The following is a 56997-nucleotide window of genomic DNA, read 5'->3' as shown; positions in this document are numbered from 1 at the left end:
TCCAGATATAGATAAGAATTATGTACATGTTCAGTTAGTTCCAGCTTCAGAATGGCTTATAAATCACAATCTTCATAAATACTGTTCTGTGATTGTAGTAGACAGTGCTGACAGTGTTGTAATAGGTGATATTCAGTATATAGATCAGGACAATGTTAAATTAACATTTACAGCAGCATTTGCAGGAAAAGCTTATTGCAACTAAGAAAGGTAATTTTATATGTCACGAAACTATTTAACAAATATAGATTTAAATAAGAACGAATTACAAAACGCAGTTATACAAAACCTTGCAATAGCACCAAGCAATCCAAAGGAAGGCCAAATATATTACAATACTGTAGATAAAACCTTCTATGGCTGGGATGGTACTGAATGGGAGGACTTGGGGGCAGAAGGTGGTACAGGTGGAACATATGATTATAATGAATTAATTAATAAACCTTTTATTCCTTCTAAAACAAGTGAACTGACCAATGACAGTGACTTTGTTACAAGAACTACTACTGATTCACTATCTACAGAGATTCAAAATATAAAGGTAGCTTTAGATGAGGATTCTGATGGAAGCATTATTGATACCATTGCTGACATTAAGGCTGAATGGCAAGCGGCAGATAGTGATTTGCAAACATTAGTTACTCAAAAAACTTCTAAATATACCCAGGTAATTGGAGATGGAACAATTACAGATTTTACTATTACCCATAACCTAAATACACTGGATGCCCATGTCACGGTTCGGGAAAACTCAGTACCTTATCAGGTAGTAATTCCTGATGTATATACTGTTGATGCAAATAATATTGGTGTTATGTTTTCTGTAGCACCTATAGCAAACCAATACAAAGTTATTATTATTGGATAAAGGAGAATTGTATGACAACATTTGTAGGAAAAGAACTAAAATATAATGAAAATGAAGTTTGGCATAAAGGTAACTTTAATCCTGATGCAGTAAAAACGCTACTGTTTCAGAACACACAAACAATAAAATTAGATTTTGAAACTAACAGAGTCCCTATAGGGTTAAAATTTAAAAAGGCACTTTCATTTGATAAATGGCAAATAATGTGTCTTTTAGCTTTAGCAAAAGAATATCAGTATGTTGATAATGCTTTGTTAGTAACCAAAAACGATGAAATAATTGAACCGGGTATTGAATACAAAGTAAGTGCCGACAAACATTGGATTGAGAAAATTGATGGTAACTGGGCTGTTGGTGATGTGTTTGATTATATGGTTTTTAAAAGTGAAGTATATTAAAGAGTGTGAAAAAATTAGCCTCCAATAATATAACTTCTAATTATACCTTTATTCGACATTGATTATCAGACTTATAATGATATGGGTATAGAGGTATAATTTAGAAAATATTATTTGGAGGTCGATTTGATGAAAAGATTTAATAAGTTATTATGTTTCATGGTAGTGTTTGTTGCGGTTATGTCAGCTTTTTGTACGGTTAGTTTTGCAGAGAGTCCTTTCAATTGGACGTCAAAGGCTAATATGTTAACCCCTGTATCAGGTTCTGCTTCTTTGAATGTTAATAATAATATTTATGTTTTTGGTGGAATGGTTAACAAAGATGGTTCTGTAACAGATAAAGTACAAGTTTATAATACAACTACAAATACATGGAGTTATAAGACCTCGTTACCAACTGCTATGAAAAGTTGTTATGCAGTTGAAATAAACGGGATAATTTATATTGCCGGGGGAACATTTCGTGACAATACCACAACATCAAAGTTTTTAGCGTACGATATTAGTACTGACACCTGGAATACAGAATTGGCTAGTCTACCAATTTCGTTAGGGGGTGCACCTTTAGCTGTTATAGATGGGAAGATATATGCATTTGGTGGGTATAATCATATTAATGGCCATCAATCTAATATATATATTTATGATCCAAGTTTAAATACTTGGACTAAAAACTCTGTTGGATTAAATTTTGCAAGACAGCAAATGGGTTTATCAATTTATGATGGAATGGTCTTTCTTATTGGAGGATGGGATGCAAATGGTGCATCTTCAATAGTTGAAGTATTTAACCCAAAAACAAATACTTGTACATTTAAGGCACCACTAAAGATTGCCAGAACATATACCGGGACTATTACATATGGTGGTAATATTTATGTTTTAGGGGGACGTACAAGTATTCCATGGGATGCTACTGACATAATTGAAAAATATAATATACAATCAGATACATGGACAGATATAGGAAAACTTAGCTATTCAAGGAGTTATCCGGGTGTAGCTTTAATTGAAAATAGCGTTTATATATTCGGTGGTACTGCTAATTTAAACACACTAATATATAACACTACTGAGGAAAATATTTTTCCCAAAACTCCATCAAATCTTATAGCTATACCAGGTAATAAAAAAGTCGATTTGTCCTGGACAGTTCCTACAACAGGCTCAGCAGTGTATAATATTAAACGTTCAACAACTCTAAGTGGCCCTTACGAAACAATAACAACAACATCGGCTATTACATATACAGACAACGATGTTACAAACGGAACCACTTATTATTATGTTGTAAGTGCTATTGTGGATGGAGTTGAGAGTCCGAAGTCAAATGAAGTTTCAGCAACTCCAACTGGTACTGAAGAACCACCAGTTATAACTGGTAACAAAGCTATACTTGAAATTGTTATGACTAATGGAACCATCAAAGAATACGACTTAACAGCGCAGGAAATGGAGAATTTCCTTACATGGTATGATAATAGGTCTGAAGGAGCTGATAAAGCTTACATATCAATCATTAAGAGAAGCAACGTTAAACCATTCGTGAGTCGAAATGAGTATCTGCAATTTAAAGAAATTTATAGTTTTGAAGTTAAGGAATATAAAGAATAATGTAATTTACTTAAGGGCATTTGGCTAACCACAGGTGCTCTTTTTCAACGCATAAGGATAATACTGCGTCCAAACTACACAGTATAGAACAACTATTTTATAAACATTTTTAATCAATATAATACTATTAATCTACTTTAACATTCCCAGTTGTAAAATCCAATAAGTAATTTACTATAATATTGATGGTGTACATATCCCACAACTTACAAATTGTTTCATATTGTAATAGAAAGTGGTATAATTTGATAATGATTTGTAAGTTGTGGGAGGGGAATACATGAGCATAAAAGATGATATGGATGAATCAGCAAAAATACTTGACGGAATTCAAAATTATGATAAGGATGGCTTTGCAAATCAACTTAAATATTGGTTAAAGGAACTAGAATTTTTTTATAATAAGGTAGTACCAAAACAAACTGGTAATCCCTCTACTTCTTTTTACGAAATTACAAAATCAATAAGGCCAAAAGAAGGACAAGTAGCGTTTTTTAATCTGAGAAGGGGTTATCCTAAAGAAGTATATGACGGTCACTATTGTTATATTTTAAAAGATTTTGGAATCAAATACTTAGTAATCCCAACGACTTCTGTAAAAGATAAATCAGAGGCAAATCCAGAATTTGAATTTGATATTAAGATGAAAAATTTTAAAAATGAATTAATTACTAGGCTTCAAATTTCTGACATAAGAGCAATTGATGTTCAACGTTTCAATGAAAAAAGAGAAGTGTTTAATGTAATAACAGATAAAGAAATAATTGTAAAAGAGATACTACGAATACTTTCATTAAATGTTGACACAATAATAAAAGAAGAGTAATATAGTATATAGAATTAATAATTTAAAAAAACCTTTTATTAGGCAAGCTTTCAAAAAACCCTTAAATGGGCAATTTTAAAAATATTTAAGAAAAAGACCTTTACATTAGAAATAATGTAGGGTCTTTTTTCATGTCTACAATTTAATATATATATCAACACGTAGAAAAAGACAGGGTTGCCCTCAAACAATCGCCCTGTCTTTCTTTTTGCTTACATAAAACAATTACATTATATGGTAAAAGCAAATAATTGTCAATTGGTATTAACATAGAAAATGAGGTGAGTGAAATGTCAGAATTTAATGAAAAATTATGTGATGAAAAACATAACGGAATAAAAGAAAAATTACAGGTTATAGATAAGCGACTTGATAATCACTCTGACGAAATCAAGAAAACAAATACTGAGGTTCAAGACCTCAAGGAAGTCCTAATTGAAGTAAAAGAACTTAATAAAAGAATGATAGATAATAGCAATAATAATACAACAGTAAAAGCCAGTAATAAAGCAATGTGGGGAGTTATTATAGCTTCATTTTTAACATCCGCTAGCAGTGTTATTGTTGTATTAGTTAAGTAAAAGGATGGTGATTGTATGAATAACGTGATTTTTAAGCATCCTGACCAAGCATACATATATAAACCTCTTTTAGATGCAGTAAATAAACTATGCAATGACTATAAAAAAAATGCTTTGTGTGTGGCAGGATATAGGAGCCTTGCAAAACAATCCTATTACTTTTTATTAGGATTGTGAGAATTTAAATATTCAATTAACGAAGCTTCTATAATTTTGCTAATTGGTATCATAGTCATTTCCGAACAATCTTTAAGTTACTTAATTAAATCAGTTGGTAAACTTGTTCCCAATCTTTCCTTGTTTTTTAGTATTATAATTACCTCTTAAAACATTGTAACACATGCATAAAGTGTTCAAGTAACATAACGTTATGTTAAAATTAAGAAAAGGAAGTGATTTAATGTCTGAATCAAACGGATACACCGTTTATATGCATACTTGCAAAATAAATAATAAATATTATATTGGTATCACTCAACAACAGGTTGAAAAGCGTTGGGGCGTGGAAGGTTGTGGCTATAAAACTCAATTACTATTTTACAGGGCTATAAAAAAATATGGTTGGAATGAAGGCTTTAATCATGAAATAATAGCAATTAATTTATCTAAGCAGGATGCGTGTAACCTTGAGATACAGTTAATAAGTCATTACAAAAGCAATAATCCAAAATTCGGATACAATATAGCCTATGGTGGAAATATTAATATTCCCACTGAATTAACAAAAATGAAAATATCTAAGGCACATATGGGAAGAAAAATGTCTCAAGAGTACTGTAAATCAGTAAGTGAAAGAGTTAAAGGCGAAAAACACCCACTATATGGCAAGCATCATTCTGAAGAAACTAAAAATAAGTTACGACAAGCAATTTCTGGGCATAAACACTCAGATGAAACAAGAGCAAAAATGAGTAAACAACGTAAAGGCAGAATAATTACAAATGAAACGCGTAAAAAGTTGAGCGAATCAAATAAAGGTAGAACCAGAAAAGATTTAGCCATAATCAATATGTCTCGCAAAGGTTCTAACAATCCAAATGCGAAGCCAATTATATGCGTAGAAACTGGAGTTATTTATGAAACCATTGAAGCAGCAGCAACAACATTGAATTTAGATCATGGATCAATTTCCAAATGTTGTTCTGGCATTCGAAAAACATGTGCTGGATTCCATTGGAAATTTTATTAAATTTAATAAAAGAAGGTATATATATGAAGATAATCCCAGGTAAATTCCCAGAAGAAAAAGATATAGAAAAATATATAAGTTTTGTAAGTGACGAATCACGAAATTGCAGTTTAGTATTTTTGCGCAGGTTAGCAGCTTTTGCTAGAGACAATGGTCATAAAATGACAGGTATTATAGGACGTAGAAGTTCAATAAAACAACAGCAATTATGGGATGCAGATTTAAAGAAAAATAAAGGTAGACCTAGTGAAAAAGTGGCTAGACCATTCACTTCATGGCATGAGTTCGGTTGTGCTGTAGATTTAGATGGTGACTATTAGGAGGCATATTCAATTAAACATTGGATTCCATACGGTAGATTAAATCAAGAACTTAATAGATATGGGTTAATGCTTCCATTAAATAATGTAGATTCTCCAAAAGTATTAGAATGGTGGCATTTGCAACCAATAGAATCAGATGGCGTAGCCTCAGATAAGCGTAAAAGTTTCTTAGATAAAGATGACGTGATATATAGTAAAGATAAAGTTGTAAAGGGAGATGATATTGTGACTTTTGAGGAAGCATTAAAAATAGTAGCTACAAAAGTTAATACAGATTATAATTTTTGGCTTAAAAAGAAAGATATAGACCCTTTATTTCCTGCTTTGATAATTAAAATTGGTAAAGTATTGGAGGGTGTAAAATGAAGAACATTGGATAAGGTATAGTATGAAGAGATTTAAGAAGGGGTATTTAGTATCCCTTCTTAAATTTTTTTCGCCTATTTTGTAGCATTTGAAATAAATGATAACCTTGAGAATTCTTGTGTTTTGTGATAAAATTACTCACTGGATACCATGTATTTTTATATATAAAAATCATATGAGTCCAGTGTGTGAAAATCAAAAAAAATAATAAGTAGATAGGTGAAACGCTTTATTTAAGCGGATGTGGCGGAATTGGCAGACGCGCTGGATTTAGGTTCCAGTGGGCGACCGTGGGGGTTCAAGTCCCTTCATCCGCACCAATAGTATCTAAACAAAAGCCGAAAGTGATTTTATCATTTTCGGCTTTTGTTATTTTCTAATCGCTATCAGACATCAAAAGTTGAAAAATGTGAAAAACTCAGCGGCACTTTAGATCCTGTATAAGAATTGTACAACCTTGTATATGCCTCTAAACGCTATTAATAGTTTTTTAAGCCTGTTTGAGAAGAGATTCTCTCAATAGATTGCTCATGGTACCTGTGATATAATAATAGCAAAAAGGTAAGATTTATATTGATATGCAATAGAGTAGGTAAAGAGAGGGGAGCTTAAAAAATGAATGCATTTCTATTAATAATACCTCTTTTTCTCATAAGGTTCGGCTTACTGAAAATGATAAATAAAGATTCTTTACGCCGTGCCGCTTTCTTTGCCCCATTAGAGGGTAAAGAAAAGGTCGCGTACCTTTTTTACCAGTTTTCAAACGCTTTTATGATCTTATATTCGGTTTTCTTGAAAATCCAGACCAAACCGCCGTTGTTTTTAATCGCCTTATTTATCTACGTCTTAGGCGTAAGTGTTCTTATAATTGCCACTGTTAACTTTGCGAAACCTGAACAAAGCGGAATAAATACAAACGGAATATATAAGATTTCCCGGAACCCTATGTATATAGGATATTTCATATATTTTGCAAGCTGTGTAATGTTAACGCATTCTATGCTGCTGCTTATATCTCTGCTTGTTTTTCAAATATCTGCACACTGGATTATTCTTTCTGAAGAAAGATGGTGCATCAACAAATTCGGGGCGGAGTATATAAACTACATGAATAAGGTTAAGCGGTACATTTAGTAAATCTTATTCCTAAGATGGATGGTAAATTAGCATGAATTCAATGAAGCTGTTGCAATGTTGGATAAAACTATTAAATCTGGATGCTTTGGCGCTATAGAGGAAAGATTAAAACAATATTTTAAGCGTGCAAAAGTTATGTGAAACGCTTTATTTAAGCCAATCCCAAATTAATCACTTAATCAATAACACTATGAAGCTCGGGTATGATTTGGTATAATATTTCTAAATACAATTTCATGTACATAATAAAGGAGAAGACTATGAGATACCGTTCACTGGGCAACACTGGAATGCAGGCCAGCATTATCGGTCTTGGCGCTGAGCATCTGGATGGAAAGTCTTACGAAACAGTAAAAGAAACTCTTGATGCAGCTATGGAAAATGGCGTCAATATAATTGATATCTTTATGCCCGGTCACGATATTCGCTAAAAGCTGGGCAAAGCGCTGAAAGACCGGCGTGAAAAAATGATTATTCAGGGGCACATTGGTTCCACTGATATTAACCAGCAATATGATATATCAAGAGATATGCCCACAGTGAAAAAGTACTTTGAAAACCTGTTGATAGATTTGGGTACGGACTATATTGATGTCGGGATGCTTTTTTTCATTGACACAGAAGAACACTTTGATGCAGTGTTCCATTCCGATTTTATTAAATACGCGCAGCAGCTGAAGCAATCCGGCACAATTCGCGCCATAGGCGCCAGTTCTCACAATCCTGTCATTGCTAAAAAAGTAGTGGAGACTGGTATTGTCGAGCTGTTGATGTTTAGCGTCAATCCAGCCTTTGATATGGTTCCTGCCAACACCGATGTATTGGACTATCTGTCAAAAGCTTTTGAAAAAGAAAAAATGCTCAAAATAGATGAAAAAAGACTGGAGCTATACCGCTTTTGCGAACAATTGAATATTCCCATCACTGTTATGAAAACTTTTGGTGGCGGCAAATTACTCTCAAAAGAGCATACACCCTTTGCCTCAGCACTTACCTCCAAGCAATGCATCCACTATGCCCTGACCCGGCCGGGAGTTGCCAGTGCATTGGTGGGCTGCCAAAGCAGAGCTGAAATGCTGGAAGCAATATCTTATATAAACAGCAAAGAAGAGGAGCTGGATTTCACCGCTGCCATCAGCAGTATGAATGAGAACTTCAAAGGCAACTGTGTCTATTGCAATCATTGTTTGCCCTGTCCTAGTAATATTGATATTGCAGCAGTTAATAAATACCTTGATATTGCCCTGGTTGATCAAACAGCTGTCGATAAAGGGATAGGCCGGCACTATAAAGAACTTTCCTCTCATGGCAGCGATTGCATTGAATGTGGGAGTTGTGAAAGCAAGTGTCCATTTTCGGTTTCCATTATCCATAACATGAAAAAAGCTGTCGAAGTTTTCTCTGTGTAAAAAACATATATCAATAACTTAAGCAAGATTTGAAAATAATTCGGATAAATAAATTTGAGCCTTCGGGCTCTTTTTTTGAGGCTTATTTGCCGAAGCACAAACTCTTATAAAATAAAAGTAACTTGTTTGAAGTGCTCTCAATTAGAGGGTGCTTTTTATTTGTTTACAATATTTAACTAGCGTTTGGGGCAACTGCTAATTATGATTTATGAACCAAAGATTTGTGAATCAACAGTTGACAGCAAAGCAAAATCTGATATAATACGAGTTAGCCAATGCTAACTGATGCTGAATTATGCTGATAAACACCAAATTAGGAGATAATATGCGCAAATTTCTTTGGATAAACCCTGTTGCTTCCGAAATGTATGCTTCGCCAACAGTGAGGAGCCAGCTGGTGAAAAATGGCTTCGAGTTGGTGAGTTGTTCGCAGGACCACATTGCCTATGTAAAAGGTAAGTATCGCCTGTCCATTGAGAAATCTCTGCGCTGTGTTGCGGACATGCGATGTCCCATGGCGGTGAGTTACATAAAAGAACAGTACACAGATTCACATTTGGAATATCCGGATATCGAGCCAATTCTGATTCACTGTGCCAGAGAGCTGCAGAAACGGCTGGAAGGAAAGGGTGATTTGTATATTACAACACCTTGTGCCTCTTTGCGGGATTTGGGAAACAGTCTGGAGTTGGCGGGGGTCAAGTTCTACACCTGGAACGAGTTCGCAAAGCAGCAGGGCCTTTTGCTGCAAAAGAGGACGCTGGAAGCAAGTCCTATCCCTCCGGGATTCTTTGTGGAATATGGAACAAAGGCGAAGGTGCTGGACAGCAAGGGAAAAATTGACCGGTATTTTTCCTCGATGAGTCAGACACCTGGCGAGAAAATATTGGAACTGCTGTATTGCTCCGGCGGCTGCCATAATGGAGATGGAATATAGAAAGGGAAACAATGAAGAATTTTTGGAAAGCAGCACTGCCAATCATAGTGATTTTTCTGCTTTGGCAGGTCGTGTCAGACATGCAGATTTGGAGTTCTTATGTTCTCCCAGGTCCGGGGCAAGTATTCCGTTCGTTTTGGGCTATGGTGAAAAGCGGAGTGCTGCTGCTGCACATCTTGGTCAGTCTCTGGCGTGTGCTGACGGGCTTTTTGATTGCCTTTGTGCTGGCATTCCTTTTGGGAATTCTGGCGGGAGTTCGCCCGGCATCCGCTCCATACTACAGGCACATTGTAGAATTTATGCGTAATGTACCGCCGCTGAGCTTGATTGCGCTGTTGATATTATGGTTTGGCATTGGAGAAACCTCTAAAGTTATCATTATTGTACTGGCATCCTTTTTTCCTATGTTTTTGAACATAAAGAAAGGGTTGGCATCCTGCGATATCAAGCTCCTGGAGGTGGGACACTCTCTTGGTTTTAATAAAATACAGAAGTTTTGCCGCATCATGCTGCCCCATGCTCTGCCGGATATTCTGGTGGGAATGCGCGTAGGCCTTGGCTACAGCTGGCGTGCCATAATTGGTGCCGAAATGATTGCGGCCTCCAGAGGTCTTGGTTATTTGATTTTAGATGCCCAGCAGATGTCACGGTCGGATAAGGTCATTGTTGGGATTTTTGTTATTGGTATTGTAGGCTATTTATGTGACTGCCTATTTTCCCTTGCTATCCGAAAAGCTTTGCATGGAGGTGTTGACAATAGCTGGAGTTAGATTGGAGAATTTGTGCAAAAGCTACCGGGTAGCCGAAAAGCAGCTAAAGGTTCTGGATGGATTAACAGTAGAATTTCCTGAACAAAGTATAACAGTCATACTTGGCAGAAGCGGCTGCGGAAAAACTACCCTTTTGCGGGTATTGGGCGGCTTTGAGGAATATGACAGCGGAACACTGTTGAGGCCGCCGCTGCACAAAATGGGCATGGTGTTTCAGGAACCCAGGTTGATGCCCTGGCTCACGGTGTGGAAAAACGTTATCTTTGGACTGCCAAAGGCCCAGGTGGATCCTGACCGCATTCGGGAACTCATCAACACCGTAGGGCTTGTTGGATTTGAAAATGCTTATCCCGCCCAGCTTTCCGGGGGAATGCAGCAAAGAGCGGCACTGGCCCGGGCCCTGGCATACGACCCGGAACTGATCCTGATGGATGAACCCTTCGCAGCACTGGATCACTTCATCAGGGAGGCCATGCAGGACGAGCTGCTGCGTATTTTTTCGGTACATAAGAAGAGCATTATTTTTGTAACTCATAGTATTGACGAAGCCCTGCTGTTGGGGCAGAAAATTCTGGTGCTGGATCAGGGGCGGGTGGAGCAGGAATTTTCGTTGGAGTCATTTGATTATCCCAGAGATATTTTATCCCCCGAATTGATTGATGTTAAAAAAAATATAATTAAAATAATTACGCAAAGGAGTATAACATGAAACGTATTTTTTCACTTTTATTAATCGTTGCAATTATGGTTGCTGCGCTGGCGGGCTGCGCAGGAGAAGAGAAACCCGTTGAGCAGTCGGCGGGCAGCAGCTCGGCGGCTGAGATATCTGAGACAGCGCCGGAATTCACGGTGAACAAAATTGGTGTAACCTATGTAAAGTCCCCCCTCAATGTGCCGTCTATTATAGAAAAAGAGAAGGGCATCTTCACGAAAGCCTTTTCAGAATATGGTTTGCCGGTGGAATATTCAAACCTGACTACGGGACCTGAGCAAACCCAGGCATTAGCTTCCGGCGATATTCAGTTCTTATACGCGGTGGGAGCTACTTCGGTCATACTGTCGGCCTCCAACGGTGCGGATGTTAAAATTATCAGTACATATAGCCGATCCCCCGAGGCATTTCGCTTGTTCGCCGGCAAGGACAGCACTATTCAAACAGCCGCTGATCTCAAAGGAAAGAAGATTGCAGGCCCCAAGGGTACTATTTTGCACGAACTGCTGGTTGCTTACCTGGCAACCGCGGGTTTGACAGAAAGCGATATTGAGTTTGTTTCCATGGGCATTCCCGATTCACAGGCCGCTTTGGTGGGTGGAACTGTGGACTGTGCACTTCTTGCAGGTCCAGTTGCATATAATATGGCTAAGGACGGCTATCGTGTGGTGACCACAGGAAAAGACCTGGTGGACGCTACAATTGTAGTAGCCACAAGCGGAGCATTCTATGAAAAGAATCCTTTACTGGTCAAACGGTTCCTGGAAGCGCAGGCAGAGATAGCACAGTATATGAAGGAAAATGCTGAGGAAACTCTGGAAATCACTGCCGGGGAAACCGAGCTGAGTATTGAAGCGGTAAAGGAAATGTTCCCGATGTATGATTTCAGTACTGAAATCACTGAGGCCGATATCACTTCTATGAAAAAGACGGAACAGTTCATGAAAGACAATGGCATGATTGAAAATAGAGTGGATATCAATGGTTTAATTCTTAAAATTGATTAAAATAAATTAAGTTCAAAGAGAGATCCTAATTATTGATAAAAAGCCCTCAGGGAGCATCGCAGAAATCCTTGAGAGCTATTTTTTTACTTTTTTCTTGAGTGTTGTTCCCATAGGCATATGATATTATGGCGGATAAAGATTATCATCGGAGAGGTTATGCCGGAAATTTTATTGCTTTTTGGCTTTAAGGCAGATAAATTGCCAGGCTTGTTGACAGGGTATTAAAAAGGATATATAATAGCTTACGTTACATAACAATAGTTATTTAAAGGAGAGTTACTATGCCCCCAAGACCTAAAATTTTTAAAGAAAAGATATTGGAGGCGGCATTCAATCTAACGAGAGAAAAGGGATGGGAAAATATAAATGCCCGCAGTCTGGCATCCAAACTCTCCTGTTCCACACAGCCAATATTCCGGATTTATAAGGATATGGCCGAATTGAAAAAAGATATATTTGACTATATAGAAGCTTTTTATAATCAATATATTGAAAGCCACATTGACCCGGAGAATATATTTTTTAGCATAGGAATGGCATATATCGGTTTTGCTAAAGAAGAGCCCAATCTCTTTAAAATGCTTTTCATGAGTAATAATTTTAAAACCGCCAGCTTTATGGAAATGTTGGAGGATGAAGAAAATTCAGCTATTGCTGACAGAATCGCTGCAGGTAATCAAATAACCATCGAAAATGCAAAATATCTTTATATGGAAACCTGGCTGTTTACTCATGGAATAGCATCTATGGTAGCCACAAATAGTTGTTCCTTTCAAAATAACGAGATTGCACAGATGCTCCGTAATGCATTTATGGGATTTTTAAAACTGATAAAGGAAGTAAAAGAAAATGAATAATAAAAAGCAGATTATCATCAGACTGAGTGTTGTGGTAATAGTATGTTTGTCGTGTCTTTTCCGGATTATTGGAATAGCAATACTGGCTGCAATCCCATATTTGCTTATCGAAAAAAAGATTAATAAAAAAAGTTTTAAGGATATAGGGCTTAGTCCCCGCAGTTTTCCGGGCGATTTAAAAAAATACTGGTGGTTGATTATATTGCCTGTTATCAGTGGAGTGACTGCTGTAGGCCTGTCAAAAATAATTGTACCTGAGTTCTATCAGCATGTTTTAGAGCGGACACAACCGATGCTGTTATTTGATAAGGTATTTCTATTAATAATCCAGCTGATGGTTTTGGCCTTTATAGAAGAATTGGTATTCCGCGCCTTTCTGCAGGCGAATATCAGCACGGTGATAAAGCCGGCTTACGCAATTGCAATCACTTCATTCTTTTTTTCAATTGGTCATTATTCTTCCGGTGCCGTATTTGTCGTTTTGTATGATTTAGTATTCATATTTATAGACAGCCTCTTATACGGTATGATTTTTCAAAAGACCAAAAGCGTGTATTCCTGTGCATTTTCACATTTTATAGCCAATGCCGTGGGTGTATTTATACTTTTAATCATGTGATTTTATCAAGAAAATTATGGACCTTTTAGAAATAATAAAAGCTTCCGGATAACGTCAACCATTATATTATGGTTGGCGTTGTTTTATGCCATTAAAAAGAGTAAAAAGCTATAGCCGGGAGCTGGTACTCTGTTGAGCCAATCCCATATACAAATATTGGGATGAAAATTTTATATAAATAAAAATCCATAAATCATGACAAGATAAAAATATATTTATAAAAAGCAGAAGGGAATTATAAGTATATATGGAATATAAATACACAAACCCGTTAAATGGTGGAGAGCCAAGACAAGGAAAGGAGATGAGCGTATGACAAGGTTTTATTTGGAAAAACTGAAGAATGTTGAGGCTCCTTTAGAAAATTCCTTGATCAGGTGGTGGCATTATGCACTGGCTGCCGCTGCCATAGCCGCTGTAATATTATTGTAATATCAGCTGGCAGGAAGAAAAACAAGTAAAGTGCCGTAAAAAATTACGGCACTTTACTTGTTTTTTAGTTTTTGGAAGTTATATTATAAAAATTTTGTAAATTTTTCTTAACAAAAAGAGAATTTTTAAGAAATATATAGATTAGTTATAAAAAATAGTATATAATGGAGTAAATTGTAATAGGTGGTGATTATATGTTGAGTAAGATCACTAAAAAAATTACAAATGAGATACTTATTACAGTACCGGGTATCACGGAAGAAAAAGCGGAAGAAATAGATTATGGTCTTTATATGGCCTTTTCCGACGGTCTCAAGCTAATAGCGGTATTACTGACGGCATTCGCCCTCGGGCAGTTAAGGTATGCATTGGTAGCCGTTGCCGTATTTTCTGTAAACAAGTCTTATTTCGGCGGTATTCATGCTAAAACTCAGCTGGGTTGCATTATTACACATTTTACATTTATATTTGGAACCATTTATTTGTCGCATATTATCGCTTTTAATTATTTAAATATTATTTTGTTTATCATATCAGGTGTTCTAGTGTACTTATATGCTCCGGCCGATTTAATTTCGAAGCCGATAATTACCGAAAAGAGACGGAAGGAATTAAGAATCAAGAGCAGTGTAGTTTTTATCATATGTTTTATAATCAGCTTTTTTGTGCCAAAGGATTTTTCGAATGTTATGTCAATTATTACATTGATTAATGCCGTAAATCTTACACCGGTGGTGTATAAAATAACAAAGAATAGAAAGGGTGGGGTATTAAATGAAAAAAGGTAAAATCAGGTTGATGGTAATGACTGTTTTGTCCATGGTTGGAATTATCGCGGCAACTTCTTCGGCAGGGGCTTGTTGGTTCTCATCATTTTATCAGCAGGAGTGCCCCAAATCATTACTGAAATAGACTAAAGGAAATAAAAAAAGGCTATATGCCTTTTTTTATTTTCAGTATTTGGGAAAAGATCATACTGTTATTATCAAAATTAATGGTATTCGAGATACTGGCATACTTGCTTAGAATTTTGTCGACTATACTCAAACCGTGTCCGCGATTGGTGCCTTTTGTAGAATAACCGTCCTGTCTGATACTTTCAAGATTTGGAATGATACTGCAGCTGTTATCTATTACAATATCAATACTTTCTTCTTTATTTTCCAGACGCATTTCAACTTCCTTATCACTGCTTATTGCAGCGGCTTCTATGGCATTATCCAGATAAATCCCTATTATTTCACAAAGTTCGGAGATCTTAACATTGGGAATGGAGTCTATTTCACCTATTGCCTGCAGGTTGAATTTAATTCCGGTCTTTTTAGCATAATCCATTTTGGAGGAGATAAGTCCGAAGAGTCCCGCATTTTTAATATCACATACCGATGTATCCACAATGCTCTCAGTAGTATTAAATATTTCACTTATATATGAATTTGCCTGATCGAATTTTTTCATTTTCAACATTGCGGAGATAACTGTCAAATGGTTGGCCTGGTCATGTTTGAACCTTCTTAAATCCTGTATTACCAGGCTTAGAGATTCATTGTAAAAAGCTTGTTGTTTTTCTTCCTCTATTTTCATTTCATATTTGTAGAAATTGTTTATGTACCAGACAGAAACGATTAAATAAATCAAGGACAATATGAGTGTGGCAGTAAAGGATATGGGATCGAAGCTGACTATATAGTGGACTCCTGCATTTAATACAAGCATCAGCAGTGTAATAAATAACAGGATAATTACAGGCTTTAGATTTTTAAACTGTCCCAGCTTTTTTGCAAAGGGAGTAAGCAGAATAATAATTGATGTAAAAAAATAAACCAGCGCATTCATAACAGCAAACAGAAAGACGTTATTTGTTATTACATCGGGAGTGACATTCACATCTGAGAAAAATGACAAAAACCAATGGTGCAAAGAAATTACAAAGCATTACTGCCAGCATAATTGTGCAAAATGACAGCAAAGCTCTTACTAGACTGATTTTAAGTAAATATTTAATAACTATAATGCTGAGTATTAATAGAAAAAAGGATTTCAAAAACTGCAGGTTACTCGGAAGGTACTTCATACAAAGAGTTGATAAAAGACCGTTTGAAATACCAAAACAAATAATGAATACTACAAGTCTGGTCTTCGCCGACCTGATATTAAAATTTGTTTTTAAAAATAATGTACCAAATAACCGGTAATCATTGCAAAAAGTGTATTAACAACCATCAACTGAATTAACACAAATTTGTCTCCTAACTATTTTTATTTTATTTCTATTACCTGAATTGCATATAAGTAATTAATGTAAAGTTTTTATTAAAAATGTACATTAATGTTGCCTTTAAATGAGTCCATGCATTTAAAGAAATTATTCTGCGTTGATGATGCATTGATTATATATATTTCCCATATTTTTACTATACTATATAAATATTTTATATCATATAAGCTAAAATAACAATATTCACTATGAAATACAATTGATTTTTTTTATCTATTTTCGACAAAAAAATTAACCTTGACAAACCCATTAAACGATAATAATATATGTTTATAAAATTAATAAACAAAAGGCGGTATAGTTTAAATGGCTAATGACTTTATAAATATGACTCTGGAAGAAATAAAAAATGGATATCACTTTGATACTGTAAAAAACTGCTACATATGTAATATATGCGGGAAGGAATTCGGGATTGGAGAGATTTTCCCGTCAGGGAACAGGTTTTTTAATGCAGATAGAATGATAAATATCCATGTGGGGGAAGAGCATCCCGATTTGCTGGAGCTGCTGACCTCATACAACAAAAAGTATACGGGAATTACTGATAATCAAAAGGAAATCCTTGAGATGATGTACCAAAGTATGACAGATAATGAAATAGCCAAAAAGACAGGTGTGGCAGCTGCCACAATTCGACATCAAAGATTTGTTTTTCGGGAAAAAGCGAAGCAGGCAAAGCTATATCTGGCCATATACGAACTGGCTTTAAGAGGATTGGATAAAGGGAGAATACGTGCGGAAAGCAGTGACGAAATTATTGATATCCATGAGGGAGCCAGAATGATCGACGACAGATATATGGTAACAAAGGCAGAGGAGGACAAAATCCTTGAGGCTATGTTTACCTCTTTGTCGCCTCTTAAACTGAAAGTAATCTCCAGTAAGGAAAAAAAGAAAATTGTTATTTTAAAAAAAATATCCCAACAATTTGAAAGGAATAAGCATTATTCAGAAAAAGAAGTAAATGGTATATTGAAGCAAATACATGAGGATTTTGCTACCTTGAGACGTTATCTTATAGAATATGGATTTATGGAACGGACAAATGACTGTAAGGAGTATTGGTTGAAATGAAAGAAGATATTATAAGATTTTTAGATGATGAGCAAAAAATAAAAATATGGCCTTCCAAAGTAGAAAAGAAAATTCAGATACTTGAGTACCTGGCCACCAAGTTTGAATACGGAAAAATATATTCCGAAAAAGAAGTAAATACCATTATAGAAGATTGGCATTCATTTAACGACTATTTTCTACTGAGAAGAGCTCTGGTTGATTATAAACTGTTATGCCGTACCAGAAACGGAGCGCAATATTGGAGGGAATCAGCTAAATCAAATGTTTTCCCCTGTTGAAAAATCCTCTGTATGCCGGATAACATGCAATAAATGATGAAATGGAAGCAGCGGAAAGGAATTTTTTCGCATAAAAAATCAACCCAGCAGTTCTATATTTTTAACCCTGCCATTTTCTACGGTTATTCGCTTGTTTGCTAACTTTCTGCTCTGCTCAGTGTTATGTGTTACCCATAACACTGTTATACCTTCATTATTCAGCGATTTTATTACTTTTTCTACAATTTTTGTATTTTCAACATCAAGTGCTGCTGTGATTTCATCCAGCAACAAAATTTCCGGTTTGAACAGCAGACTTCTGATCAACGACAATCTTTGCTTTTCTCCTCCGGATAGGTTTTTAACTTCTTTTGCCAGGAATTCTATGGGCATTTGAAATTTTGAGAATAATTCATTGACTCTTACATCATCTATTTGTAAATCTCTTATTAAAAAAGGAAAACGGATATTTTCAATAACAGTGTCGCCGAACAGGTAGGGTGTCTGAAAACAATAGGTTATGCTTTTTCTTAATTCTGTTGGGGCGTACAGGTTCAGGTTAACGGCCTTAAACAGTATGTCACCTTCCGTAGGGCTTATCAGGTTGCTGCAAAGTTTTAAAATTGTACTTTTACCGCTTCCTGAAGGACCTGTAATTGAAACAAAATCTCCCTGTTCAATATTCAGAGATATGTTTTCCAATATGGAATTATTGGAATGAATATAAGTTACATTGCGGAATTCAAGTAAGGACACGGTTCAGCACCTCCATAAATGTGTACCTTTTATTATATTCCCATATATCACAGCTATAATCAAGCTGTTGGCATGCAATGCAATATAATGTACAATATGTATATCATATAAAACCACTTTAAAATAAAGACTGGTATGTTGTTGGCATGATCCCTGCAGTTAATTAATAAAAGGGGTAAAGTTCGGCCTGTGAAATGAACGCAGGGAGGGCATCTGACTGTGAATTTGGCAAATAGTACAATTCAATGTGTTTTAAAGCGACATTTTTATAAATAATTTTCTGCTTCAACGTATTGAAATATAAGAATTATAGGTATATAATTAGTATGCTAATAGAATAATTCGTTAGGTGAGGTTCCTATACAGATATATGCTGCTGCCCGGAAACATCGAGAGATGCCAATGGGTCAACAGGTACTACCGAAATAAGGTTTTACTTAATGTAGCTGGATTTGTTTTTCCTAAGCTGTATAGTGCTAAAACTCAACGAGTGAAGGTGTTTTTTTATGCTTAAAATCCGTCACTCGTAGTGTCGGTTTTTTTATTGTTTTTTATCATTTTGTAAAGGTAGGTGAATGGTATGGATTGTGACCCTGACAGTAGCAACTTAAAATTTAATAAAAACCTTACTTGGGTTTATTTTTCATGCCGTCATGTCTTTGCATGTCTTTGAATGTTCTGATACTATGATTTTATAGTCTGGAAAATCAACCCTTGTTCCTAAAAATATTAAAAGAGGGTGAGACAAATGATGGATATTTTTAAGACTGTAAACAATGAAATAGTACGGATAAATTCATTTGATGAGGGCTCCTGGATCAACATGGTGAACCCCACCGAGGAAGAAATCAATAGTGTTAACAGTGCATTGGGCGTTGAAATCGATTTTCTGAAAGCCGCGCTGGATGAAGAGGAAAGAGCACGTATTGAGAGCGACAGCGGACAAACTCTTATAATTGTTGACATACCCATAGTTGAAAAAGAAGGAAAATTGAATGTTTATACAACCATTCCTCTGGCAATCATACTTATAAAGCATATCATAATAACTGTTTGCCTGAAGGAAGACACTTTTTTAAGCGATTTTATCAACAATAAGGTTAAATCCTTTTTGACCCAGTTCAAGACCAGATTTGTACTTCAAATACTGTACAGGAATGCAACAAGGTATCTTCAATATCTGAAGCACATAGACAAAACCAGCAGCAGGATAGAACAGGAAGTGTACAAGTCAATGAAAAACAAGGAAGTCATCCAGATGCTTAAACTGGAAAAGAGCCTTGTGTACTTTTCAACCGCTTTAAAATCCAATGAAGTTGTTCTTGAAAAATTAATGAAGTACGATCATATAAAAAACTATCCCGAGGATACCGAACTTCTTGAGGATGTCATTATTGAAAACAAACAGGCCATCGAAATGGCTAACATATACAGCAGCATTTTGTCAGGCACAATGGATGCTTTTACCTCGGTCATATCAAATAACCTGAATATAGTTATGAAATTTCTGACTTCGGTTACCATCGTTATGGCCATACCTACAATGATTTCAAGCTTTTTCGGAATGAATGTGGTTATTCCGCTGACAAGCCATTATGCATTTTTTATAATAATGGGTTTATCCCTGGCTATGTGTCTTATAGTAGGTTATACGCTGTATAAAAAGAAATTATTTTAGAAAACAAAAGTGCCTAATTAAGGTAGTCCTGCATAAGACAGTATAAAAACTTAAACCGTTTATGAGCTACTGCCAAGAAAAATGTCTAAAACAAGCGTATCGTTCGCAATGAGCGATACGCTTGTTTTTACTCCCTGCGTAATGGGCAGAGTGCATAATGAAGCAAGAATTAGAAATCAGCAATAACAAGATGGTAGTCAACAGACAGGTATATTGTATGAGCAGAGCACCGTATTTTAATGCTTCACTTAGGGACAACTTAACTCGAAGTGAAGCATTTTGGCAGTACTAAGCCATCTATAAAAGAATACAAAAACATTTTCTGCATCTGTCGAAAATATTTTTGTAAGATGGTTGATATTTATGTAAGGCAGATGTAGAATACTGTTGTAAGGCAATTGTCTTAAAAGGAGTTGATATGATGAACGCAATGAAAAAACTACCGGACGCGGAGTTTGACATCATGAAAGTGGTGTGGGCTAATGAGCCACCTATCACGACCAACATCATTATGCAACAGCTAGGAAATGAAAGAGAATGGAAAGCGCAGACAATCATTTCCCTTATGCTGAGGCTGGTAGAACGTGGCTTTATACGAACTGAAAAAAACGGAAAAGAACGCACCTATTTTCCGCTTATCAGCAAGGAGGACTATTTGAAGTTTGAAACGGGCGACTTCATGGAACGGTTTCATGGCAATTCTTTCGCCAGCTTGGTTGCTACGCTCTATAACGGTAAGAAAATAAGGGACAGCGACCTTGACGAATTGGCGAGGTGGTTGAAAGGCAGGAGGGAGTAACATGGAAACATTCTTCGTTATATTACTGCAATGCACTCTCTCCATGTCTGTTATAACGCTTCTATATGCGGTTGTTTTGCCGATACTGTCAAAACGCTATGCCGCGAAGTGGCGTTATATAATTTGGCTGGTGATAGCCGCTGGGTGGATATTCCCTTTTCGCCCCCGGGTTAATCTATCGTTTCTACCTACACAAATCGCGGATATATCTGTTACGCCAATACAGCCAATAATTATCAATGCCATGCCGTCTACGACTGTTGCAGAGCAAACTGTAAACGTTCCCACAACAATCTCTGTGTGGTTGGTACTTGCGGTGATTTGGATTATGGGTGTCGGAAGTGTCGTATTGTATCATGCTATGCGACATATCCGCTTTATGAAAACAGTACGTCGTTGGAGCGAACCCATAACCGATTTAGAACGTATAGAAACCTTGGGCCATTTAAAGGCCGAACTAAATATTAAAGCACAGGTAAAGTTAAGCGTTTGCCAAAATGTTGCAAGCCCAATGCTTGTGGGCTTTTTCCGTCCTGCTATTTTACTGCCGCCTGTCGAAATTGGGATTGATGAATTACCTTTTATTTTAAAGCATGAGCTAATTCACTATAAGCGGCATGACCTATGGTATAAGGCGTTGATTTTGGCGGCAACCGCGTTCCACTGGTTTAATCCACTGGTTTATCTCATGGCGAAATCGGCGGCAGTACAATGTGAAATTTCTTGTGACGCGCTGGTTTTACAGGGCGCGGATTTTGAGCGGCGAAAGCAATACGGCGAAACAATTATTGGCGTTGTCAGAAATGGAGTGAAACTTCAAACGGCATTATCAACTAATTTTTATGGAGGTAAGAAAGGTATGAAAACTCGAATTTCATCAATTGTGGATACGAAACACAAAAGAGCTGGTGTTGCAGTCCTCTGCGTAACGCTGGCTGGCATTATGCTGACGGGTGCTACGTTTGCCGTTGCCGCAGACGAAGATCCGGCGAACGGATATACTGTTATTGCAGAAGAAACAGCTTATGCGGAAACGCCGGAAAGTAAGTCGGAAATGTATGCTGTTTATGAACAATATGGACTCACCTATAACAAAATCACAGACCAATTACTTTTCAATGGCGAATTAGTCAGATATTTTGAGGATTATTACCCGGTTGGCACAGGCGAAAATGGGGCTTATAGCGGGATTGATTACTTCAATAAAAATGGCACGGTTGATGTTCATGGAGTAAGAGATTTGTCAGAATTAACCCTCAACTCCGATGGTTCGACTGACCCGAGCGGCAAGCTTACGGGAGTAGAACCGTACAGTCAGGCAGAATTTGATGCACGAGATATTGAAGATTTAAAAAATCCGCCCATGCAAGCAACGACGGTTAATGATTCCTCATCAGGGGGCAATTCCTTCACGGCGCAGGAATTATCGGACGACAGTTTTTCGGGGAACACTTATGCAGCGGAAACCGGCTCTGTATTAACCCCGGATGAATATGCAGAAATGTACGCAGTATATGAGCCGTTTGGCTTGACCTATGATAAAGATTCAGCTTGTTTTTACTATAACGGTAAGCTTGTTCGGCAGTTTGTCGATATATTAATGTCAAATGGAGAATCACTATCGGGTGGTAAATTTAAAGGTTCTATGAGGCAGATAATCAACCCTGACGGAAAGGGTGAGGTAGATGTTTATACGGTTCGTGATTATGAAAAATTGGATTCTGATGGCAGCGGTACCTTGATTGACATAAAGGCGTGCAGCCAAGAGGAGTTCGATGCCAACACCGGAATATGAGAGCAATACTGATGCAAATATCGCACAGAATTAAAGTCCTAATATGAGTACAAACAGAAAACCGTTGTTTTAGCGGTTAGATAGCTATGCGCTATTAAGAAGATAAATGCAAAGCGACGGTTTTGAAGCTTAAAATCAAAGCCGTCGCTTTTCTCTACAAAAAAATAAAATTGCAGGGGTGTGATAGATGCGCCCTCTTACAGTATGGCGGCTTTGGGAATGGAGGATTAACCATGATAACTGTAAATCTAAAAGACCTTTACTACTGGTGCAAGGAAGATGTTTTCGTAGAAATCACAGAGGAAATGCTGGAAGCCATGAAAGCCACTGACCGTCAGGAATCCGCATACAAGCGGTGTACTTACCTTTACAAGGGACACTACACGTTAGATATGGGGAACAGTTACGTTAATATGTCTTTCCAACAATATATTTTTTCAAATACTCTCTCAAATTATTATCGCAGACATAAACATACGTCCCCCTGATACCACGAGTTAAAAAAACTGCATATGTATTGAGAATGTATTCTCTCAATTCTTGATCTGTTACGCCATTCTTTACTTTGTCATCAACAAAATTATCCTTATTCAGCTTTCCCCGGCAGACTGGAAAACCGTGTCCGGTCTTACAAAAAAGGGCGTAACCGCCGAGGGCGATATTGCCGATTTGAAGAAACAGCTTGCCGCCGCAAAAAAGGACGCGCAGATATATAAATCCCGTTGGGAATGGCTGTTAGAGGAAACAAAGCTATTCAGGGAAGCCGTGAAATACGCACCGCGCTTGGTAAAAGAATTTCTTGCTTCTGTATTCCGCAGACCGCCAGAGGTCAAAACCGTTGTTGTCAAGGATATGTCCCGGCTTGGGCGTGACTATTTAAAGGTAGAGTTTTATACCGAAGTTCTCTTTCCTGAAAAGGGTGTACGTTTCATTGCCATCAATAACGGGATTGACAGCAACAACCAGCAGGATAGCGATTTTACCCCATTTTTGAATATCATCAACGAGTGGTATGCCAAAGATACCAGCAAGAAGATTCGAGCGGTTATGAAGTCCAAGGGTGAAGCGGATGAATACCTTTACACTCATCCGCCTTATGGTTACAAGAAAGACTCAAAGAACCCGAAAAAATGGATTGTGGACGAAGAAGCGGCGCAGGTGGTACGGCATATTTATGCTTTATGTTTGGAGGGCTACGGCTCTACACAAATCGCACGAATACTTAAAGAGAATAATATTCCTGTTCCAACGGCCTTCTGGCTATCCAATGGGCGCAAGCCAAATACCGTCTTGCCTGATAACCCCTGCAAATGGGTATCGGATACCGTAGCTTATATCTTTTAGCGCAAATAATATCTTGGACATACGATTAATTTCAAAACTTACCGTAGGTCTTACAAGTCCAAGAAAAAACTATGGAACCCGGAAGAAAAGCAGATGGTATTTGAGAATACCCATAAAGCGATTATATCTGTTGATGTATGGGAAAAGGTACAGGCTTTGCGGAAAAACAAGCGCAGGCCGACACGGACAGGCAAGACGAATTTGTTTTCGGGTGTTGCTTATTGTGCTGATTGCGGGGCGAAGCTCTACTACTGCACCAGCAAAAGCTTTGAAACAAGACAAGACCATTTTGTTTGTTCCACTTCAAGGCTTAAAGGTGTAGAAACATGCTCCACACATTTTATCCGTGCTGTTGTTCTGGAAGAAATGGTGCTCTGGCATTTGCAGTATGTAACTAGCTTTGTGACGGCATATGAGGATATATTCCGGGATAAAATGAACGCCAAGCATACCACAGACCGCAAGAAGCAATCCGCTCTTCGACGTAAGCACATTGCACAGGCAGAACGGCGTAGTGCTGAATTATCTAAGCTATTTAAGCGTATGTATGAGGACAATGTAAGCGGAAAACTCAATGATATTCGCTTTGAGGAATTGTCCAACGATTACGAAGCGGAACAGGCTGACTTGGAAAACAAGCTGGAACAATGGCAAGTGGAATTGACCAAGCAAGAACAGCACGCTGATGATGTGGAACGATTTATCTGCAAGTGCAGGCAGTACACGGATTTGATAGAACTGACCCCCGCAATCTTGAATGATTTGGTTAATAAGGTATTTGCAGAAGCACCTGATAAGTCTGACGGAAAACGCAAGCAGAATATTCATATCAGCTATGATTTGGTAGGGATTCTGCCGGAACTGAATAACCCGATACATGAAGAAATGGCATAGCTTTTTACGCTACGCCATACTTCATTCAAATACTGTTTTATCAAGGACTGCCTTAAGGGGCACTTTTTATCTTTCTATTAAAGTTCCTGAGCCGTCATAAAAACTTTCATCAGTGTTTCTTAAAATGCCCTGGCTGTCGTAGAATTCTTCATCAGCCTGCCTTAAAATACCCATAAAGTCAAAATAATCATCACCGGGATCGCGTAAAATACCTTCACTGTCAAAGTAGTTTTCGCCGGGATTCCGCAAAATACCTTGACCATCATAGTATTTTTCCTTAAGGGAATACAAAATCATCACTCTTTCTGGAGAATTATTGATATCATTATAACACATATTAACAGTAACAGAAAAGGTATTTTCATTATTTATATACTTAAATTACCAGACTGCCGGCCGCTTTTAACCGGTATTGGTCCTTTATTTTATTCCTGTCCGGCTTTATTAATTTTATTTAATAGAGGTTCAAAAGCTTGATTACAGGAGCCGTTGTGCTATAATCAAATAAAAGTTTTTGGTATAGCAAAGCGATAGAGCAGATAAATTCTAAATACAATAAAAATACAATAAATAAACATCGCTTTTGGAGGTAGTATGACTGCAAATACAGATAATATATTCGATATAGTCATTGTTGGAGCGGGAGCTGTCGGTTGTGCAGTTGCCAGAGAACTGTCAGGATTTGATTTGAAAATAGCCGTACTTGAAAAGGAAAGCGATGTTGCAGCAGGCACCAGCGGCCGGAACAGTGCAGTGGTACATGCCGGCTTCAACAACAAGCCCGGAAGCCTGATGGCCAAGCTTTGCGTGGAAGGCAACGAAGGCTTTGAAAAAGTTTGTTCCCAGCTGCACGTACCTTATAAGAAGACCGGAAAGCTAATCGTTGCCTTTGATGAGAGCGATTTTGCCGGCATTGATCAATTGATGGAGAACGGCCGCAAAAACGGTGTAAAAGGGCTTGAATTCGTGGACGCCCATACCGTTAAAAAGCTGGAGCCGCATGTTGGCGGAATCGGCGCCATGCTGTCCCCCAACACTGCCATAACAAGCCCTTTTATATATACTGTGGCGCTGGCCGAAAATGCCGCTCAAAACGGCGTTGAATTCTACTTTGAGACAGAAGTGAACGGCGTATCAAAGAGGGACGGTTTATTCAGGCTGACCGCCGGAAAAAAACATTTTTTCAGCAGGTACATAATAAACAGTGCCGGGCTCTACTCTGACAGGATAGCCGCTCTTGCAGGCGACAAGGGTTATGAAATCTACCCCTGCCGCGGAGAATATTTCATATTGGACAAAAGGACCAGCCAGTACCTGAGTATGCCGGTTTACCCCGTTCCAAGGCCGGGGCTGGGCGGACTGGGCGTGCATCTCACACCTACAGTCGAAGGAAACATACTAATAGGCCCAAGTGCCGAATATATAAAATCGAAGAGTGATTACAGTGCTACAAAAGGTGTGATGGACCAGTTATTCAAAGAGGCAAAGGAACTGCTTCCTGCCCTTGAAATGAAGCACATCATCAGGAGCTATACAGGCATAAGATCGAAGTTGGTGGGACCAAAAACCGGCGGCTACGGGGACTTTATTATAGAGGAATCCGGCGTTGTTCCGGGGCTTGTAAATCTTATCGGTATCGAGTCCCCCGGTTTGACAGCTTCAGTGCCCATCGGCAGGATGGTAAGAGATATAATCGCCGGCAAGGAGGAACTTGTTCCTAAAAAGGATTTTATTGCCGAAAGAAAAGGTATAACGCCCTTCCGGGAACTGACGCTGGAACAGAAGGAAAAACTTATAAAAGAGTGTCCGGAATACGGAGAAATTGTTTGCAGATGTGAGGGCATAACAAAGAAGGAGATACTGGACGCAATCAACAATCCTCTGGGAGTGACTACCCTGGCCGGTATCAAATACCGGGCAAGGCCCATGATGGGAAGATGCCAGGGCGGCTACTGCCTTACAAGGATTGTTGATATTCTGAAGGAGCAAAAGGGGATTGAGCCGGAACAGGTTACCTTGAGGGGAAATAACTCAAAGCTGTTTACCGGACGGGTCAAATAAATGGCCGATTAACCTCCTTTATTCGCCTTACAGCGGATGAGGGAGTGAAGAGATTTCGTTACAGTTTTGTGGCCGCTATGTGGCTCATGGAGGTTAGCTTGAAAGACTTCACTTGCGTTCGTCTTCCAAGCAAACCTGTGAATTTATGGCCGTGCGAAATATTCAAAGTATTTACCAATACTTTGAAAGCGCACATGGCCGATTAACCTCCTTTATTCGCCACATTGCGATAAAGGATAATTCTTGCATAACATTTTGTGGCCACGAATGTGGCTCATGGAGGTTAATATGTTGATAAATAAGGATTTGATAATAGTCGGCGCCGGTCCGGCCGGTCTGGCGGCAGCAGTTGAAGCCAGGAAAAGAGGTATAGACGATATACTGGTTCTGGAGAGAGAGCCGGTAGCGGGGGGGATCTTAAATCAATGCATTCATGACGGCTTCGGGCTTATAAAGTTCAATGAGGCGCTGACCGGGCCGGAATATGCCAGAAAATATATGGATGAAGCGGATGAAATGGGTATAGAGCTCATTACCAACGTAATGGTGCAGGAACTCAGCAGTGATAAAGCTGTGACCACCGTCAGCCCTGACGGAATAAGAAGCTATCAGGCAAAAGCTGTTATTCTTGCCATGGGCTGCAGGGAGAGAACCAGAGGAGCCATATGCATCCCTGGCACCAGGCCTGCCGGGGTATTTACGGCCGGTGTGGCTCAAAATCTTGTAAACATCAGAAATGTCATGATCGGAAAAAATATCATAATATTGGGTTCGGGCGATATAGGGCTCATTATGGCCAGAAGGCTTACGCTTGAGGGTGCCAATGTTCTGGCGGTAGTGGAAAAGCTGCCTTATTCCAGCGGACTTCAAAGGAATATTACCCAATGCCTTGATGATTTCGGGATTCCGCTGCTGCTCAGCCATACGGTTACCAATATAGAAGGCAGGGAACGGGTGACAGCAGTTACAATATCCCGGGTTGATGAGAAGGGCAATACCATCCGGGGCACTTCAAAAAAATATGATTGCGACACCTTGATACTTTCGGTGGGCCTCATTCCCGAGAATGAATTATCACTGAATGCCGGAATAGAAATTGACCATGTGACAGGCGGCCCGCGTGTGGATGAAAAGCTTCAGACCAGTGTTCCCGGAATATTTGCCTGCGGAAATGTACTCCAGGTGCATGACCTGGTGGATTACGTATCGGCGGAAGGAGAGCTGGCGGCCGGTTCGGCCGCTGAATATATCGGGAGCAGCACGGCAGACGGCTGTGGCAGTGTAGATGTGGGTGTAGGTGTAAATGCTGAGGATAAGGGCCCAAATGGTGAGAATCCGCTATCCTATGAGAAAATATCGGTGAGGGCAGGCCGGGGTATCAGATATGTATTGCCTCAGACAATAAGGCCCGGCAAAGCAGTAACCTTTTCCATGCGAGTGGTAAAGCCTGACAGGGAAAAGACAGTCTGTTTTAAAGCCGGTGACAGGATCATAAAGAAAAGGAAATATACAGCCTTGAATCCTGCCGAAATGATACGTATGGACTTAAGCCAAAATGAACTGAAGGACGTTTCGGAACTGGAGGTATGTATATATGAAGACTAACAGGGAAATGGTGTGCATTGTATGTCCCAACGGCTGCAGGCTGAATGTTTTTGTCGATGAGCAAAACAGGGTCACCCGTGTTGAAAACGCATTATGCAGAAATGGAAAGACGTATGCTGAAGACGAAGTACAGTGCCCAAAGAGGAGCTTGACCTCCACTGTAAAAGTAAAGGACGGAACACATCCGCTGGTAAGTGTCAGAAGCAGCAAGCCCATACCGAAGGAAAAACTGCAGGAAGCCGTTGATACGCTCAGGCTTCTTGAACTGACTGCCCCTGTGGATTTCCACCAGGTGATTGTTTCGGATATTATGGGCACCGGTGCGGATATTGTAACAACCAGGCAGATAGCAAAAGCCCGGTAATTATGGAAACAGCAAAAAACTCAAGGACGGGAGGAGGCTGAAAGGAACCATGGCCGGGAAAATTAACTGCCGTAACTGTAAATACCACTATATAACATGGGACAGTAATATGCCATACGGATGTAAGGCTTTTGGCTTTAAAACAAGGCAAATACCTTCACTGGTTGTTTTTCAGTCCTCGGGCAAAGACTGTCAGGCCTATGAACAAAAGCAGAAAGACTCCCGCAAATAACCTGTTATGACACATTTGGCAATTGGGCCGAAGAATTATAAATCTGGCCAAGACTGTCATGAATAATATTGCATTTTCCGGTTTCACCGGCTTTTGATATATACCTGCACCTGGTATAGGCCTCTTTGTTGACTGTGGCGCAAATATGGCAGGGTATGCCTCCAGAACAGCTGCCCATCATTATACCTTCCAATGCTTCCAGTCTTGTGACGCTGCCGTTGATATTTGATGAAATAAAATTTCTGAAGTAATTTTTTGAATCAAGAACTTCAAAATTGAGGCAGGGGGACTTGAAAAGCCAGGGGATCTGTTCCTCCTCTTCAATGTACGAGGGGCCGGTCATCAGAGTGGGATCGGGTACAATGCAGGGGACGAGAGAGGCGCACGCTTCATACTCTCCGCAGGAACACACATATTTCTTAATGACCTTGTCATAGTAAAGATGCATGCAAAAGGCGCAGGATCGGTAGGATTCTATTTTATGCCTGTAATAGAGTTTGGAGCCGAAAATATTCATGTAATAAAATCTGTAAATCAGGTCCATGGAAAGCAAACCCTTATTTTTAAGGAATCTTACTATTATATTTATTCTGCTTTTTATGTATTCCATTATTTTCACCTCTGCAACATTTTACCACATGAGATACAAAGTTTACTATATTTCCCAATGACAATGAATAATTTAACAATTTGCAATTACTCTCATATTCTTAAAAAAATTTTTGACTGATATTATACAAGATAAGTCAGTTTTTTCGTCAATTATTTTTCCGGTGTGATATAATTAAATTGTTGAAAAGAGCAAAAGAAATCAGAATAAACTGGAGACAAATATGAAAGACTTCGTACACTTGCACGTACATACAGAATACAGCCTGTTGGACGGCTCAAACAGAATAAAGGATCTGATACAAAGGATAAAAGAGCTGGGAATGAACAGCGTGGCCATAACCGATCACGGGGTTATGTACGGTGTTGTTGAGTTCTACAAGGAAGCACTGAAAAATGGAATAAAACCCATTCTGGGTTGTGAAATATATACGGCAAAGCGAAATATGCAGGACAAGCAGCCAGGGGTGGACTCGGATTACGGACACCTTGTACTGCTGGCCAAAAATCAGACAGGCTATAAAAATCTGATGAAAATAGTATCACTGGGTTTTACAGAAGGCTTTTATTATAAGCCGAGAGTTGATTACCAGACACTGGAGAAGTATTCAGAGGGGATAATAGCGCTGAGTGCATGTTTATCAGGGGATATTCCCGCTGCAATTCTCAACAATGACTATGAAAAGGCTGTGGAACTGGCGAACAGGTTAAATACCATATTCGGGCAGGATAATTTTTATCTGGAATTGCAGCACAACGGCATAAGTGACCAGAATCTGGTGAATCAGCAGCTTATCAAGCTTTCAAAGGAGCTGGGCATACCCCTGGTTGCCACCAACGACGCACACTTTCTTACAAGAGAAGCGGCACAATCCCATGAGATACTCCTGTGCATACAGACCGGAAAGACCATAAATGATGAAAACAGGATGAAGTTTAACACCGACGAGGTATATGTCAAATCTCCCGAAGAAATGTATGAAAATTTCCGGAATGTAGAGTCGGCTCTTGAGAATACCGTAAAAATTGCTGAAATGTGCAATGTGGAGCTGGAATTCGGAAAGCTCCATTTGCCTGGTTTTACTGTGGAAGAGGGCTATACCCCCTACGAATATCTCAAGGAAAAATGCTATAAGGGATTGGTTCAGAAGTTTGGTGAAAATTGCAGTGAAGAGATAAAGGAGAGGCTTGAATACGAACTTTCCGTCATATCTTCCATGGGTTATGTAGACTATTTTCTCATAGTCTGGGACTTTATCAGATATGCAAGGGAAAATGACATCATGGTTGGGCCGGGCAGAGGTTCGGCAGCCGGCAGCGTTGTTTCCTACTGCCTTGGCATTACCAGCATCGATCCGCTGAAATACAATCTTCTCTTTGAAAGATTTCTTAATCCCGAGAGAATCAGCATGCCTGATATAGATATTGACTTCTGCTACGAAAGAAGGCAGGAGGTAATAGATTATGTTATCAGCAAATACGGCAAGGACAAGGTTTCACAGATAATAACCTTTGGAACCATGGCTGCCAGGGCTGCTATAAGGGATGTGGGCAGAGCTCTTGACGTACCGTACGGTGAAGTGGATGTCATAGCAAAAATGATTCCCTTCCAGATAGGAATGAATATAGACAAAGCTCTGGAAATAAACCCCGAGCTGAAAAAGAAATACGAACTTGAGGATGATACCCGGCTGCTGATTGACACGGCCAGAAGCCTTGAGGGACTGCCAAGGCATGCTTCCACACATGCGGCGGGAGTTGTTATTTCAAAAGAGCCCATAGTTGAGTATGTACCGCTCCAGCTCAATGAAAACAACGTTACGACCCAGTTTACCATGGGGCTTCTGGAGGAGCTGGGCCTTTTGAAAATGGACTTCCTTGGACTGAGAACGCTTACTGTGATAAGGGATGCGGTAAACCTCGTAGAACAGGGCCATAACAAGAAAATTGACATAAACAACATAAATTTTGATGACCACGATGTATATAAAATGATAGGTGAGGGCAAGACTGTTGGTATATTCCAGCTTGAAAGCGCAGGGATGACCCAGTTTATGAAGGAACTCCAGCCAAGCTCTCTTGAAGACATAATTGCCGGTATTTCCCTTTACAGGCCCGGACCGATGGATCAGATACCCAGATATATCCGGAATAAGAACAATCCAAAGGAAATAAAGTACCATCATCCCATGCTTGAAAACATACTGAATGTAACCTATGGCTGTATGGTTTACCAGGAACAGGTAATGCAGATAGTCAGGGAGCTTGGAGGATACTCCTACGGCAGATCCGATCTTGTGAGACGAGCAATGTCCAAAAAGAAAGTGTCTGTAATGGAGCAGGAACGCAAGAATTTTATATACGGAATTACCGACGAGGAAGGAAATGAAGTTGTGCGAGGGGCTGTGAAAAATGGTGTGGATGAGTTCACAGCCAACAAAATATTTGACGAAATGATGGATTTTGCCAGCTATGCCTTTAACAAATCCCATGCAGCCGCATATGCGGTGGTTGCATATCAGACCGCATGGCTGAAGCATTATTATCCAGTTGAATTTCTGGCGGCCTCGTTGAACAGCTTTTTGGGCAGCAGTGACAAGGTTTCACAGTATGTAAATGAGTGTAAGGTGCTGAACATCAAGGTTCTGCCTCCCGATGTAAATGAAAGCAATGTTAAATTTACAGTTGTAAATCAAAAGATACGCTTTGGATTGGCGGCAGTAAAAAATGTCGGAGAAAACGCCATACAGTCAATGATAGCGGAACGCACTCAAAACGGACTGTTTACGACTTTTTTAGACTTTTGTCAGAGAATAGAGGGTCGGGAAATAAATAAAAGATGTATTGAAAGTCTGATAAAAAGCGGTGCATTTGACTCCTTAAAGGTGTTCAGATCCAGGCTGATGGCAGTATATGAGCGCTTCCTGGATGGAATAGCACAGGCAAAAAGAAAAGCATGGAGGGTCAGCTTTCCATCTTTGATTTGATGCAGGAGCCGCAGGAATCGCTGAAGGAAGACTATCCCGACATAAAGGAATACCCTCCCAATGTGATGCTGGCAATGGAGAAGGAAATGCTGGGCCTGTACGTATCAGGGCATCCGTTAAGCGAGTACCAGAGTATACTTGACAAAAATGTGAATTTGTACAGCAAGGATATGCTCATTGGCGGAAATGAAGAGGATAACGGTGATATTGAGCTTGAGCTTAAAAAGCTCACCGACTCAATGAGAGTGACTGTCGGAGGGATAATTGCATCCAAAAAGACCAAGACTACAAAAAATAACAATCTGATGGCTTTCATCGGACTTGAGGATCTCTATGGAACCATGGAAATAATAGTTTTTCCGACCATATATGAGCGTTTTTCACAGCTGCTCCAGCAGGAAAGTATAGTGCTTGTAAACGGAAGACTGAGTTTGAGAGAGGATGAACAGCCAAAAATAATATGTGAAGAAGTTTTACCAATAAAGAGCCTGGATGAAAAGGGCTTGTACATGCATTTTGAAAAGGAAATGACCAGGGAGGAGAGTGTTTCACTGATTGCCCTGCTGAAATATTTCAACGGTTCGACTCCCACTTTTATCAGAAAAAAGAATGACGAGAAATTTAAAAAATTAGACAGGCAATACTGGATAGATGTCAATAATGATATATTGGAAGAACTGGAATCGCGGCTTGGTAAGGAAAACATAAGTTTAAAATAACCGTGCTTAATATTGATTTTTGGTGGAAAATAATATAATATAAATGTCGAGGTGGTTAAATGGACAACCTGGAAGATAAAATATCCGGTGAGTACGTTGCGGTTAAGGCAGGGGAAAACGGAGTTACAATTATCGGTTTAACACGTGGAAGGGATACTAAATTTCATCATACCGAGAAGCTTGATAAAGGTGAATTGCTTTTAGCACAATTTACTGAAAATACTTCTGCGATAAAAATAAGAGGCAAAGCCACTGTTTATTGCAGATATGGCACTATTCAATGCGGTGAATAACAATTTGAAAGGTAGTGTAGATGATAATGTGGACAGTGGTATACATGGCCCAAAGCAAAGAAGTAGCAAATCAGCTGCAGGAGCTTTTGTCCAACGAAGGTATTCTTGTTAAACTTAGGCCCATTAGCAAGAATCACGAAAATAATGATAATTACTTTGAAGTTCTTGTTCCTGAGGCAGAAGTTGAGGAAGCACATAGCGTTATTATAGAAACGGGTTATTGATACAGAACATTAAAAAATAGCTCCGCGCTTATTAGCCCGGGGCTATTTCTACATATAAATATATGTAAAATTTTTTAAATATTGTATTTTTCCGATAAAAAAATATAATTTTTATATCCATGCAACATATAGCGTTAAATTACGTAAAATGAAAGGAATGATAAAATTGTTATATGTAGATATACCATTGACAGTCAGATATGCTGAGACAGACAGGATGGGAATTGTACATCATTCCAACTATCCTGTTTGGTTTGAAGTCGGGAGAACCGAATTTATCAGACAAAACGGAATATCATATTCAGAAGTTGAAGGACAGGGAATACTCCTGCCACTTCTGGAACTAAAGTGCAAGTTTATAAGCTCCTCCACCTATGAAGACAAAATTATTGTAAGAACCAGTATAAAGAGCTATACAAAGATCAGATTAAACTTTTATTATGAGGTGTTTAAGGAGTCGGACATGAATAATCCCATTACAACCGGAGAGACGGTACATGTCTGGACAAATGCCTGTTTAAAACCTATTAATCTGCAGAAGTATAACGAGGAGCTCTACAATATAATTGTAAAGAATTCGGCGGGTGAAACCCGGTAATAACTTTACCGTAAATACATAATTTAACCGGTTATGTCAGATTATTTATGTAAAGAAAGAAAAGCTTGTATTATTTTGTTGTTCTATGATAAACTATGTTTACTTGTTCTTTCAGTAAAATTCTGTCAGGTTTTAAAAAGTAACGGGTGGTGTGCAGGTGAAAAAAAATATTCCAAATTTATTAACATTAATAAGGCTGTTAATTGTCCCTATCCTGGGTTATTTCCTTTATTTTGAACATTATATTCCGGCAATGATACTTTTTGCATTTGGTGGCTTCACTGATGTACTGGACGGATATATAGCCAGAAAGTACAATTTAATAACAAAATGGGGAAAAGTTTTTGACCCTCTGGCAGACAAATTAATGCAGATAACGGCACTGATTTTTTTAGTATTACATCACTTTATACCCATAATTGTCCTGGTTATAGTTATTATCAAAGAAGCATTGATGCTGACCGGAGGCATTATGCTTTACAGAAAAGGGAAAACGGTTATCGGTGCAAACTGGTATGGCAAACTGGCTACGGTTCTGTTTTACTTTGCAATACTTGCCACAATAATACTCAGTCTCGACAGCCTTAAAAATGTGTATACGGCAATCGCCATTAATATTGCCCTGGGACTGGCAGTGGTATGCACGTTGTTTGCCCTGGCGATGTACATTTTGATCTATTACAGGTTTTCAAAAAACTATGAAAAAGAGAAAAAATAAAGGAAATCGGATTGTTTAATTAAAGCTGATATAAAAGGTACACTATACAGGTGTATCTTTTTTATGCTGCTGATTAGTTGATTTCAGAGTATTTAGCTGATATATTGAAAAATAAATAAATAAAAAATAAAAACTTTACTTAATTGTATTGTTAAACGGATTAAATATATGAAGATAGTTACGCTATATCTAAAAAAAATTAATGTCTGCATTTAAAATGTTAATAAATTAGTAACATTTATATGCTATTATATATAGAAGAGCTTTAACAAATTTTAAGTTGAATCAAGCCTGGGAGGAAAAATTGTTCGGTTATATAATGCCGGAAAAGCCGGAGTTGAAAATTAAAGAGTTTGATATATACCGCGCCTATTATTGCGGAGTTTGCAAGGCAATAGGGAAAAGGCACGGTCAGCTGAAAAGGATGACGCTGACCTATGATGCGGCATTTCTTGCCATGCTTTTATGCTCCTTATTAAACATAGAGACCAGGCTGGTTAAGGAACGCTGCATGGTTCATCCTTTAAAAAAATCCTTTGTCACTTATAATGAAATAGTAGATTATTCTTCCGACATAAATATAATTTTGGCGTATAATAATATAAAGGACAAGTGGACCGACGATAAATCAAAGGCGGCATTGGCCGGGATGGCGGTTCTCAGCCGGGAATATAAAAAGTTGGTGTTAGAATACTCCGGCAAGTGTGCTATAATAGAGCAAAGACTCAGTGAATTGTCACGGCTGGAGAGAGAAGGCTGTGCCTCGCTGGATGCGGCGGCAGAGCCGTTTGCAAAGCTTATGGAAGAGGTTCTGGACTATGAAAGTCTGGAGGATGATATCAGGCAGGTATTGAGATGGATGGGCTACAATATTGGGAAATGGATTTATTTAATTGATGCCTTTGATGATCTTGAAGAAGATGTAAAGAATTCAAGCTACAATCCCCTTTTGTTGCATTTCAAATACGACGGCAGCGGTGAAGATATCCCGGCTTTTAAAGATCGCATAAAAAGCCAGGTGGAATTTACCCTGCTATATTGTCTCAGAGAAGCGTCCAAGGCTTTTGAACTGCTTGATGCAAAAGAGAATAAAAGTATTTTGGAAAATATATTATATATTGGAATGTTAAGCAAGACAGATAAAATTTTATGCCGGAGGAGTTGTGGTAATTGTGAAAAATCCGTATGAGGTACTGGGAATAAAAGAAGGTGCATCAGATGAAGAAATTAAGAGAGCATACAGGGAACAGGTCAAGAAATATCATCCTGACCAATACCAGGATAATCCGCTTTCCAAGTTGGCTGAAGAGAAGCTCCGCGAGGTTAACGAAGCTTATGAATATCTGACCGGCAAGGGGCAAACCGCCAGGACAAGCAACGGCTGGAGCGGCAGGAGCGCCTATGCAGGAGGTCAGGGAAGCTATACACCGGGAGCCCAGGGAGCAGGAGAGGGCAGTTTCAGACAGGTCAGACTGTATATAAACAGCGGAAATATTGCCGCAGCCGAGTCAATGCTTGAAAGCATATCTGAAAAAAATGCGGAATGGTTTTATTTGCGGGGCCTGATATTCATGAAAAAGGGCTGGTACAACGAGGCCATGATGAATATACGCCAGGCCTGCAATATGGATCCTTCAAATTATGAGTACAGGGATGCCTTGAACAGGATGAATGCAAATAACAACATGTACCGTGGAAATGCAAATAACAGGGGATACGGAGCAGGTCCCAGCTTCTGCGATATGTGTATGTGCGCATGGTGCTCGGACTCCATGTGTGAATGCCTGGGCGGCGATTTGATCGGATGCTGCTAGGGAGGTATGGCTTGAAAGACTTTGCTTTTGCGGCTCAAAGCCGTAATATGGCTTAGGAGGTTAAAAATGAACAGTGGATCGAGAGTCAAAAGAATCACTCTGAGTGGGATACTGCTTGCATTTACCGTTATCAGTGTCTTTTTGGCAGCAACACTTCCCACCAGTAAACTGTCCCTATATGCTTTAAGTTCATTGTTTATGGCAGTAATAATAATCGAGTTCGGAACAAGGGCAGGCTGGGCATTCTATCTGGCTTCGGCAATATTATCGGTATTACTTGTGCCCAGGCTTGAGGTAATCCCGTTTATTGTATTTTTCGGGGTATACGGACTGATAAAGCTGTATATTGAAAGAATCCCCGGCAGGGTTATTGAATATGTTTTGAAGCTGATATACTTTAATATCTGTCTTGCGCTTGGGCTTTTCTTTCTTAAAGAAATCATATTGGGCGGTATAAACCTTACGGCTCCGGTCTATATAATCGCTGCCGTATTGGAGCTTGTATTTTTGCTATATGATTATATTTATACCTTGTTCATAAGATTTTATGGCAGCCGGTTGAAGCAGAAACTGAAAATATAGGCAATTAAAACATTTGACTCTCCAATTGTAAAGTGCAACGGAATAATACAATCTGAGAAATAATTTGAAAACAGACGCTGTGTATATTACAATATTTGTAAATACCCAGCGTTTTTACGTATAGGATTTATAAAAAAACCGGGACGAACAAGTATTCCTGGTAGGAGGAATCATGACACCAGCCTTTTCTTATTCAATTGCAGTTTTCTTTATTATTCTGATTGCAGGCTGTGCGGTAAATCTGCTTGTGCAGCACTATATATTTCAACTGCTTGGCATAGCTTTCTTTTTTACATATATAATCATAAATTCCGCAGTCTATGTGGAGAATACCTTTGATGTAACCTTCATCGAATTATTCTATAGATCTCTGCCCTCGCTTTTTGGTATTTCAGCCTGTCTTATAAGTATGACACTTGGTTTTTGGATATTTCCCTCAATCAGAAATAAAATCAGGGATTAGTCCCCAGTGACCAGAAATTTTTATAAATAATTAGTATTTGCCGCATATACAGGGCTTGTGCTATAATTAAAATGTTTGCTTAATGGAATAATTATGAAATTTTTCCGGGCACATTGATATTGGCGCATGCCTATTTTTGTTTGTAAAAATAATTTAAATTGAAATGGAGACTGTCATGAATGAAAAAGTTAAGGATATCGCATTCAGAATCAAAGGTCTGAGATTGTTGGCGGGTTATACCGAGGAAGAAGTTTCAAAGGCCGTCGGACTTAAAACAGATGAATACTCCAGGTATGAAAATGCCCAGGATGATATCCCCGTCAGTATTTTGTATGAGCTGGCCGACTATTACAATGTAAATATGACCGAAATACTGACCGGAACTTCACCAAAGCTTCATGACATTTGTTTTGTTAAAAAAGGAGAGGGCTTGAAGGTTGAAAGATACGATCAATACAGCTTTGAAAGCCTTGCATATAAATATTCCGGCAGAAAGATAGAGCCCATGTTTGTTGTGCTGGACCCGGACAACAGTCCTGATATGGTATCACATAAGGGACAGGAGTTTAATTACTGTCTTGAAGGCAGAATGCGTGTAATTGTCGGAAAAGAAGTCTTAGATATGGAGCCCGGTGATTCATTGTACTACAATTCGACCATTCCTCACAAAATGGTTGCATTGGACCGAAAAGAAGCAAAATTCCTGACAATAATCCTTCTATAAAAAATTACCGGAGGTTAGCTATGAGCCTGGATATTAGATACCTTGAGAGGGCTGAATTCAGTTCCTATGAAGACTTTTGCAATAATTTCAAATTAAAAGTACCTGACAATTTTAATTTTGCTTATGACATAATAGATGAATATGCTGTTTCCGAGCCTGACAGGCCGGCGCTTGTCTGGTGTGACGACCACGGCGGTGAAAAATATTTTACCTTCGGGGATTTGAAATACTGGTCTGATAAAACAGCCAATTACCTCAAGGCAAAGGGAGTCTGCAAGGGAGATAAGCTTATGTTCATATTGAGAAGAAGATATGAATTCTACTTCTTTGCATTTGCTGCCATGAAGATCGGAGCAATTTTCATCCCTTCAACAAACCAGCTTATGAAAAAGGATATAGCATACAGAAATAACGCGGCAGGAGTAAAGGCCATAGTAGCCTTTAACGACGGGGAAATAGTTGAACATGTTGAAAGTGCCGCTATGGAATCGCCAACTGTGAAAACATATATTATGGTTGGGGGAAAGAACGGGAACTGGCTGGATTATGACAATGAAATCAAGGATACCCCGGAAACCTGGACAAGGCCCGAAGGGGTATACGATACCTGCAACAGGGATATGATGATTATTTATTTCACCTCGGGCACCACCAGCATGCCTAAAATGGCAGTGCATGACTTTACATATCCTATGGGACATATTGTTACCGCAAGGTATTGGCAGAGAGTACAGGACAGGGGACTGCACCTGACTGTCGCCGATTCGGGCTGGGCGAAGTTTGCCTGGGGTAAGCTCTTCGGTCAATGGATCTGCGGAGCGGTCCAGTTTCTGTATGATATGGACAGGTTTGATCCCTGCAAACTTCTGGAGAGGATTGAGAAATATCAAATAAGGACTTTTTGTGCTCCGCCTACCATATACAGATTTATGCTGCAGAATGATATATCAAAATATAATCTATCTTCACTGGTTCACTGTTCAACTGCAGGGGAACCTTTAAATCCGGAGATTTTCAACAGATTCAAAAAAATTACCGGCCTGGAAATACTCAACGGTTTCGGACAGACTGAAACCACCGTTATTGTGGCCAATTATGAATGGTTGAAGGTGGACCCCGGTGCCATGGGAATGCCCAATCCTGCATATGATATTGATGTTGTGGATGAAAACAACAATCCCTGTCCGGCCGGCGAAGAGGGTGAACTGGTTATCAGGGGAGTCGATTCGGCCAAGCCTGCGGGACTTTTCTGCGGTTACTACAGGGACCCCGAAGCAACTGCGAAAGTGTGGTACGATGATACCTATCACACAGGTGATGTGGTTTACAGGGATGAGCACGGCTTTTTGTGGTTTGTGGGCAGAAATGACGATGTTATAAAGGCCTCGGGATACAGGATCAGTCCTTTTGAAGTGGAGAGCGCATTAATAGAGCATCCTGCCGTAGTTGAGTGTGCGGTAACAGGCGCTCCCGATGCTGTAAGAGGAACTGTTGTAAAGGCTACCGTTATACTTGCAAAGGGTTATGAGCCCACCGACCAATTGAAAAAGGAAATTCAAAACTATGTAAAGAACAATACTGCGCCTTATAAATATCCCAGAATAATTGAGTTTGTGGATGAATTGCCGAAAACAATTAGTGGGAAGATAAAAAGGGCACAGCTCAGACACGATGATCACAGGAAATTCGAGTCTACATAAGAAAAAGAGGGCCGGTTTCCTGTACAGGAAAGGTAAGAGTTAACTATGAATGATAAAACACTAAGAGTACTGGAGTATGAAAAAATTATAGATAAATTAAAAGGCCTGACTGCCTCCGAATTGGGAAGGGAACTTGTTGAAGAGCTTGTACCCCAGACCGATTTCAATACCGTGGAAAAAATGCTGGCTGAAACCAATGACGGCGTCGTCTGCATTGTAAGGCGCGGCTCACCGCCCCTGGGAGGGATACATGACATCAGAGCCAGCTTGAAGAGACTTGATCTGGGAGGCATACTGAATCCGGGTGAGCTGCTGAAAATCGGAGGAGTACTCCGGGCCGCGAGAAGGCTTAAGGGCTATGTGAATGACAAACTTGATGAAAGCAGGGAGAGCATTGTCAATGAGTTGATTTCATGTATTGAATCAAATCAAAAGCTGGAACAGAAAATAGATATGTGTATTATCAGTGAAGAAGAAATCGCGGATAATGCAAGTCCCGCACTCAACAACATCAGGCGGCAGATAAAGGAGCAGCAGGCTTCCATAAAGAACAGGCTCAATGATCTGATCCGTTCGTCAAAATACCAGAAGTATATACAGGAATCTGTTGTTACAATGAGAGGGGACAGATACGTCATTCCTGTCAAGCAGGAGCACAAGAACGATATTCCGGGTCTGGTGCACGACTCTTCCTCAAGCGGAGCCACTCTGTTTATTGAGCCGATGGGTGTGGTAGAAGCGAATAATGCCATTAAGCAGTTAAAAATAAAGGAAATGGCCGAGATCGAGAGAATCCTTGCGGAATTGTCCCAGGATGCCTCATTGATATTGCCGCAGCTGAATGCCAATATGAGCATTATGGCAAGGCTGGATTTTATTTTTGCAAAAGCAAAGCTTGCGACTGATCTGGATTGTATTTGTCCAAGAATAAACCAGTCCGGAAAAATTATTATCAAAAAGGGAAGACATCCTCTGCTTGATCCCAAAACAGTAGTTCCCATAGACTTCTGGATCGGGGATAAATTCAGCTCGCTTATTGTAACAGGCCCTAATACCGGCGGCAAGACCGTATCACTTAAAACAGTGGGCTTGTTTACACTGATGATGCAAAGCGGTCTGCTGGTGCCTGCCAATGAAGGAACGGAAATGAGCGTATTCGAAAGGGTTTATGCCGATATCGGAGATGAGCAGAGTATAGAGCAGAGCCTGAGCACCTTCTCCTCCCATATGAAAAATATTGTTGATATTCTCAAGAATGTCAACGGCAGGTCGCTGGTAATGTTTGACGAGCTGGGCGCAGGAACCGATCCCACCGAAGGAGCCGCACTTGCAATGTCAATCCTGGAGTGCCTCCATCAGATGGGAGCCACTACCCTTGCCACAACACACTACGCCGAATTGAAGGTCTATGCCATTTCAACCGAGGGTGTTGAAAATGCCTCCTGCGAATTTGATGTTGAAACCTTGAGACCCACCTATAAGCTGCTGATTGGGGTTCCCGGCAAAAGCAATGCTTTTGCCATATCAAAAAGGCTGGGACTGACCGATGATATCATCGAGAGGTCAAAGGAATTCCTCTCCCAGGAGGACATCCACTTTGAAGATATTTTGTTAAGCATAGAAAAGAACCGCAGTGAAGCCGAAAGGGAAAAAATGAGGGCTGAGAGCTACAGGCTTGAGGCCGAAAGGCTTAAGAAGGACCTGGAGGAGCAGAAAAGCAGGCTGGCGGCACAGAAGGAGAATGAGCTCCGCAAGGCAAAGGAAGAGGCCAGACGTATTCTTATGGACTCAAAGCGGCAGGCCGAGGAGCTTGTATCCGAAATGAAAAGGCTGGCAAGAGAGCAGGAGGAGGCCGAGGTCAGAAGACAAACCGAAGAGCTCCGCCAAAAACTGAACAAGAGTATCAGCAGTCTGGATGATTCCCTTGTAGAATCCATCATGCCTAAAAAGGGTCTGGTCAAGCCGCCCAAGAATCTAAAACCCGGAGATTCGGTGCTGATAGTTAATTTAAACCAAAGGGGAACAGTGATCTCAACACCTGACAAAAACGGAGAGTGCCAGGTGCAGGCCGGGATAATAAAGCTGAATGTCCATATATCCAATCTGAAGCTGGTGGATGAACAGAAACAGCAGCTTCAAAGAACGGGCATGGGCAGGATAGGTGTTTCAAAGGCCAGGGATATGTCCTCCGAAATCGATTTGCGCGGAATGCTGCTGGATGAGGCCATAGACGTGGTTGACAAGTATCTTGACGATGCGAGCATAGCAGGCCTGGGAGAAGTCACACTGATTCACGGAAAAGGTACCGGAGCATTGAGAGCCGGACTGCAGCAGCATTTGAAGCATAATCCGCATATAAAAAGCTTCAGATTGGGAAAACTGGGTGAAGGAGAAAGCGGTGTTACCGTGGTCGAAATAAAATAACGGGTATTCATTATGCTTTATAAAATGCCCCTAATAACTTGAAATTCCGTTAAATATGTACGATTGACATTTTGGACTCATTAAATTAAAATTATTAGGGGTTTTTTCGTAATGAAATTATACTGAATAGATTGGACAATATGATTGAAACAATTTTTGGTTACTTTCTATTTGGATATTTATATATTTAATTATTTTAAAAGCTAAAGCTTATGAAGGAGAATTTTTGTGGATATCAGACAGGATATAAGAAATATTGCAATAATAGCCCACGTTGACCATGGTAAGACAACACTTGTTGATGCCATGCTCAGACAGAGCGGTATATTCAGGGAGAATGAGGCTGTAGCCGAAAGAGTAATGGACTCCAATGATCTTGAAAAGGAAAGGGGTATTACCATCCTTGCAAAAAATACTGCTGTCAACTACAACGGTATTAAGATCAACATAGTTGATACACCCGGCCATGCCGATTTCGGCGGAGAAGTTGAACGTGTTCTCAAAATGGTGGACGGGGTTCTTTTATTGGTGGATGCTTTTGAAGGTTCTATGCCCCAGACCAGATTTGTTTTGAAAAAGGCTCTTGCACTTAATTTGAAGCCCATAGTTGTAGTTAATAAGATTGACAGACCTGAAGCCAGACCCGATGAAGTAGTCGATGAAATAATCGAATTATTTATCGAATTGGGAGCCGACGACGATCAGCTTGAATTCCCGGTGGTTTTCGCCTCCTCAAGAGAAGGTTTTGCAGTATGCGATCTGGGCGGGGAGCGGATTGATTTAAAACCTTTATTTGATATGATCATTGAAAAGGTTCCGGCACCAAAGGGTGATCAGTCGGGAACACTTCAGCTGCTGGTATCCAATATTGACTACGATGAATATGTTGGAAGAATAGCCATAGGAAGAGTGGAAAGAGGTTCCATAAAGCTTGGACAGCAGGCAATAATATGTAAAAAGGAAGGCCAGGTCCTCAATGCCAGGATAACCAAGCTCTACTGTTATGAAGGGCTTAAGCGTATTGAAGCCAATGAGGCCAGAATAGGTGATATTGTCGCAGTTTCAGGTGTAGGAGACGTAACCATAGGTGATACCATCTGTGATGTGGGAGCACCTGAACCGCTGCCTTTTACCGCCATTGATGAACCTACCCTGTCCATGACCTTCAGTGTAAATAACAGTCCGTTTGCCGGAAGAGAAGGAACTTTTGTAACATCAAGACATGTCAGGGACAGACTTTTTAAGGAACTGGAAACGAATGTAAGCCTGAGGGTTGAAGAAACCGATTCTGCCGACGCCTTCCAGGTTTCAGGAAGAGGAGAACTCCATCTTTCAATATTAATAGAAACTATGAGAAGACAGGGATATGAGTTCAACGTCTCAAAGCCTACGGTCATAAATAAGGAAGAAGACGGAGTTTTAATGGAACCTATCGAGTACCTGATGATTGACGTACCCGAGGAATACATGGGCGTTGTTATGGAAAAGCTGGGTACAAGAAAATCTGAAATGGTAAATATGACTTCTGCCAACCAGGGTTATATGAGGCTGGAATTCAAAATACCGGCCAGGGGCCTGATCGGCTATAGATCGGAACTTATGACAGATACAAAGGGAAATGGAATAATGAATCACGTATTCCACGGTTATGAGCCCTTTAAGGGTGATATTGCCACAAGGCAGAGGGGCTCACTTGTTGCGTGGGAGGACGGAGAAGCGGTAACCTACGGTCTCTTCAATGCCCAGGAAAGAGGAACCCTGTTCATAACTCCGGGAACTAAGGTTTACGAGGGTATGATAGTGGGAGAGAATGCAAGATATGACGACCTGGTGGTCAATGTCTGCAAAAAGAAACATGTCACAAACATGAGGGCATCGGGTTCGGATGAAGCGCTGCGGTTGACTCCTCCAACAGTTCTGAGCCTGGAACAGGCACTGGAATTTATTGCAGATGACGAACTGGTTGAAATCACACCCAAGAATATCCGCTTGAGAAAGAGGATTCTTGATACCGAAATGAGAGCAAAAGACAGAAGCAAAAAATAAATACCAAAGTTGAGATTACCGATGTAAAGCAGTCAGCTTGCATCGGTAATTTTTCAGTTGCAGGCTTTATAAATTTGGGATCAGACATTTGGCGGAAAAGGAAAGTATAATTTCCTGTAAACCACTAATTGTGGACAAATACAAAAAAAAATATTATAGTATTTATTATAGATGTACCGTACAAAGGTGCATTATGTCTTTTTGATCATTAGAATGGAGTCACGTATTAATGAGTAGAAAATTGAAAGTTGCAGGACTTGGCATTTTATCAATAATCATAGGAATATTTTTATCTGTTCCCAATATCATGAACTATGTCAGAACCATACTTAAAGGTTATGATGCCCATTACGGAGCGCTTAACGCTTTTCTTACCGTACTTGGGCTTGTGATGATGTTCTTCGGAATATTTGTTATCTGTGCAGGTCTTAAGCGGCTTGCATTTGTACTTGCCAGCATACTGGTATTTCTGTTTATTTTTTCGGTGGGAGCAATTTATTCCTACAAAAGTACGGTGGAATCTTCCAAGGACGATGTGGTGAAGGAAGCCTTAAAAATTCCGGCCGATTCCAAGGGTGCTGTACTTGTTGACATACCTATGGGCTCAGATACCAATGACATCGCTGAAATACTTGGCGGAGAGGGAATTATAAACAAGCCTCAGATATTCAAACTGGTTTCAAAGCTGAATGGCTATGACGGCAGATACCAGGCAGGTACGCATGTATTGACAAAGGGTCTTGAATTGGACACAATAATGAACATCCTTATAAGCAAGCCCGAAAGTGTCAAGATTACAATTCCTGAGGGCCTGACTTACAAACAGATTGTTCAGACCTTTGTTAAAAAAGGGCTTGCAATAGAGGACAAATTTGATTCAGCTATGAAATATGAGAAATATGACTTCGATTTTGTTAAGCAGATAAGCAGTGTAAATAACCGGCAGTTTATGCTGGAGGGTTATTTATTCCCCGATACATATGAGTTTGCTATGAATGCCAATGAAAAAACCATTATATCGGTAATGCTTCAGAATTTCAATAATAAACTTACAAAAGAGCATTATAAGCGGGCCAAGGAGCTTGGCATGTCAATGGATGAAATAATTACTCTTGCATCAATAGTGGAAAGAGAAGCGAGCAGCAGCAACGACAGAAGGCTGGTGTCGGCTGTATTCCACAAGCGTTTGCAAAGCAAGGATCAAAATCTCAGAAAATTACAGTCATGTGCAACCATACAGTATATTTTCCTGAATACCGAAGGAAAAGTACATGAAAAGCTGACATATGAGGATACTACCATTGATAATCCTTACAATACCTATATTCATCCCGGGCTGCCGCCCGGACCGATTTGCTCTCCGGGTATGGATTCCATAAATGCGGCTTTGTATCCCGATGAAGACACTGATTATATGTTCTTCATCGCAAAAGGGGATGGGACAACCAAGTTTACAAAGACTTATGCTGAACATTTAAAAGCCATGAAGGAATATGGCTTGACAAAATAAAAACTGGGGTGGCTGAGCCACCCCAGTTTTATGGTCAAGACTTAACGGGACAAAAAGGACAGTAGACATGATAAACTATGAATATATAAATGATTACATCAGAGCAACAATTAAACCTAATTCAGGGCTGCTGGCAGAACTTGAGGAGTATGCGGCCGAAAATCATGTCCCTATCATACAGCCTGAAGTGGCTGCCATGATGAAGGTGCTTGGGAACATGAACCGCCCGGGAAGAATCCTTGAGGTGGGCACGGCCATAGGCTACTCCTCAATACTGTTTTCAGGTTTTCTTAAACCGGGCGGAATTATTGATACCATTGAAAGAAATGACTTGATGATTGAGCTTGCCAGAAAAAACATAAAATCCGCAGGCCTTCAGGATACTATCAATGTTATTGCCGGAGATGCCATGGAAGTGCTGGGCTGTCTGGACAAGCAGTACGATATGATATTTTTGGATGCTGCCAAGGGTCAGTACAGCGAATTCCTTGAGCAAAGCAAGAGGATGCTTGTTCCAGGGGGACTGCTGGTATCGGACAATGTGCTTTACAAGGGTATGATAGCCACGGATGAATTGGTTGTCAGACGCAAAAAAACAATTGTGACACGTATGAGGAGCTTCCTGAAAAAACTCTGTCTGGATGAAAGCTTTGAAACCGGAATAATCCCAATTGGAGATGGTGTTGCGCTGAGCTATAAGAAAAATATGGAACAAATATCGGAGGAAGCATGAAAAAGGTTGAGCTGTTAGCTCCTGCTGGGAATTTGGAAAAACTCAAAATGGCAATATTATACGGTGCCGATGCCGTTTACATCGGAGGGCAAAGGTTTGGTCTCAGGGCATCGGCCGACAATTTTTCCCTTGAGGATATGAGGGAGGGGCTTGACTTTGCCCACGAAAGAAACTGCAAGGTTTATGTCACTGTAAATATAATCCCCCACAATCAAGATCTGGTGGGATTGCCGGAATATATAAAACAACTGGATGAGCTTGGCGTTGATGCGGTAATTGTATCCGACCCCGGAATTTTTAATATTGTGCGTAGCACTGCACCAGATATGGAAGTACACATCAGTACACAGGCTAATAATACAAATTATATGAGCGCCAAATTCTGGTATGATTTGGGGGCAAAAAGAATAGTTGTCGCAAGAGAACTGTCCTTTGATGAGATAAGGGAAATGGCTGCAATGACTCCAAAAGATCTGGATATCGAGGCCTTTATACATGGTGCCATGTGCATATCCTATTCGGGGCGCTGCCTGCTCAGCAACTACATGACCGGCAGGGACTCCAACAAGGGGGCATGCTCGCACCCGTGCCGCTGGAAGTACCAGCTGGTTGAAGAAAAGCGTCCGGGTGAATATTATCCCGTATATGAGGATGAAAGAGGGACCTATATATTCAATTCAAAGGATTTATGCATGATTGAACATATTCCGGAGTTGATAGAATCGGGCATATTCAGTTTAAAAATAGAAGGAAGGATGAAAAGCTCTTTCTATGTTGCCACTGTCGTAAGTGCCTACAGAAAGGCAATAGATGCCTATATGTCCGATCCGGAAAATTACAGGTATGATCCCGAATGGCTGGCGGAGCTGTCAAAAGCAAGCCACAGGGAGTATACCACCGGCTTCTATTTCAACAAGACCACAGGAGAGGACCAGATATACAATACCAGTTCATATATCAGGGATTATGACTTTGTGGGAATGGTCCTGGAATATGACAGGGAGACCGGAATTGCCAAAATCGAACAAAGGAACAGGATGATCGTGGGGGAAGAGATCGAGGTTGTGGTCCCCGAAAAGGATTATTTTGTACAGACTATAGAAGCTATGAAAAACGATGAAGGAGAGAGCATAAGGACAGCTCCCCATGCACAGATGATTGTATACATGCCTGTGAAGCAGGAGGTTATACCGTATACGATTTTGAGGAGAAAGTGAGGTAATTAGGATATTGTAATTTTACTATATTATTAATAGCATTTATTATATGAAACACCGGTTGGTTGATTGATTCAGCTTAATTGGTGTTTTTTGTTTGAAATAACATATAATTGCTGTTTCTACAAGATTCAAAAAATTTATATCGAATGGAGGGTCTCTTAATGTTGAGTACGACCTAATAAGCATTTTTCTATTTCCCATAAAATATATTATTATTTCAATCCACGTTCCCCAACACTAAGATTTAATAATATTATTTATATGTCACAATTAATTTAAATATTCCATATACTACCATATAATATTTTATTGAATGTTCATCATGATTAGAAAAGATGAGTGAGAAGGAGAACTTGATGCGATTTAGTAATACAGAAGTAGTTTACATTTTTGTCTCTATATTAACAAGATATATTGAAGTGTCAATATTAAAAATATATTTACAGCAATTCAGTATTGAAATAAATTTAATCACCATTAAATTTTAAATTGAGATAATAAAAAGGTTTATTAAAAAAATGAATATCTGCTATTCATAATATAGAATTAAGAAATAATTAGCATCATTTATGGTTACCTAATTGATTTGTCAAAAAAACAGTTTATAATATAAAATAAGTAATAATTTAGAAGATATTAAAGAATAATCCATAGGAGAAAGCTATATGTTCATTGCTCATAAAAGAGAAAGTGACGGTGCTGAACAAAGTATAAAAGTGCATCTTATAAATACTGCCAAAATGGCCAGAGAGTTTGCCAATCCGTTCAATGGGGATGATTACGCATATACGGCTGCACTTTTGCACGATATAGGAAAATACTCCAAGGAATTTCAAAAAAGAATTTCAGAAGGCGGTAAAAAGTGTGACCACTCAACTGCCGGTGCTAAGGAAGCAGCTAAAATTAATAAATTTGGAAGGATTATGTCATACTGCATTGCTGGGCATCATTCGGGGTTACCAAATTATGGATCTATAACAGATGTTGGTATAGAGAGGACGTTAAATGCAAGGCTCAATAAGTTACCAAAAGATTTTCCGGCTTATGACCAGTTTTTTAATGAAGTAGATTTAAAGGAAATAAGTATTCCTGCTACACCTGATATCAGACATTACAGTAAAAATAATATTGGATTTATTCTTTCGTTCTATATAAGATTTATTTATTCCTGTCTGGTTGACGCTGATTTTCTGGATACCGAAGCATTTATGAGTAATAATTCAGTAGACAGAAGTTCTAATTATGACTTTAAATCATTCCGTAAACAATTAAATACCAAGCTTAGTGGTTTTAATAGTGATGGTTTGATTAATGAATACCGTAAAAAAATATTAGATGACTGTATAGAGAAGGCCAGGCTTGACAAAAATTTATTTAATCTTACCGTTCCTACAGGGGGAGGAAAAACTCTCAGCTCCCTTGCCTTTGCAATAAACCATCTTATAGAAAATTCTATGAAAAGAATAATTTATGTAATTCCATATACCAGCATTATTGAGCAGACAGCCAGAGAATTCAAGGATATATTTGGAGAGGATAATGTACTTGAACATCATTCGAATTTTGATTTTGACGATGATGAAGGCAAGATAAAAAATAAATTAAAGCTGAGTTCTGAAAACTGGGATATGCCTTTTATTGTTACAACAAATGTACAGTTTTTTGAGTCCTTATTTGCTCATAAACCTTCACGCTGCCGTAAGCTCCATAATATTGCCAACAGCATCGTCATTTTTGATGAGGTGCAGATGCTGCCAATAGATTATCTAAAACCATGCATAGAAGCTATAAAACAATTAGTTCAAAATTTCAACTCAACAGTTGTTATGTGTAGTGCTACGCAACCTCCTTTCGACAAATATTTTAAAGAGTTGAAGCCTATCGATATATGCGAAAACCATGCTGCTCTTTATGATGTTTTTAAGAGAACTGAAATAATCACACGCAATGTAATTGAAAGCAATATCCTTGCTCAAGAACTGAATAAAAAGGAGCAGGTACTTTGCATTGTTAATACCAGAAAGCATGCATTAAAGGTATTTTCTATGCTTGAAAAAGAAAGTTCCTTCCATTTATCTACGCTGATGTGTCCTGTACATAGGAAAGAAATAGTACGAACCATTAAGCAAAGATTAAAAGATAAGCTGCCTTGCCGGGTTTGCTCAACAAGACTGATTGAGGCAGGTGTGGATGTTGATTTTCCAACGGTATTCAGAGTAATGTCCGGCTTGGATGGCATCATTCAAGCTACCGGAAGATGCAACAGGGAAGGACGGCTTAAAGTGGATGGCAGGCTGGTTAAAGGAAAAGTGCATGTATTCATACCTGAAAAGGAATTTGTACAGCACCAGCCCGAAGCATTCAAACGTCCTATTGGTGCGGCAGAAAGCATAATACGTAATTTTGAGGACATAAGTTCACCAAGTGCAATAGAAGCATATTTCAATGAGCTGTATGAATTAACGGGCGAAGGTATAGATGTAAAAAAAATAACAGACAGGCTGGAACGTGATGCCATTAATTTTAATTTTTGCTTTGAGGACATAGCATATGATTTTAAACTGATTGAAAATACCACGATACCCGTCATAATTCCGTATGATGAAAAGGCGTGCGAGCTTATTGAAAAATTAAGATATTCAGACTATAAATCAGGTATTTTGCGTTCACTTCAGCCATATACAGTGGGCATATACGAGAATGAGTTTAAAAGTCTGTTTGGCATGGGTGCCTTTGATTTTATATCCAATGGCGGAATTACCAGTAAGGAAAGTGCTATTTTGAAAAAGGATTTATTCAAGGATTTATATGATAAAGATACAGGGCTAAAAATAACAGAAGAAACCGGGATAGGAATTTATATTTAAGGAGGATAAAAAATGGGTTTTGGAATTAAATTGGAGGTTTGGGGTGACTATGCCTTATTTACTAGGCCTGAAATGAAGGTTGAACGAGTGAGTTATGATGTAATTACTCCGTCTGCTGCAAGGGGATTGATTGAAGCTATCTACTGGAAACCGGCCATAAAATGGATTATAGATAAGATCCATGTTTACAACAAAATACAATTTACCAATATCAGAAGAAATGAGGTTAATGGGAAAATTTTAAAGTCAAACGCAAAGGCACTTATGGATGGAACAAAAACCATTGATTTTATAAATACCAATGAACAGAGGCAACAAAGAGCAGCTATGGTTCTAAAGGATGTGCGCTATGCTATTGAGGCTCATTTTGAAATGACCGACAAGGCGGAGGAAGGAGATACTGTTGAGAAGCACTATAATATTGCATTGCGAAGAATGAGAACCGGACAGTGCTATCATGCCCCATGTTTTGGGTGCCGAGAGTTTCCCGCAAATTTTAAACTGATTGAAGGCGAAAGAATCAAACCAAGTTATTTAGGAGAACAGGATTTGGGCTTTATGCTATATGATATGGATTTTAGCGATCCTGAAAATATTTATCCGGTTTTTTTCAGGGCAAAAATGGTGAATGGTGTTATTGATTTGAAAAATATAGATAAAGTGGGGTGATAAATTGATTTTACAATCGTTAGTGAGATATTATGAGATTTTGGCAGAGGACGAAAATAGTGATATACCGAGGCTTGGATATAGCAGAACCGGTGTATCCTATGCGCTGAATATCTCAAAGGAAGGAGAATTGCTTGGAGTAATACCTTTGAAGATACCAAGTGGAAATGGCAAGAAGCTGGTTCCGCAGAGAATTATAGTACCTGAACAGGAGAAAAAATCGGTTGGTATTAAATCTAACTTTCTATGTGAAAATTCCAGTTATACCCTGGGAATAGACAACAATGGCAAGCCGGATAGAACAAAAAAGTGCTTTGAAGCCTTCAGAGAACTTCACAACAAAATACTTAATAATGTTGAATGTACTGAAGCAAAGGCACTTTTAAATTTTGTAAATAAGTGGGATGTTAATAATGCGTCAAGCCATATTGCATTAAAGGACTATTTGGAAGACCTTTATACAGGTGCAAATATTGTATTCAGACTTGACGGAGTAGGGGATATTCACAAAAATAAGACTATTTTAAAAGCATGGGAAGAATATAAGAATAATTCTGAAGGTTCAAAAAAAATGTGGTGTCTGGACTGTGGTGAGTATGCAAATGTAGCTAGGCTTCATCCCAATATTAAAGGTGTCAGAGGTGCTCAAAGCGTTGGAGCGGCGATAGTATCATTTAATGATAGAGCCTATGAATCCTATGGAAGGGAAAAAGAACAAGGGCTGAATGCTCCTGTGAGTGAATATGCCGCATTTGCCTATACTACTGTTTTAAACAGTATGCTTTCCGACAATCAGCATAAACAATATTTGGGCGATACTACTGTGGTTTTTTGGGCCGAAAGTCCTCAAAGGTATTATCAGGATTTTGCCTCTATGTTTATTGACCCTGATGAACTCAAAGATGGTGATAATTCAAAGTTTGAAAGAGATAAGGGCGCAGTAGATGAAGTAAAAGCAATTTTTGAAAAAATATCAAATGGAGCAGTCATAGGTGATTATTCAAGTGGTTTTAACAAAAATGTAAAATTTTATATTTTAGGTCTTGCACCAAATGCAGCCAGATTATCCATACGCTTTTTTACTGTAAACAGTTTTGGAGATTTCATTGAAAAAGTATCCAGGCATTATGAAGATTTGCGTATGGAAAAACAGTTTCAGGACGAACAGGATTTATTTTCATTATGGAGACTATTGAATGAGACTGTTTCTCCAAAGTCAAATGATAAGTCAGCCTCCCCAATACTTGCGGGAGCCGTTCTCAGAGCGATTCTGACAGGTTCACACTATCCCGCGGCATTATTCAATTCCATAATGCTCAGAATCCGCGCTGAACATTCTATTAACCATCATAAAGCTGCTATTATTAAAGCATATCTTTTAAGAAATTCAAATAAATTCAAGGAGGTTTTAACAGTGTCACTAAATGAACAAAGTAACAACAGGGCCTATGTGTTAGGCAGACTTTTTGCTGTTTTGGAAAAAGCTCAGCAGGATGCCAGTGAGAGTAAATTGAATTCTACAATTAAGGATAGATATTTTACTTCGGCATGTGCAACTCCGGCTTCAGTATTTCCAATTTTATTACGCCTTTCCCAGCATCACATTTCTAAGTCTTCAAAGGATGGTTATGGAAAAGCAAATGATAAGAAAATGTCTAAGATTTTAGATATTCTTGATATTGAGAAGAATCCATTTCCAGCACACTTGTTACTTGAAGAACAAGGAGTTTTTGTTTTAGGTTATTACCACCAGAAGAATGCGCTATATAAAAAGAATGATGAAAAGGAGAATTAAAAATGAGTGAAATTATTATGAACAGGTACGAATTTACAATTTTATTTGAAGTAAAAAACGGTAACCCTAATGGAGATCCTGATGCAGGAAATATGCCGAGAATTGATCCTGAAACCGGATACGGAATTGTCACGGATGTTTGCTTGAAGAGAAAGATAAGAAACTATATTGAAACAATTAAAGAAGAGCGTCCGGGATACAGGATATACATCAAAGATGGTTCTCCTTTAGAACGAAGCGATAGAGAGGCATTTGCTTATCTGGGAATTTCAGATGAGAAGGAAGCACAGTCAAAGAAAGAAGATATTGATGTTAAAATCAAAGATTTTATGTGTAAAAATTTCTTTGATATCAGAACCTTTGGAGCTGTAATGACTACATTTGTAAAAGCAAAACTGAATTGTGGGCAGGTCAGAGGTCCTGTTCAAATAGGCTTTGCCAGGAGCATAGATCCTATAGTACAGCAGGAAATAGCTATAACAAGGGTTGTTGCGACTACTGAGAAAGACGCTGCAAAAAAAGAAACTGAAATGGGAAGAAAGTACATAATACCATATGCCCTTTACAGGGTTGACGGATATATTTCTGCAAATTTGGCGAAAAAGACAACTGGATTCACTGAGGATGACTTAAACCTGTTTTGGGATGCTGTCATAAATATGTTTGAACACGAGCATTCGGCAGCCAGAGGAAATATGTCTGTTAGGGAATTGATTGTTTTCAAGCATGACAGCGAGTTTGGAAATTGTCCTGCATACAAGCTTTTTGATACTGTTTCTATAGCCAGAAAAGATGAAAGCAATCCTCCAAGGAGCTTTGATGATTATATTGTGACTGTTGATGAGAAAGCTATTCCGGCAGGAGTAGAATTAATAAGAAAGATATGATGGAATATAACGAAGAAGACTTCCTGCTCTTATCCGGCATTCAGCACTTTGCTTTTTGCAGGAGGCAGTGGGCACTAATACATATTGAACAGCAGTGGCAGGAAAATTTGAGAACTGTTGAAGGAAACATACTTCATGAGAAGGCACATGACGACGGCTTCTCTGAAAAAAGAGGAGACATTATTATTTCCAGAGGCATGGCTGTTTTCTCCAGGACACTGGGAGTAAGCGGGGTATGTGACATTGTAGAACTGCATAGATGTGCCGACGGTGTGACCATATTCGGCAGAGAAGGCTTGTACAAACCTGTACCGGTGGAGTATAAACGCGGAAAGCCAAAGGAAAATGAAGCGGATATATTGCAATTATGCGGACAGGCTATGTGCCTTGAAGAGATGCTTTTGTGTGAAATAAAGGAAGCATATATGTTCTACGGTGAGACAAGGCACAGGCTTAAAGCCGTGCTGGATACGGATTTGCGTGAACGGGTAAGGGACACTTTGCATGAGATGCATGAATTGTATAATAGGAGATATACACCTAAGGCAAAGATATCTAAGAGCTGCAAGGCATGTTCGTTGGCAGATATTTGCCTGCCTAGGCTGTGCAAGAATCCTTCAGTATCAAAATATATTAAAGACAGCCTTAAAGAGGTAGAAGAATGAGAAAACTGTTAAATACTGTTTATGTAACTTCAGCGGATAGCTATCTGTCTCTGGATGGAGAAAATCTTGTTATTCTGAAAGGAGACATTGAAGCTGCTCGTATTCCTCTGCACAATCTGGAAAGCATTATTGCCTTTGGTTATACCGGTGCCAGTCCGGCATTGATGGGTGCATGCGCAAAACGAAATATTTCACTGAGCTTTATGACACAGAGTGGCAAATTTTTGTCACGGGTTGTTGGAGAGGTCAGGGGAAATGTAACTTTAAGGAAGGCACAGTACAGGTTATCGGAAAGCAATGAGGATAGTACAAAAATAGCCAGGAATTTTATATTCGGTAAGATTTTTAACGGAAGATGGGTTATCGAACGTGCAACAAGAGATTATTCCGAGAGGCTTGACACAGATAAGCTTAAAAAGGTGTCGTCTGGATTGGCAAATTCATTAGGCTTTGTTCTGGGAAGTGAAAATCTTGAGGAGTTACGAGGTTTCGAGGGAGAGGCTGCAGCCCAGTATTTTAGTGTTTTGAATGACTTGATACTTCAACAAAAACAGGAATTTTTCTTTCACGGAAGGAACAAGCGCCCTCCTCTTGATAATCTAAATGCAATGCTATCATTTGTATATACGCTGCTTGCACATGATGTTGCAGCGGCATTGGAAACAGTGGGACTCGATCCCTATGTGGGCTTTATGCACAGGGACAGACCGGGAAGAATATCCCTTGCCCTGGATTTAATGGAGGAACTGCGCTGTATTTTTGCAGATAGATTTGTAATTTCTCTCATTAATAAGAGGGTGGTTAATTCTGGTGGTTTCACTCAGAAAGAGGATGGTGCCGTTATAATGGATGATGATGCGCGTAAAACGATTTTACAGGCCTGGCAGAGCAGAAAGCAAGAGAAAATAACCCATCCGTTTTTACAGGAAAAGTTGGAATGGGGTCTTGTGCCGTATGTTCAGGCAATGCTTCTGGCCAGGTTTATTCGTGGAGATTTAGATGAATATCCTCCATTTTTGTGGAAGTAGGTGATTGGATGCTGGTACTTATTACTTATGATGTGAATACCGAAACTGAAACCGGGAAAAGGCGGTTGCGCCGTGTTGCAAAACAATGCGTCAACTATGGCCAACGAGTTCAGAATTCTGTATTTGAATGTGTTATGGATGCAGCAAAGTGCAGAGAAGTTAAAAATAAGCTAGAAAAAATTATTGACAAAGACAAGGACAGCCTCAGATTTTATTATCTGGGAAATAAATACAAAAGTAAGGTTGAGCATATAGGTGCCAAAGAGTCCTTTGATGTCGAAGGTACTTTGATAATTTAGTGCGAATGTAAAGTTAACATTAAAAGCCAGGTACATTCGCACCGGATTTTAAATATAATTTTCTAAATATTGTGTAATTATTTGTATTTGTTATGTGTTAAAACGATTGATACCGCTTAAATATTGTATAACTTATACAATTGAAATTGATTTTTTTGTTTATTTTTGCTGTCGTTCCTCTCGTAGGAACGTGGATTGAAATATATAACCCCATGTTTAACCCCTTTCCAACACT

58 protein-coding genes, 1 tRNA gene, 2 pseudogenes and 1 riboswitch are annotated in these 56997 nt (G+C 39.2%); of the genes and pseudogenes, 57 read left to right on the top strand and 4 right to left on the bottom strand.

Annotated features, from left to right (window positions below; translation table 11 throughout):
• The 22 genes from CTER_RS28615 to CTER_RS27585 all read left to right on the top strand — a co-directional run.
• Positions 1-205: hypothetical protein (locus tag CTER_RS28615; protein WP_004625407.1), on the top strand; the 205-nt coding region annotated here is incomplete at its 5' end.
• A 15-nt stretch (positions 206-220) separates the two neighbouring features.
• Positions 221-868 carry a hypothetical protein gene (locus CTER_RS10605; protein WP_004625449.1) on the top strand — a complete coding sequence of 216 codons (648 nt, stop codon included), beginning with the start codon at positions 221-223 and terminating at the stop codon, positions 866-868.
• A gap of 11 nt (positions 869-879) precedes the next feature.
• The gene (locus CTER_RS10600) at positions 880-1266 is read left to right on the top strand and encodes a hypothetical protein (protein ID WP_004625429.1); all 387 of its coding nucleotides are present in this window, start codon (positions 880-882) and stop codon (positions 1264-1266) included.
• 129 nt (positions 1267-1395) lie between these two features.
• Positions 1396-2880, top strand: a complete 1485-nt coding sequence (locus CTER_RS26950; protein ID WP_004625424.1) for a Kelch repeat-containing protein — start codon at positions 1396-1398, stop codon at positions 2878-2880.
• 280 nt (positions 2881-3160) lie between these two features.
• A complete protein-coding gene (locus CTER_RS10590) occupies positions 3161-3706 on the top strand; it encodes a hypothetical protein (protein ID WP_004625430.1) in 546 nt (181 codons plus the stop codon).
• A gap of 290 nt (positions 3707-3996) precedes the next feature.
• Positions 3997-4287, top strand: a complete 291-nt coding sequence (locus tag CTER_RS10585; protein ID WP_004625435.1) for a hypothetical protein — start codon at positions 3997-3999, stop codon at positions 4285-4287.
• A gap of 15 nt (positions 4288-4302) precedes the next feature.
• Positions 4303-4464, top strand: a complete 162-nt coding sequence (locus tag CTER_RS28295) for a hypothetical protein (RefSeq protein WP_004625425.1) — start codon at positions 4303-4305, stop codon at positions 4462-4464.
• Positions 4465-4687: 223 nt separating this feature from the next.
• Positions 4688-5476, top strand: coding sequence for an NUMOD3 domain-containing DNA-binding protein (locus CTER_RS10580; RefSeq protein WP_004625433.1), 789 nt, complete (start codon positions 4688-4690; stop codon positions 5474-5476).
• Complete coding sequence (locus tag CTER_RS10575; protein WP_165585960.1) at positions 5461-5796, top strand: D-alanyl-D-alanine carboxypeptidase family protein; 336 nt, start codon at positions 5461-5463, stop codon at positions 5794-5796. The genes CTER_RS10580 and CTER_RS10575 overlap by 16 nt, the downstream gene beginning before the upstream one ends.
• 69 nt (positions 5797-5865) lie before the next feature.
• On the top strand, positions 5866-6165 hold the full coding sequence (locus CTER_RS10570) for a hypothetical protein (protein WP_004625466.1): 300 nt from the start codon (positions 5866-5868) through the stop codon (positions 6163-6165).
• A gap of 237 nt (positions 6166-6402) precedes the next feature.
• Positions 6403-6485: transfer RNA gene (locus CTER_RS10565), tRNA-Leu, on the top strand.
• Between the two features lie 295 nt (positions 6486-6780).
• Positions 6781-7299, top strand: coding sequence for a methyltransferase family protein (locus CTER_RS10560; RefSeq protein ID WP_004625411.1), 519 nt, complete (start codon positions 6781-6783; stop codon positions 7297-7299).
• A 263-nt stretch (positions 7300-7562) separates the two neighbouring features.
• On the top strand, positions 7563-7733 hold the full coding sequence (locus tag CTER_RS28795; protein ID WP_242834969.1) for a hypothetical protein: 171 nt from the start codon (positions 7563-7565) through the stop codon (positions 7731-7733).
• 3 nt (positions 7734-7736) lie between these two features.
• Entirely contained in the window at positions 7737-8711 is a 975-nt protein-coding gene (locus CTER_RS10555; RefSeq protein WP_341349522.1) for an aldo/keto reductase, read from the top strand.
• A gap of 325 nt (positions 8712-9036) precedes the next feature.
• Positions 9037-9648 carry a hypothetical protein gene (locus tag CTER_RS10550; protein WP_004625434.1) on the top strand — a complete coding sequence of 204 codons (612 nt, stop codon included), beginning with the start codon at positions 9037-9039 and terminating at the stop codon, positions 9646-9648.
• A gap of 11 nt (positions 9649-9659) precedes the next feature.
• Positions 9660-10418, top strand: coding sequence for an ABC transporter permease (locus CTER_RS10545; protein ID WP_004625410.1), 759 nt, complete (start codon positions 9660-9662; stop codon positions 10416-10418).
• A 1-nt stretch (position 10419) separates the two neighbouring features.
• Positions 10420-11127 (top strand): ABC transporter ATP-binding protein, encoded by a 708-nt coding sequence (locus tag CTER_RS10540; protein ID WP_004625432.1) that lies wholly within the window; start codon positions 10420-10422, stop codon positions 11125-11127.
• Positions 11124-12137, top strand: coding sequence for an ABC transporter substrate-binding protein (locus CTER_RS10535; protein WP_004625454.1), 1014 nt, complete (start codon positions 11124-11126; stop codon positions 12135-12137). The genes CTER_RS10540 and CTER_RS10535 overlap by 4 nt, the downstream gene beginning before the upstream one ends.
• Before the next feature lie 281 nt (positions 12138-12418).
• Positions 12419-12994 (top strand): TetR/AcrR family transcriptional regulator, encoded by a 576-nt coding sequence (locus CTER_RS10530; RefSeq protein WP_004625459.1) that lies wholly within the window; start codon positions 12419-12421, stop codon positions 12992-12994.
• Positions 12987-13613 (top strand): CPBP family intramembrane glutamic endopeptidase, encoded by a 627-nt coding sequence (locus CTER_RS10525; RefSeq protein ID WP_004625439.1) that lies wholly within the window; start codon positions 12987-12989, stop codon positions 13611-13613. The genes CTER_RS10530 and CTER_RS10525 overlap by 8 nt, the downstream gene beginning before the upstream one ends.
• Before the next feature lie 626 nt (positions 13614-14239).
• Positions 14240-14833 carry an accessory gene regulator ArgB-like protein gene (locus tag CTER_RS10520; RefSeq protein ID WP_004625427.1) on the top strand — a complete coding sequence of 198 codons (594 nt, stop codon included), beginning with the start codon at positions 14240-14242 and terminating at the stop codon, positions 14831-14833.
• Positions 14820-14957 (top strand): AgrD family cyclic lactone autoinducer peptide, encoded by a 138-nt coding sequence (locus CTER_RS27585; protein WP_004625443.1) that lies wholly within the window; start codon positions 14820-14822, stop codon positions 14955-14957. Before CTER_RS10520 ends, CTER_RS27585 begins: the two co-directional genes overlap by 14 nt.
• A 21-nt stretch (positions 14958-14978) precedes the next feature.
• Here CTER_RS27585 and CTER_RS10515 read toward each other — a convergent pair whose 3' ends face one another.
• The gene (locus CTER_RS10515) at positions 14979-15950 is read right to left on the bottom strand and encodes a sensor histidine kinase (protein WP_242834967.1); all 972 of its coding nucleotides are present in this window, start codon (positions 15948-15950) and stop codon (positions 14979-14981) included.
• Positions 15951-16629: 679 nt separating this feature from the next.
• On the opposite strand from CTER_RS10515, the gene CTER_RS10510 reads away from it, so the two are divergent.
• Together CTER_RS10510 and CTER_RS10505 are read left to right on the top strand one after the other, a co-directional pair.
• Positions 16630-17400, top strand: coding sequence for a DUF2087 domain-containing protein (locus CTER_RS10510; RefSeq protein WP_004625436.1), 771 nt, complete (start codon positions 16630-16632; stop codon positions 17398-17400).
• The gene (locus CTER_RS10505; RefSeq protein WP_004625419.1) at positions 17397-17681 is read left to right on the top strand and encodes a DUF2087 domain-containing protein; all 285 of its coding nucleotides are present in this window, start codon (positions 17397-17399) and stop codon (positions 17679-17681) included. The genes CTER_RS10510 and CTER_RS10505 overlap by 4 nt, the downstream gene beginning before the upstream one ends.
• 78 nt (positions 17682-17759) lie before the next feature.
• Here the strand turns inward: CTER_RS10505 and CTER_RS10500 are convergent, their stop codons facing one another.
• Positions 17760-18416 (bottom strand): ABC transporter ATP-binding protein, encoded by a 657-nt coding sequence (locus CTER_RS10500; RefSeq protein ID WP_004625457.1) that lies wholly within the window; start codon positions 18414-18416, stop codon positions 17760-17762.
• 334 nt (positions 18417-18750) lie between these two features.
• A riboswitch (M-box (ykoK) riboswitch) is annotated at positions 18751-18918 on the top strand.
• Between the two features lie 246 nt (positions 18919-19164).
• Here CTER_RS10500 and CTER_RS10495 point away from each other — a divergent pair.
• The 6 genes and pseudogenes from CTER_RS10495 to CTER_RS29050 all read left to right on the top strand — a co-directional run bounded on the left by CTER_RS10495 (position 19165) and on the right by CTER_RS29050 (position 24926).
• Complete coding sequence (locus tag CTER_RS10495; protein ID WP_004625420.1) at positions 19165-20094, top strand: magnesium transporter CorA family protein; 930 nt, start codon at positions 19165-19167, stop codon at positions 20092-20094.
• Between the two features lie 421 nt (positions 20095-20515).
• A complete protein-coding gene (locus CTER_RS10490; RefSeq protein WP_040760817.1) occupies positions 20516-20893 on the top strand; it encodes a BlaI/MecI/CopY family transcriptional regulator in 378 nt (125 codons plus the stop codon).
• Position 20894: 1 nt separating this feature from the next.
• The gene (locus CTER_RS26945) at positions 20895-22688 is read left to right on the top strand and encodes a M56 family metallopeptidase (RefSeq protein WP_004625441.1); all 1794 of its coding nucleotides are present in this window, start codon (positions 20895-20897) and stop codon (positions 22686-22688) included.
• 233 nt (positions 22689-22921) lie between these two features.
• Positions 22922-23176, top strand: coding sequence for a hypothetical protein (locus CTER_RS28120; protein WP_004625467.1), 255 nt, complete (start codon positions 22922-22924; stop codon positions 23174-23176).
• 130 nt (positions 23177-23306) lie between these two features.
• Positions 23307-24404, top strand: a pseudogene (locus tag CTER_RS29055) (recombinase family protein); the annotation flags it as partial.
• Complete coding sequence (locus tag CTER_RS29050; protein ID WP_341349521.1) at positions 24399-24926, top strand: DUF4368 domain-containing protein; 528 nt, start codon at positions 24399-24401, stop codon at positions 24924-24926. The pseudogene CTER_RS29055 and the gene CTER_RS29050, both read left to right, overlap by 6 nt.
• Before the next feature lie 66 nt (positions 24927-24992).
• Here the strand turns inward: CTER_RS29050 and CTER_RS10465 are convergent, their stop codons facing one another.
• The gene (locus CTER_RS10465; protein ID WP_242834966.1) at positions 24993-25223 is read right to left on the bottom strand and encodes a hypothetical protein; all 231 of its coding nucleotides are present in this window, start codon (positions 25221-25223) and stop codon (positions 24993-24995) included.
• Positions 25224-25520: 297 nt separating this feature from the next.
• On the opposite strand from CTER_RS10465, the gene CTER_RS10460 reads away from it, so the two are divergent.
• The 4 genes from CTER_RS10460 (at position 25521) to CTER_RS10445 (ending at position 29188) form a co-directional block, all read left to right on the top strand.
• Entirely contained in the window at positions 25521-26987 is a 1467-nt protein-coding gene (locus tag CTER_RS10460) for an NAD(P)/FAD-dependent oxidoreductase (protein ID WP_004625416.1), read from the top strand.
• 288 nt (positions 26988-27275) lie between these two features.
• Positions 27276-28592, top strand: a complete 1317-nt coding sequence (locus tag CTER_RS10455) for an NAD(P)/FAD-dependent oxidoreductase (protein WP_004625417.1) — start codon at positions 27276-27278, stop codon at positions 28590-28592.
• A complete protein-coding gene (locus CTER_RS10450; protein WP_004625412.1) occupies positions 28582-28956 on the top strand; it encodes a DUF1667 domain-containing protein in 375 nt (124 codons plus the stop codon). Before CTER_RS10455 ends, CTER_RS10450 begins: the two co-directional genes overlap by 11 nt.
• Before the next feature lie 49 nt (positions 28957-29005).
• Positions 29006-29188: a hypothetical protein gene (locus tag CTER_RS10445; RefSeq protein ID WP_004625406.1), complete on the top strand. Its 183-nt coding sequence runs from the start codon at positions 29006-29008 to the stop codon at positions 29186-29188.
• A gap of 4 nt (positions 29189-29192) precedes the next feature.
• On the opposite strand, the gene CTER_RS10440 is transcribed toward CTER_RS10445, so the two are convergent.
• Complete coding sequence (locus CTER_RS10440) at positions 29193-29798, bottom strand: hypothetical protein (protein ID WP_004625458.1); 606 nt, start codon at positions 29796-29798, stop codon at positions 29193-29195.
• Between the two features lie 223 nt (positions 29799-30021).
• Here CTER_RS10440 and CTER_RS10435 point away from each other — a divergent pair.
• From CTER_RS10435 to cas2, 23 genes and pseudogenes are all read left to right on the top strand, one after another.
• Positions 30022-33503, top strand: a pseudogene (locus tag CTER_RS10435) (DNA polymerase III subunit alpha).
• A 59-nt stretch (positions 33504-33562) separates the two neighbouring features.
• Positions 33563-33796, top strand: coding sequence for a trp RNA-binding attenuation protein MtrB (gene mtrB, locus CTER_RS10430; protein WP_004625468.1), 234 nt, complete (start codon positions 33563-33565; stop codon positions 33794-33796).
• Positions 33797-33816: 20 nt separating this feature from the next.
• Positions 33817-34020, top strand: a complete 204-nt coding sequence (locus CTER_RS10425; protein ID WP_004625460.1) for an LAGLIDADG family homing endonuclease — start codon at positions 33817-33819, stop codon at positions 34018-34020.
• A gap of 166 nt (positions 34021-34186) precedes the next feature.
• Positions 34187-34618, top strand: a complete 432-nt coding sequence (locus CTER_RS10420; RefSeq protein WP_004625469.1) for an acyl-CoA thioesterase — start codon at positions 34187-34189, stop codon at positions 34616-34618.
• A 157-nt stretch (positions 34619-34775) separates the two neighbouring features.
• Positions 34776-35336: a CDP-diacylglycerol--glycerol-3-phosphate 3-phosphatidyltransferase gene (gene pgsA, locus CTER_RS10415; protein ID WP_004625451.1), complete on the top strand. Its 561-nt coding sequence runs from the start codon at positions 34776-34778 to the stop codon at positions 35334-35336.
• A 304-nt stretch (positions 35337-35640) separates the two neighbouring features.
• Entirely contained in the window at positions 35641-36525 is an 885-nt protein-coding gene (locus CTER_RS10410; protein WP_004625422.1) for a DUF5685 family protein, read from the top strand.
• Positions 36509-37150 (top strand): DnaJ domain-containing protein, encoded by a 642-nt coding sequence (locus tag CTER_RS10405; RefSeq protein ID WP_040760825.1) that lies wholly within the window; start codon positions 36509-36511, stop codon positions 37148-37150. Before CTER_RS10410 ends, CTER_RS10405 begins: the two co-directional genes overlap by 17 nt.
• Before the next feature lie 66 nt (positions 37151-37216).
• Entirely contained in the window at positions 37217-37732 is a 516-nt protein-coding gene (locus CTER_RS10400) for a hypothetical protein (RefSeq protein WP_004625448.1), read from the top strand.
• Between the two features lie 172 nt (positions 37733-37904).
• Entirely contained in the window at positions 37905-38195 is a 291-nt protein-coding gene (locus CTER_RS10395; protein ID WP_004625456.1) for a hypothetical protein, read from the top strand.
• Between the two features lie 175 nt (positions 38196-38370).
• The gene (locus CTER_RS10390; protein ID WP_004625423.1) at positions 38371-38919 is read left to right on the top strand and encodes a helix-turn-helix domain-containing protein; all 549 of its coding nucleotides are present in this window, start codon (positions 38371-38373) and stop codon (positions 38917-38919) included.
• Between the two features lie 20 nt (positions 38920-38939).
• On the top strand, positions 38940-40619 hold the full coding sequence (locus tag CTER_RS10385) for an AMP-binding protein (protein ID WP_004625414.1): 1680 nt from the start codon (positions 38940-38942) through the stop codon (positions 40617-40619).
• A gap of 45 nt (positions 40620-40664) precedes the next feature.
• Positions 40665-43043: an endonuclease MutS2 gene (locus tag CTER_RS10380; protein WP_004625450.1), complete on the top strand. Its 2379-nt coding sequence runs from the start codon at positions 40665-40667 to the stop codon at positions 43041-43043.
• A gap of 228 nt (positions 43044-43271) precedes the next feature.
• The gene (typA, locus tag CTER_RS10375) at positions 43272-45089 is read left to right on the top strand and encodes a translational GTPase TypA (protein ID WP_004625452.1); all 1818 of its coding nucleotides are present in this window, start codon (positions 43272-43274) and stop codon (positions 45087-45089) included.
• Between the two features lie 229 nt (positions 45090-45318).
• On the top strand, positions 45319-46599 hold the full coding sequence (gene mltG, locus CTER_RS10370) for an endolytic transglycosylase MltG (protein ID WP_004625446.1): 1281 nt from the start codon (positions 45319-45321) through the stop codon (positions 46597-46599).
• Positions 46600-46666: 67 nt separating this feature from the next.
• Positions 46667-47332 carry an O-methyltransferase gene (locus CTER_RS10365; protein ID WP_004625461.1) on the top strand — a complete coding sequence of 222 codons (666 nt, stop codon included), beginning with the start codon at positions 46667-46669 and terminating at the stop codon, positions 47330-47332.
• Complete coding sequence (locus CTER_RS10360) at positions 47329-48549, top strand: peptidase U32 family protein (protein WP_004625447.1); 1221 nt, start codon at positions 47329-47331, stop codon at positions 48547-48549. The genes CTER_RS10365 and CTER_RS10360 overlap by 4 nt, the downstream gene beginning before the upstream one ends.
• Before the next feature lie 668 nt (positions 48550-49217).
• Complete coding sequence (locus CTER_RS10355) at positions 49218-51419, top strand: CRISPR-associated helicase/endonuclease Cas3 (RefSeq protein ID WP_004625437.1); 2202 nt, start codon at positions 49218-49220, stop codon at positions 51417-51419.
• A gap of 12 nt (positions 51420-51431) precedes the next feature.
• Positions 51432-52088 (top strand): type I-C CRISPR-associated protein Cas5c, encoded by a 657-nt coding sequence (gene cas5c / locus CTER_RS10350; protein WP_004625431.1) that lies wholly within the window; start codon positions 51432-51434, stop codon positions 52086-52088.
• A gap of 4 nt (positions 52089-52092) precedes the next feature.
• A complete protein-coding gene (gene cas8c, locus CTER_RS10345) occupies positions 52093-53883 on the top strand; it encodes a type I-C CRISPR-associated protein Cas8c/Csd1 (RefSeq protein ID WP_004625421.1) in 1791 nt (596 codons plus the stop codon).
• A 2-nt stretch (positions 53884-53885) separates the two neighbouring features.
• A complete protein-coding gene (gene cas7c / locus CTER_RS10340; RefSeq protein ID WP_004625408.1) occupies positions 53886-54770 on the top strand; it encodes a type I-C CRISPR-associated protein Cas7/Csd2 in 885 nt (294 codons plus the stop codon).
• Entirely contained in the window at positions 54767-55435 is a 669-nt protein-coding gene (gene cas4 / locus CTER_RS10335; protein ID WP_004625428.1) for a CRISPR-associated protein Cas4, read from the top strand. The genes cas7c and cas4 overlap by 4 nt, the downstream gene beginning before the upstream one ends.
• Positions 55432-56463 (top strand): type I-C CRISPR-associated endonuclease Cas1c, encoded by a 1032-nt coding sequence (cas1c, locus tag CTER_RS10330; RefSeq protein ID WP_004625413.1) that lies wholly within the window; start codon positions 55432-55434, stop codon positions 56461-56463. Before cas4 ends, cas1c begins: the two co-directional genes overlap by 4 nt.
• An 8-nt stretch (positions 56464-56471) precedes the next feature.
• Positions 56472-56762 carry a CRISPR-associated endonuclease Cas2 gene (gene cas2, locus CTER_RS10325; protein WP_004625445.1) on the top strand — a complete coding sequence of 97 codons (291 nt, stop codon included), beginning with the start codon at positions 56472-56474 and terminating at the stop codon, positions 56760-56762.
• Positions 56763-56997: the final 235 nt, after the last annotated feature.

This window comes from Ruminiclostridium cellobioparum subsp. termitidis CT1112, from assembly GCF_000350485.1.
In the GTDB taxonomy this organism is placed as follows: Bacteria; Bacillota; Clostridia; order Acetivibrionales; family DSM-1351; genus Ruminiclostridium; species Ruminiclostridium termitidis.
Note: the sequence above shows the minus strand (reverse complement) of the source record. Positions and strands in the feature narration are given on the sequence as shown.

Bases quoted from the DNA above. Each gene is read 5' to 3' on its own strand.
- CTER_RS27585 (WP_004625443.1), top strand. From the start codon at position 14,820: ATGAAAAAAGGTAAAATCAGGTTGATGGTAATGACTGTTTTGTCCATG.
- CTER_RS10600 (WP_004625429.1), top strand. From the start codon at position 880: ATGACAACATTTGTAGGAAAAGAACTAAAATATAATGAAAATGAAGTT.
- CTER_RS10490 (WP_040760817.1), top strand. From the start codon at position 20,516: ATGAACGCAATGAAAAAACTACCGGACGCGGAGTTTGACATCATGAAA.
- CTER_RS10465 (WP_242834966.1), bottom strand. From the start codon at position 25,223: ATGATTTTGTATTCCCTTAAGGAAAAATACTATGATGGTCAAGGTATT.
- CTER_RS10605 (WP_004625449.1), top strand. From the start codon at position 221: ATGTCACGAAACTATTTAACAAATATAGATTTAAATAAGAACGAATTA.
- CTER_RS10440 (WP_004625458.1), bottom strand. From the start codon at position 29,798: ATGGAATACATAAAAAGCAGAATAAATATAATAGTAAGATTCCTTAAA.
- mtrB (WP_004625468.1), top strand. From the start codon at position 33,563: ATGGACAACCTGGAAGATAAAATATCCGGTGAGTACGTTGCGGTTAAG.
- mltG (WP_004625446.1), top strand. From the start codon at position 45,319: ATGAGTAGAAAATTGAAAGTTGCAGGACTTGGCATTTTATCAATAATC.
- CTER_RS10455 (WP_004625417.1), top strand. From the start codon at position 27,276: ATGTTGATAAATAAGGATTTGATAATAGTCGGCGCCGGTCCGGCCGGT.
- CTER_RS10560 (WP_004625411.1), top strand. From the start codon at position 6,781: ATGAATGCATTTCTATTAATAATACCTCTTTTTCTCATAAGGTTCGGC.
- CTER_RS10495 (WP_004625420.1), top strand. From the start codon at position 19,165: ATGATGGATATTTTTAAGACTGTAAACAATGAAATAGTACGGATAAAT.
- CTER_RS10460 (WP_004625416.1), top strand. From the start codon at position 25,521: ATGACTGCAAATACAGATAATATATTCGATATAGTCATTGTTGGAGCG.
- CTER_RS10570 (WP_004625466.1), top strand. From the start codon at position 5,866: ATGCTTCCATTAAATAATGTAGATTCTCCAAAAGTATTAGAATGGTGG.
- CTER_RS10380 (WP_004625450.1), top strand. From the start codon at position 40,665: ATGAATGATAAAACACTAAGAGTACTGGAGTATGAAAAAATTATAGAT.
- cas5c (WP_004625431.1), top strand. From the start codon at position 51,432: ATGGGTTTTGGAATTAAATTGGAGGTTTGGGGTGACTATGCCTTATTT.
- CTER_RS10550 (WP_004625434.1), top strand. From the start codon at position 9,037: ATGCGCAAATTTCTTTGGATAAACCCTGTTGCTTCCGAAATGTATGCT.
- CTER_RS10510 (WP_004625436.1), top strand. From the start codon at position 16,630: ATGGCTAATGACTTTATAAATATGACTCTGGAAGAAATAAAAAATGGA.
- CTER_RS10585 (WP_004625435.1), top strand. From the start codon at position 3,997: ATGTCAGAATTTAATGAAAAATTATGTGATGAAAAACATAACGGAATA.
- CTER_RS10530 (WP_004625459.1), top strand. From the start codon at position 12,419: ATGCCCCCAAGACCTAAAATTTTTAAAGAAAAGATATTGGAGGCGGCA.
- CTER_RS10450 (WP_004625412.1), top strand. From the start codon at position 28,582: ATGAAGACTAACAGGGAAATGGTGTGCATTGTATGTCCCAACGGCTGC.
- cas1c (WP_004625413.1), top strand. From the start codon at position 55,432: ATGAGAAAACTGTTAAATACTGTTTATGTAACTTCAGCGGATAGCTAT.
- CTER_RS10395 (WP_004625456.1), top strand. From the start codon at position 37,905: ATGACACCAGCCTTTTCTTATTCAATTGCAGTTTTCTTTATTATTCTG.
- cas7c (WP_004625408.1), top strand. From the start codon at position 53,886: ATGAGTGAAATTATTATGAACAGGTACGAATTTACAATTTTATTTGAA.
- CTER_RS10590 (WP_004625430.1), top strand. From the start codon at position 3,161: ATGAGCATAAAAGATGATATGGATGAATCAGCAAAAATACTTGACGGA.
- CTER_RS10355 (WP_004625437.1), top strand. From the start codon at position 49,218: ATGTTCATTGCTCATAAAAGAGAAAGTGACGGTGCTGAACAAAGTATA.
- CTER_RS10385 (WP_004625414.1), top strand. From the start codon at position 38,940: ATGAGCCTGGATATTAGATACCTTGAGAGGGCTGAATTCAGTTCCTAT.
- CTER_RS10580 (WP_004625433.1), top strand. From the start codon at position 4,688: ATGTCTGAATCAAACGGATACACCGTTTATATGCATACTTGCAAAATA.
- CTER_RS10400 (WP_004625448.1), top strand. From the start codon at position 37,217: ATGAACAGTGGATCGAGAGTCAAAAGAATCACTCTGAGTGGGATACTG.
- CTER_RS10520 (WP_004625427.1), top strand. From the start codon at position 14,240: ATGTTGAGTAAGATCACTAAAAAAATTACAAATGAGATACTTATTACA.
- CTER_RS10445 (WP_004625406.1), top strand. From the start codon at position 29,006: ATGGCCGGGAAAATTAACTGCCGTAACTGTAAATACCACTATATAACA.
- CTER_RS10525 (WP_004625439.1), top strand. From the start codon at position 12,987: ATGAATAATAAAAAGCAGATTATCATCAGACTGAGTGTTGTGGTAATA.
- CTER_RS26950 (WP_004625424.1), top strand. From the start codon at position 1,396: ATGAAAAGATTTAATAAGTTATTATGTTTCATGGTAGTGTTTGTTGCG.
- CTER_RS28120 (WP_004625467.1), top strand. From the start codon at position 22,922: ATGATAACTGTAAATCTAAAAGACCTTTACTACTGGTGCAAGGAAGAT.
- CTER_RS10390 (WP_004625423.1), top strand. From the start codon at position 38,371: ATGAATGAAAAAGTTAAGGATATCGCATTCAGAATCAAAGGTCTGAGA.
- cas2 (WP_004625445.1), top strand. From the start codon at position 56,472: ATGCTGGTACTTATTACTTATGATGTGAATACCGAAACTGAAACCGGG.
- CTER_RS29050 (WP_341349521.1), top strand. From the start codon at position 24,399: ATGGTGCTCTGGCATTTGCAGTATGTAACTAGCTTTGTGACGGCATAT.
- CTER_RS26945 (WP_004625441.1), top strand. From the start codon at position 20,895: ATGGAAACATTCTTCGTTATATTACTGCAATGCACTCTCTCCATGTCT.
- CTER_RS10425 (WP_004625460.1), top strand. From the start codon at position 33,817: ATGATAATGTGGACAGTGGTATACATGGCCCAAAGCAAAGAAGTAGCA.
- CTER_RS28295 (WP_004625425.1), top strand. From the start codon at position 4,303: ATGAATAACGTGATTTTTAAGCATCCTGACCAAGCATACATATATAAA.
- cas4 (WP_004625428.1), top strand. From the start codon at position 54,767: ATGATGGAATATAACGAAGAAGACTTCCTGCTCTTATCCGGCATTCAG.
- CTER_RS10360 (WP_004625447.1), top strand. From the start codon at position 47,329: ATGAAAAAGGTTGAGCTGTTAGCTCCTGCTGGGAATTTGGAAAAACTC.
- CTER_RS10505 (WP_004625419.1), top strand. From the start codon at position 17,397: ATGAAAGAAGATATTATAAGATTTTTAGATGATGAGCAAAAAATAAAA.
- CTER_RS10545 (WP_004625410.1), top strand. From the start codon at position 9,660: ATGAAGAATTTTTGGAAAGCAGCACTGCCAATCATAGTGATTTTTCTG.
- CTER_RS10365 (WP_004625461.1), top strand. From the start codon at position 46,667: ATGATAAACTATGAATATATAAATGATTACATCAGAGCAACAATTAAA.
- CTER_RS10535 (WP_004625454.1), top strand. From the start codon at position 11,124: ATGAAACGTATTTTTTCACTTTTATTAATCGTTGCAATTATGGTTGCT.
- CTER_RS28795 (WP_242834969.1), top strand. From the start codon at position 7,563: ATGAGATACCGTTCACTGGGCAACACTGGAATGCAGGCCAGCATTATC.